Genomic DNA, 52,012 nt, shown 5'->3' with positions numbered 1-52,012 from the left:
CCCGCTGGTCAGTGCAATTCGCACCGCGTCTTTGCGAAATTCATCCGTTCTTCCCGTGCCCATAGTTCGTCTCCTTTGCTGCACATTATGCTATCAAAGGAGCGGCACCAAACCGCGACAGGTCCAGCCTTTCTCTCGAGGATGTCGTCGAGCAGCTGGCCTATGACTTCCTCTCCGACACCCATGGCGGCTGGGAAAACAACGACGGCGCCTGGGGCGAGTTCTGCTTCGACGCCGCGGCCCGCTGCATCCATCTTGAGTTCAACGAGCGATTCACCTCGTCCGAACTCTACACGCATGATTTCTGAGGAGGCGGCGATGGCACATCCCTATCATCACGCCCTGTCCTCGGTGAAGAAATGGGGCGGCACGGTCGACGATTTCATGGCGGTGCATGCCTGGTTCGACCAGAGCAAGGAGATTACTGCGGACTTTCGGCACCGGGCGCTGCGCCACCATGCCGAGGGCATCTTCATGGCCGAGACGATTTTCGGCCCGACCCTCACACTCTCGACCGGGCGCATCATCCCGACCCGGTGGGTGGGCGAGCAGCATGTGAAGGAAGACCTCGGCTTCATCCCGAGCTTTGCTGACTGGGTGAAGGCCATCCGGCCTGAGCCTTGGATGGGCCGGTCGGCGCGGATCGAGGCACAGGTCGATCCGCATCTCGCCTCGCCCGTGGTCGAGGTCACCTGACATGACCGACCTGGCCCATCAGCGCCTCGGCTTGCCGGCGGCGGCCTCGCCCTACACCGTCCTGCGCGCGGCGGTCCGGGCGCTCCACCCCGACACGCGCGCCGTTCGCGGCTTCCGGGCCGCGCGGAAGCGCTTCTACCGGCAGATACTCTGCGCCCATGCCACGCGACGGACGGCGGTTGACGATCCGGCCCGCTGATCATTCCCGACCACCCCCTCATCCCGACACAGCGCCCGGCCTCTTGGCCGGGTCTTCCCATTCAAGAGGTCCCCATGGCGGATTACTTCACCCACTTCTCATGCCTGCTCGACGTCGGCACCCCCGACAAGGCGGCCCGCGCGCTCGCGCTGTTCCAGGAACTTCACGCCGCAGATCAAGACGCCGATGACCCGGAGGTCGCAGGCTTCGACCTCTTGCGCCAGGACGCGCCCGAGGACAGCACCCTCTGGATCCATGACGACGAGCACGGCGATGTCGAAGCCGTCATCCGCTTCGTACTGCGCCTTGCGGACGAACTCGATCTCACCGGCCTCTGGGGCTTTCAGTATGCCCTGACCTGCTCCCGACCGCGCCTCGACGCCTTCGGAGGCGGCGGGCATGTCATCGATCTCGGTGCGCGCAAATCTATCGGCTGTACTAGCACGCAAGAATGGCTGGCCGCCGCGCTGAACGGGGAGGACGCACATGCCTGAGATTATCTGCACCACGGTCTACCAGTTCCCCGAACTCTCGGATGCCGCCAAGGAAAAGGCGCGCAGCTGGTATCGCGAGCTTGGCCCCCACGACGATTGGTGGGACGCGGTCTATGACGATTTCGAGAGGGTCTGCGACATCCTTGGTATCCGCCTGAAGACCACGCCCGTCCGCCTCATGGGCGGTGGCACGCGGGCCAAGCCGTGCATATGGTTCTCCGGCTTCTGCAGCCAGGGCGACGGGGCCTGCTTCGAAAGCTACTGGTCCCACGCCAAGGGCGCGGCCGCGCGCATCCGGGACTACGCCCCGACCGATGCAACGCTGCACGGTATCGCCGACCGGCTGCAGGCCATCCAGCGGCGGAACTTCTACCAGCTCGCCGCCGAGGTCAGCCACCGCGGGCGCTACCACCACGAATACACGATGTCGATCGACGTCACGCGCGACAGCCCGACCTGGCAGCCGCCGACCGAAGACGCCGAAGAGATCGTGACCGAGGCGCTGCGTGATCTGGCCCGCTGGCTCTACTGCCAGCTTGAGGCTGAATACGACCACCTGACCTCGGACGAGGCCATCGAGGAAGGGATCGTCGTGAACGAGTACACCTTCACCGAAGCTGGGCGGCGGTTCGGGTGAGAGCGCGTTCGGCTCATTTGATCTTTACATAGAGGTCATATGATCTATATTCAGGCCAATGGAGGGTGCCATGTACGTTGCTGAGAAAATCCGGGAACCTGCACAGATCAACGCCGTCGCGTTGAAGGCCTACGCGCGCGTGGCCGATGCTTGGGGTCTCAGTTTGAAGGAAGCGGCTGGCCTTGCCGATATGTCGGAGAGCACATGGAAGCGCGCCAAGAAGCCGGACTTTGCGGGAGAACTGACCAAGGACCAATTGTTGCGGCTCAGTGCGGTGATCGGCATCTACAAGTCGCTCGAACTCTACTTCTCCGAGCCGCTCGCGCGAAGCTGGTTCACCCGACCGAACACCGGCCCGCTGTTCGGGGGCAGCCGTCCGGTTGACACCGCCATCGACGGGGGCTTGCCGCAGATCCTCGCGGTGCGGACCTATCTTGATGCGTTGCGTGGTGGGGCATGAAGCAGACCGAGATTTCTGATCGCGGTCTCGTTCGTCTCCTGCCCGCCACCTACCACAAGCCACCGTCCTTGCGGGGTCTCGTCGATACCGATGACGAGATGGAGATTCTGGCCGAAATCGAGGGTCTGACCAGCGGCCGTCTTTTGGCCGAGCGCGGGCGTAACCCGCATCTAGACCCGCGCGAGTTGGCATGGCAGCGCCGGAGCCGCGATCTTCGCATCTACGGCGACAGTCATGTCAACGCCGCCTTCACCTATACCCGCGCCGGCGGAAACCGCTTCAACACCGAGGAGCGCGGCGCGTGGTATTGCGCATGGAATGTTATGGTGTCCGTCAGCGAAGTGGCCTGGCACCGCACACGCGAACTCGGCTTTACCGGCAGCTTCCATGACAGCGCCCGGTATGTGGAACTTCTGGCGGATTTCATCGGGATCTTCGATGATCTGACCGATGAGCCGGAACACCTAGCGCTGCATCCCGATCCGGCTGTCGGATATCCCGAGGGCCAAAGCCTGGCCGAGCATCTCCGCCGGGCTGGATCGCGGGGTCTCATCTATCCCTCGGTCCGGGCTCCTGCGCCCGGTGGGAATTGCCTCGTCTGCTTCGAGCCCCACGCCATCCAGAACGTCCGGCCGGGCGCATCCTGGGATCTTGTTTGGGATGGAACGCCGCACTACTCGGTTACGGCTGTTGCTTGACCGGTCAGATTCCGGGCGCCCTTGGAGGGCCTGAGAAATGAAAGCACCTGGCAGCAACGACCCCGACATCACAAACTTGAAGCCATGCGACTATCAGGCGTTCTTCGAGGATTTGGCTTCGCCGGCCTCACCGTCCGAGGCGTTGCGTGCTGCTTTTCGTCGACGGAAAGACTTCCCTGTTGGTCTTTTCGGTATCAAGCAAGCCGACGACTCGTAGTAGTCACCTGTTCCCGTCGATCCACTTCGACATCAGCGCCTTGTCGCGGAAGCATTCGTCCGGAACGGCGCGCCGTTTGATCCGGGCGAGTTTCTCCGCGAAGGCTACCTGCTTCGACGTGGGCAGCCGATCCATTTCGGATACCGGCTTCAGTTGGGCCTGTGCCTCGATCCAGGCGCTCAGGGACCGGCGATCCTGCTGAACCTCCCAGGGCAGAAGGGTCTGGTTGCGCAGGGCGAGCGAGCGCGCATAGGCGATCTGCTTGGGTGTTGCGGGTAGGGCATGCGTGGTGCCGTCCATCGGGAAACTCCCTTGCTGGCTTGACCCTCAATATAGAACATAACAGGAACAAAATCAAGTCAAACCTCTGGGACGCGTCGATTCGAGAGGAAGAGGAGGGCCGGGGAAGATCAGGCCTGAGGGTGCCCGAGAGAGGGCGTCCGGGGCTGATCCTGTCCCTCATTCCGGAGTTTCCCGATGACCTATCTCGCACCCGTTGCGTCTCCCGTTCCTGTCCTGTCTCGTGATCCCGCGCCCGCGATCCTCGCTGCCGCCGAAGCTCTGCAGCCCGATCTGGCGCAGGGGTTTCAGATCGACGCGCTGCGTCTGCGGATCGAGATGGAGCGCGCCTTTGGCGGCTCCGATGCCGATGGCGCTTGGGATTGGAAGCTCGCCTATGAGGCGGGCGAGGTGGCGCTGGTCCTCTTCCTGCGGAAGTTCGGCCGCGCGCTGCTGTCCCGGGCGGGCTCGCCCGCAACACTCTTGCCCATCCTCACCAAGGTGGCAGGCCTTTTGCCGACGCACACCCGGCGCTCGGAGGAAATGGAGCGCTTCCAGCAATTCTCGACACCGTTGCCGATGGGGCTGGCGGCGCTGGCGGCGGCGCAGATCACTCCGCGTGACCTGGTCCTCGAACCTTCGGCCGGGACCGGACTCCTCGCGATACTCGCTGAAATCGCAGGCGGCAGCCTTGCGCTGAACGAGTTGGCCGACACGCGCGCCGACCTTCTGCGCCGCCTCTTTCCTGGCCGGCCTGTCACGGGCTTTGACGCAGCCCAGATCGACGATCATCTGGACGCAGGGTTGCGCCCGAGCGTGATCCTGATGAACCCGCCGTTCTCTGCGATGGCCAATGTCGATGGCCGGACGACCGAGGCGACGGCGCGGCATCTGCGCTCGGCGCTTGCGCGCCTTGCTCCCGGCGGGCGATTGGTCGCGATCACCGGCGCAAGCTTCGCACCTGATGCGCCCGCCTGGTCCGAGACCTTCGGCCGCCTGACCGAGAGTGCCCATCTGGTCTTCACCGGCGCCGTGTCGGGGGCAGCCTTCGCAAAGCATGGCACCAGCTTCGAGACCCGGATCTCGGTCTTCGACAAGTGCCGTGGCGGGGAGCGGGGTGGCATTACCGCTGATCTGGCACGCTCCATCACGCCGGATGTGGCGCAACTCCTCGCCCGGATTGTGGCCGAGGTCCCTCCGCGCCTCGCGTTGGATGCGGGTGATGTCGCTCGAACCCGAGCCCCCTTCCCGGGAGCTCCTGCCCGTGCTTCTGGCTCCGCGGCTGGGAAACCGCGTGCAGCGCCATCAGCCAGCATCGCGGCGAATGTCTCCGCGCCAGATGCCGAAGACCTCGCCTACACGCTGCGCGAGACGGCGGACGACCTCGGCGCCGCGCGCCTTTCAGACGCGATCTACGAGACCTTCCGCCTGCAGGCCATCGACATCCCCGGCGCGGCACCGCACCCGACGAAGCTGGTGCAGTCGGCGGCAATGGCCTCGGTCTCGCCCCCGAAGCCCACCTACCGCCCGAAACTCCCCGCCGCCGTCCAGCGCGACGGCCTGCTGTCTGACGCGCAACTTGAGACCGTGATCTATGCCGGTGAGGCGCATGGCGCCTATCTCGCCGGCTCGTGGACCGTTGATGAGACCGGCGACATGGTCTCGGCCGCGCCCGATGATGCCGCGGACGCTGTCCGCTTCCGTCGTGGGTTTTTCCTCGGCGATGGCACTGGGGCAGGCAAGGGCCGTCAGTCGGCCGGAATCCTGCTCGACAACTGGTGCCAAGGCCGCCGCAAGGCGCTCTGGATCTCGAAGAGCGACAAGCTTCTGGAGGATGCACAGCGCGACTGGTCTGCCCTCGGCCAGGAGCGCCTGCTGGTCACGCCGCTCTCACGCTTCGCGCAGGGCCGCGACATCCCGCTGACCGAAGGCATCCTCTTCACCACCTATGCGACGCTGCGCTCGGAAGAACGCGGCACCAGGAAGTCCCGCGTCGATCAGATCGTCGATTGGCTGGGGGCGGATTTCGAAGGGGTGATCCTGTTTGACGAAAGCCATGCCATGGCCAATGCCGCCGGATCGAAGGGCGAGCGCGGAGACACGGAGGCCTCGCAGCAGGGCAGGGCCGGCCTGCGCCTGCAACACAAGCTGCCCAATGCTCGCGTGGTCTATGTCTCGGCCACGGGGGCGACGACGGTCCATAATCTCGCCTATGCGCAGCGCCTCGGACTTTGGGGCGGGGAGGACTTTCCATTCGCCACCCGCGCTGAGTTCGTGCAGGCTATCGAAGCCGGCGGCGTCGCCGCGATGGAAGTCCTCGCCCGCGACCTGCGGTCACTCGGGCTCTACACTGCCCGGTCGCTCTCCTACGACGGCGTCGAATACGAGATGCTGGAGCACGCGCTGACCCCCGAGCAGCGCGGCATCTACGATGCCTATGCCGGGGCCTTCGCCATCATCCACAACAATCTCGCCGCCGCGATGGAGTCGGCCAATATCACCGCTGAGAACGGTACTCTGAACCGGCAGGCCAAATCTGCAGCGCGCTCGGCTTTCGAGTCCGCCAAGCAGCGTTTCTTCGGTCACCTTCTCACCTCCATGAAGACCCCGACACTGATCGCGTCCATCGAGGCCGATCTGGCGGCAGGCCATGCGGCCGTCATCCAGATCGTCTCGACAGGCGAGGCGCTGATGGAACGCCGCCTGTCGGAGATCCCGACCGAGGAGTGGAACGACATCCGCGTCGACATCACCCCGCGGGAATATGTCCTCGACTACCTCGCCCATTCCTTCCCGGTGCAGCTCTATGAGCCCTTCACCGACAGCGAGGGCAATCTGTCGTCGCGGCCTGTCACGCGCGACGGCCAGCCGGTCGAATGTCGCGAGGCCGCCCGCAGGCGCGACGCGCTGATCGAAAGGCTGGCCTCGCTGCCGCCCGTGCCGGGGGCGCTCGACCAGATCGTCCAGCGTTTCGGCACTGACCTCGTGGCCGAGGTCACGGGCCGCTCGCGCCGCATCGTGCGCAAGGGTGAGGGCCCTGCCGCAAGGCTCGTCGTCGAAGGCCGGGCGGGGTCTGCCAACCTCGCGGAAACCGCCGCCTTCATGGATGACCAGAAGCGCATCCTGATCTTCTCGGACGCCGGAGGCACGGGCCGCAGCTACCACGCCGATCTTGGCGCGAAAAACCAGCGCCTGCGGGTCCACTACCTGCTGGAACCCGGCTGGAAGGCAGATGCAGCCATCCAAGGCCTCGGGCGCACCAACCGCACCAATCAGGCGCAACCGCCGCTCTTCCGCCCCGTCGCCACCGATGTGAAAGCAGAAAAGCGGTTCCTCTCGACCATCGCCCGCCGCCTCGACACGCTCGGGGCCATCACGCGTGGCCAGCGCCAGACTGGCGGGCAGGGGCTGTTCCGGCCCGAAGACAACCTCGAGTCGCCTTACGCCCGCGACGCTTTGCGCCAACTCTATCGCTGGATCCATCGTGGCGATGTGCCGGGTTGCTCGCTCGGGGCTTTCGAGGATGCCACCGGTCTCAGCCTGACCGATGACAACGGTCTGAAGGACGACCTGCCCCCGATCACGACCTTCCTAAATCGCCTACTGGCGCTCACGATCGACATGCAGGCCGTGCTCTTCTCGGCCTTCGAGGAATTGCTCGACCAACGGATCGAGGGCGCCATCGCCGCCGGGGTCTACGACCTCGGGCTCGAGACGCTGCGCGCCGAGAGCTTCCGCGTCACCGATGCGCGGGTGATCTACACCCATCCTGGCTCCGGCGCGGAAACCCAACTGCTGACCATCGCGGAGAAGCGGCGCAACACGCCGACCTCGCTCGCGGATGCTCTAGACTGGCTCGACGACCCGAAGGCACGCCTTCTGGTCAACAGCCGCTCGGGCCGAGCAGCCGTGCAGGTGCCTGCCACCACCCTGATGCTGGATGATGGCACGATCGAGCCCCGCTTGCGGCTGATCCGTCCGACCGAGGCGACCACGGTTCCGGCCAAGATCATGGACGACACCCACTGGCTCGAGGCCGACCGCGCGTCCTTCGTCGCTGCCTGGACCGCGGAACTGGCCGAGGTGCCGGAGTTCTCGGAAGCCACGCTGCATATCGTGGCAGGCCTCCTGCTGCCGATCTGGAAGCAACTGCCCCAGGATGAAACCCGCGTCTACCGCCTGCAGACCGACGATGGCCAGCGCATCATCGGCCGCTGCGTCTCGCCCGCCTGGGTCGCGACCACGCTGGCGGCTGACGCGCCGGAACTGACGGCAGCGCAGGTCCATGCCCTCGTACTTGAGGGCAAGACGGTCGTGCGGTTGGCTGAAGGGATGGAGTTGCTCCGTTCACGCGTCATGGGCGTGAACCGGATCGAGCTCTCCGGCTTCACTGAGGCCGCCAAAGACCGGCTGAAGGCCGATGGCTTCTTCTCGGAGATCATTAGCTGGAAGCTGCGTCTCTTCTGCCCAGCGGACTCGGGCGGCATTGCTGTGCTGGATCGTCTGCTTGCACGTTGTCCTGTAACGGGACTACATGCACGCGGAGGGTGTTGAGCCATGTATTCCGAGACCGAAGATCTGATCCGCGCTCTGGCGGAAAACGCCGAAGGCGTCTGTCGCGCCTACCTTCCCGCCGGACGGCGGGAAGGGTCCTACTGGATTGTGGGCGATCTGCAGAACAACCCGGGCAGGTCGCTCTTCGTGCGGCTGACCGGGCCAGCCTCCGGGCCCGGTGCTGCCGGCAAATTCACCGACGGCGCCACGGGCGAGCATGGCGATCTTCTCGACATCATCCGCGAGAGGACCGGGATTTCGCGCTTTCCCGATCTTCTGGCTGAAGCCCGGGCGCATCTGGGTCGTCCGCAGCCGGTCCTCCCGGATGCGCCAATGCCGAAGAAGGCCAAGGCCCCCGGCGGCAAACCAGAGGCGGCGGCGCGATTGTTTGCAGCCTCGGTGCCGGTCGCAGGCACGCTCGCCGACACCTACCTCCGCTCCCGGGGCCTGACCCAAGGCAGCAGGATGATCGCCCTGCGCTTCCACCCGAAGTGCTGGCATCGGGATGAGGGCCAGACCCGCAGCCTCCCCAGACCAGCGCTGATCGCTGCGGTCACCGATGGGGCAGGGGCCTTGCAGGGCGTGCATCGCACCTGGCTGGCTCTTGACGGTCAGGGGAAAGCGGATGTCGAGACGCAGCGGCGTGCCATGGGTCACCTCCTTGGCAATGCCGTCAGGCTGACCCCGCATGACGACAGCCTCGTGGTCGGCGAAGGCATCGAGACCATGCTGTCCCTTGTCGAGGCAGTGCCCGGCCTTCCCGTCTGGGCGGCGCTCTCGTCGGGTCACCTTGGGGCCGTCCTGCTGCCGAAGGGGGTGCAGCGCCTCTACATCGCCATCGACCGCGATCCGGCCGGGCAACGCGCGGCAGAGAGGTTGAGCGTCAGAGCCACAGAGGTCGGGATTGTCGTGCGGGTGCTGGAACCGCTGCTCGGGGATTTCAACGATGATCTCCGGGCGTACGGCAAAGAGGCGCTGCGCCAGCATCTGGCAGGGCAGATCGGGCCAGAGGATCAGCATCGCCTGTCAGGCTGATCCGCATCGCGCAAGAGGCAGTCAGGGAGTGCGGGGCAGGGGTCACGGAGTCCTGACGTGGCTGTGGATCGTTGCTTTGCCTCTACCCGGGCAATCTCATCCACCCGTCCCCCGAGCGGCCTTCAAGAGATGGGCAGGCGGCCGTCAAAGGGGCCGCCCCTTCAAGGACGGGGGGCAACTGATTTCCGCCGGCGGGGACGAGCCCCGCCTTTGCATCGCGAAGCAAATCAGCCGCCCCCCGTCCTCCTCCACATGCGTTCCGGCCCCGAAAGGGGGTGAAGGGGCGTCCCCTGTGACGGCTTTCGCAGCCCATGAAGGCCGCGCGGGATGACGCGCGGACGAGACAGGCCCGGAGGCAAGAACCGATGACGATCCACACTCACGACGACGCGTATGAACCCGCCCACACCGCATCCCAGACCGCCCATGCGCTCGACGAGTTGCAGCTCTATGGCTACCGCCCCTTTGACGAACCCGATCCGCGCCCGATGCCCGATGGGCAGCGCCTTGCGGTCGCCGTCGCCGACATCTTCGACGCCCTCGTCGCGACCCTGGAAGATACCCGCATGGAACCCGACCTCGAAGAGGTGCTCTGGGGCCAGGTCAACCTCTTCCACCGCGCCACGGCCCGGATCGAGCGGTCGCTCGACGAGAACGAGCAGGTGCAGCGCCGCCTCCAGCGCGAGCAGGACGGCTCCGAGGTGAAATCCACCGAACTCGAGCTCCTGACGGCCGAAGGCCTGACGCTGATCGAACGGCGCAACTGCATGGGCATGTTGCGCGATCACGCCGCGACCGAGTTCGTCCATTACACGGGCTCCACCTGGCGTCCCCGCACCGGCTCGATGGTGAACCGCCAGCACATGACCGCGGCGCTGATCGACAGCCGCGACTTCCTGGCCGCCAAGCGGCGCGCGGAGGCCGAGGTAATGCTTCCCGCAGGCCCCAAGGTTGCCCTCACCGGTGGGACCGACTTCAACGATCACCGGCTGATCTGGGGCAAACTCGATCAGGTCCGGACCAAATATCCCGACATGGTCCTTCTGCACGGCGGCAGCCCGAAGGGCGCGGAACTCATCGCCGCCAAATGGGCCGAGGCCCGGGGCGTGACGCAGGTGGCCTTCAAGCCTGACTGGAGCAAGCACGCCAAGGCCGCCCCCTTCAAGCGCAACGACGCAATGCTGGACGTGCTGCCCGTGGGTGTCCTCGTCTTCCCGGGCAACGGCATCCAGGAAAACCTCGCCGACAAGGCCAAGAAACTGGGCATCCCGGTCATGAAGTTCGAGAAGGGGGCGTGAGCCCCCTTTTTTCCCTCACGGGAAAATCGAGGTGGAAGCGCAGACTTCCACCTGATATTGTGGAGAAAATCTCAGTCGATCACTATATGTACCACGGCCCGATCCAGCTCGATACCTTCCCGACCGACGTGCAGATGCGCCGGATCGATCCGGCGCGCAACATGCGTCGCTTCTATCGGCTGAGTGTGCAACGCGACCTCTTCGGTCGCGCCAGCCTCGTGCGCGAGTGGGGTCGGATCGGCTTTCGGGGCCAGATGATGGTCGAGACGCACCCTGATGAAGGCAAGGCCGTCACGGCTTTGATGAAGCTCGCAGCGGCGAAGAAGCGGCGCGGGTACGTCGACTGACGCTCAAAACAGAGGAACACGCCACAAAGAGTGGCGACCCTTTTTTGTATGTATTCGCTCGACTTCCTTTGCAACCGTGAGGCCTCGCTAGCCAATTCGTACTGTGTCAGTCGCACCGGAAAGGAGCGGAAAGTCCTGCATCACCTGCGGATCATGTCCAGGCAGGATCACACCGTCATGCCCCGCAAGGTCTTTCAGAAGCCGATAGCCCTCAAGGACCGCAGCGCGGTCGGCAAAAATCGGAAAGACGGCATCTTGCTGCATAAGGCGGGACAGATGGAGTGCATCAGAAGCCAGAACGATCCGTCGGGCGCCGTCGACAGTCAGGACCTGTAAACCCAGCGAGTGACCACCGACCAGATGCACCCCGATCCCCGGGGCAAGCTGATAGGCGCCATCGTGAAAGACGATGCGTTCCTGATAGACCAGCCGCACGGCGTCGACGACATTATCGACATCAAAGGCGCGGCGATGTCCGGCATCGCACATGCAACGTCCGGTCGCATAGGACATTTCCCGTTCCTGAAGGTGGAAACGGGCATTGGGAAAGGCATCCAGATTTCCGGCATGGTCGTAATGAAGATGAGTGATGACAATGTCGCGGACCTCTTCGGGCCGAACGCCAATCTCGTTCAGCGCGACTACCGGGTGACGCAAAAGTCTGCGGCCCCTCCTTTGCGCGGCCTCGACTCCGAAACCGGTATCGACAAGGATCAGCCCTTCGCGCCCTCGGATCAACCAAATGAAATAGTCCAACCGACCCAGCGCATCATGGGCGTCGCCTACGAGCCCCAATTCGCGCATCGGGGCCTCATGCGTGGCATAGCGTAGGGCCAGAACTTCCCATTCCTGCGACATGGTAAATCCTTTCACCGGATTGTTCGGTCAGCCGCGATGGCTGGCAGGCTGCGCATATAGGCCAGCGCCACGGCGGCTGCGTTGCGGATATGGCGGCGGCAGGCCTCCCCAGCGGCACGCGGATCGCCCGAGCGTATTGCGGCAGCAATCTCACGAATCTCGGCAATGGAATGTTGCAGCCGGTCGGGCTGCATCATCGAGGTGAAGCGCAGAAAGCTGATGCGGTTATGCAGTCCCGTCAGATTCTGACCGACGAACTTGTTGCCACAGCCTTCGAACAGAAGATCGTAAAAGGCGGTCTTGTTAAGCACCAGCGCCTCGCGGTCGCCGGCGTCGCAGGCGCGCACGAATGCCGCGACCGTAGCATCGAGCCTGTCCAGAAAGGCAGCGTCGGCCAGTTCCGCACATTTCTCGCCGGCATAGCCTTCCAGCAATGCGCGCAGTTCATAAAGCTGTTCAGCCTCATGTGGTGTGACCTGCGCGACTGACGGGCCACGATGCGGAAAGCTTTCGATGAGCCCCTCGGCCTCAAGCTGGCGCAAAGCTTCGCGAACTGAGGTCCGCCCCACGCCCAAGACCTCGCACAATTCGCGCTCGACCAGACGTTGACCGGGTTTGAACAGGCCCTGCGCGATTGCCTCGCGCATCTTTTCTTCGACCTGTCCACGCAGGGTGGCGCTCTTCTTTTCAACGTGAAGGTCCAGTCGGGGCATCATCGCTTCCTGTTTCGGATCGGCCCGCGCTTGGATGTGCCGCGGGGCCGACGGTGGCGGTCACTCATTATTCGACAACAAGATAATCCGGCAATCAGACAAACTCCAAGCGATACTGCCATTTACCGGACAATACCCGGCACAAAGATCGCACAGGCAAGGATGAAGAGCTGCATCGCGATGAAGGGAATGATCCCGCGATAGATTTCCGCCACGGTGAAATCACTTGTAACGGCCGAACGGAAGTAGAAGAGCGCAAAGCCGACAGGGGGGGTCAGGAACGAGGTCTGAAGACAGATTGCGAAAAGGATGGTGAACCAGATCAGATCATAGTCCAGCGCCACCACGATCGGCGCGACCAGCGGCAGGACAATCAGCGTGATCTCGATATACTCCATGAAAAACCCCAGCAGGAATACGATCACAAGGATTGCTATGATGATGCCCAGCCCTTCGAAGGGCAGCGCCATCAGGGCCCCCTCGATCAGTTCGTCACCCCCCAGCCCCCGCAGGATCAGCGAAAAGGCGGTCGCCCCGATCAGGACGCCGAATATGAACGCCGTCATGCGCGTGGTCGCGGTGCAGACCTCCAGCAGCACGCGGCCTGTCAGGCGACGGTTCAGAAGGGCAAGCACCACGGCACCGAAAGCCCCCACACCCGAAGCTTCGGTCGGGGTGGCGATGCCTGCGAAGATCGAGCCGAGAACCGCAACAATCAGAAGCCCCGGCGGCAGAACTGCCTTCAATGCCCCCAGCAGGCTGCGCATCGACAGGGTTTCATCGGCTCCATGTTCGGGCATCCGATGCGGCTGGAAGAAACCGACAGCCAGGATATAGATCAGATAGCAGCCACCCAGCATCAGCCCCGGCAAAAGCGCGCCCCGGAACAGATCGCCCACCGGCAGCGCCAGCTGATCAGCAATCAGCACCAGCATGATCGAGGGCGGAATCAGGATGCCCAGTGTTCCCACCGCGCAAACGACGCCCGCGATCAGCCGGCGGTCATAGCCGCGCGCAACCATGGTCGGCACCGATAGCGTGGCCAGAAGCACCACCGAGGCCCCGACGATGCCGGTCGAGGCCGCAAGGATAATGCCCACCAGAGTCACGCTGATGGCAAGCCCCCCCTTGGTGCGGCCGAACAGTTTCGACAGATTTTCAAGCAGCCTTTCTGCGGCGCCCGAGCGGTCTAGCATGAAACCCATAAAAACGAACATCGGAAGGGCGACCATCACCCAGTTGTTCATCAACCCCCAAAGCCGATCGACGATCAGCGACAGAAAAGACATGTCAACGCCGATCCATGTGTCGAAGCCGGTGTCGAGGGCAATGGCTAGCGCCGTGAACAGCACAGCGATCCCACCCAGAAGCCAGGCCACCGGGAAGCCGGTGAACAACAGTGCGATGAACGACACCATCATCAGGATGGCAAGGATCTCGGATTCGGTCATTTCGGATTCTCACTTCTCCGGCGCGGGCGTGCCGGGGGTCCGGTCTGGTGATGGGGGGGGTCCTGCGCCGGGAAAGGCCGCAAAGCAGCGCAGCAGACGCGCGAAACCCGCAAGAAACAACAGGCCCGCGCCCCATGCCATGAAGCTTTTGACGATCCAGCGATAGGGCAGGCCTCCCGGGGCGTTGGAATCCTCGCCAAGCCGGAAGGACGAGGCGACGAAAGGCAGCGCATACCAGAACAGGATCGCGGCCAGCGGCAGAAGGAAAAACACAAGGCCGATGATCTCGATTATCAGCCTGACACGGCGCGACATGACGCCATGTAGCAGATCGACTCGCACATGATCATCCTTCACCAGCGCATAGGACAGGCCGAACAGAAACCCTGCGGAATAGAGATGCCATTGCATCTCCTCAAGCGAGACCAGCCCGCGATGAAAAACATAGCGCCCGATCACATTCGCCAGAATGACCCCGATCAGCAGCAGCCAAAGTGGCGCGATCCATTCGTTGATGCGGATCACCAGGACCTCAATTCCGGCGGCCAGACGGGGGGTGCCGGGTTCAGACAGAAGGGCGCCCGTGTCGGGTTTGCCGTCGGGTATGTCGCCAGATGTCATCGTCTTTCCCTTTGGCCAAGGGGCGACGCAGATTGATCCGCGCCGCCCGTTCTTGCGTTACTGCTCCTGCGCGGGCAGGACATCGAAAATCGAGTCGAAGTCCCGGGGCAGATAGCCGATGCGCTTCCACAGTTTATAGTCCTGCATGAAGGCAGCCATGGAATTGTAGACCGAGGCAAAGCCTTCATCGGCCTCGACCAGCCCGGCGATGACCTCTTTCGAGGCATCGCGGAATTCCAGCAGCAGTTCTTCGGGAAATTGCTCGATATTCACACCCTCGTCGGCATTGCGTTGCAGCGTGGCACCCTGCTGACCCTCGCCGAAGGTAATGCCCTTGGCATTGGTCGCCATGCAGGATGTGCGGATCTGCGCGCGCTGGATGTCCGACAAACCGTTCCAGGTATTCAGGTTGACGACCAGATAATGCGCCGCGATCAGCTGATGCCAGCCGGGGAAGTAGTTGTATTTTGCGATCTGGCGGAAGCCAAGCCGCTCATCGATTGAGGGCATCGAAAATTCTGTTGCGTCCAGCGCGCCACGGTCCAGCGCCTGATACAACTCACCCCCTGGCAGGACGGTAACCGAGGCGCCCATTGATTGCATCACATTCCCGCCGACACCCGCAAAGCGGATCTTCAGGCCGTTGATGTCCTCAACGCTGCCGATTGCGTTGCGATACCAGCCACCCGATTCAGCGCCAACCGTGCCGCAAGGCACCGGCATGATGTTATGCGGCGCATAGATGCCTTCGACGATTTCAAGCCCGCCCGCCTCGAACAGCCAGGCGTTGTATTCCCAGGGCTCCATCCCGAACGGCAGACCGCCGATAATCGAGGCCGCGGGCACGATACCTGTGTCATAGCCAATCCAGATGTAACCGGCTTCCAGTTTGCCTTCCTTCACCGCCTCCAGCACACCAAGCGCGGGAACGATCTTGCCCGGCTCTTCCAGTCGAAAGCGGATCGTGCCGCCCGAAACCTCTTCGACGGTCTGGGCCAGATATTTGGCCATGTCGCCCAGAACGCGCAGTTCCGACGGAAAGGACAGCGGGACACGCCAGCGCAGGTCGTCGGCGGTGGCCGGTGCCGCAGCCAGCAATGCGGCGGTGATGGTTCCGATAATCGTGGTTTTCATGGTTCCTCCCGGGTTGTGTGTGGATAGCCGCCCGTCCGGTTCCGCCCGAGCCCCGCAGGGCACCGTTCAGATCGCCGAACAGACGTATTTGAGTTCAAGATAGTCCTCGATCCCGTGGCGCGATCCCTCACGCCCGAGGCCCGATTGCTTGATGCCGCCGAAAGGCGCGACCTCATTCGAGATGAGCCCGGTATTGTGCCCGACCATCCCGAATTCCAGTGCCTCGGAAACCCGCACATAGCGGGCATGGTCGCGGGTGTAGAAATAGGCTGCCAGACCATGAATGGTGTCATTGGCCATTGCGACAGCCTCGGCCTCGCTGTCGAAGGGAAAGATCGCGGCCAGCGGACCAAAGGTTTCTTCTTGCGCCAGGCGCATTGCCGGGGTCATACTGGCCAGCACCGTCGGCTCGAAGAACAGGCCGCCTAGACGCCGACCACCCTGCAGCAGCCGCGCGCCGCCCGCCAGCGCATCGGCGATATGCTCTTCGACCTTTTCCAGCGCAGCCTCATTGATCAGCGGGCCGATCTGCACGCCCGCCTGCGTGCCGGGTCCGATCTTCAGATCACGAACCCGTTCGGTCAGCCGTGCTGCAAAATCCTTCTGCACGCTGTGCTGCACCAGAATACGATTGGCACAGACGCAGGTCTGTCCGGCATTGCGAAACTTCGCCTGCATTGCGCCCTCAACCGCCGCATCAAGATCGGCATCGTCAAAAACTATGAAGGGTGCGTTGCCGCCCAGTTCAAGCGAGATCTTTTTCACGGTGGGCGCGCATTGCGCCATCAGCAGACGTCCCACCCCGGTAGAACCGGTGAAGGACAGTTTCCGCACCACAGGGCTTTCGGTCAGGACCTGCCCGATTTCACGCGCAGGACCCGTCACGATCTGAAGGACGCCTGCCGGAATACCCGCGCGTTGCGCCAGTTCGCCAAGCGCCAACGCCGTAAGGGGCGTCAGGTCGGCCGGGCGCAAGATCATCGCGCAACCGGCCGCCAACGCGGGCGCCACCTTGCGCGTCACCATGGCCGCCGGAAAGTTCCAGGGCGTGATCGCAGCCGTCACACCGATCGGCTGCTTCAGCACGGAAATCCGCAACTCGGCTCGCGGGGCGGGAATCGTCTCGCCATAGAGGCGCTTTGCCTCTTCCGCGAACCATTCGATGAACGAGGCTGCATAGCGGATCTCTGCCAATGCTTCGACCAGAGGCTTGCCCTGCTCGGCGGTCATGATGCGCGCCAAATCGTCGTCATTGCCCAGGATCAGATCGAACCAGCGCCGCAGCAATGCTGCCCTGTCACCCGCCGTGCGGGCGGCCCAGCCGGGTTGCGCGACAGAGGCATGGGCAATGGCGGCCTCGACCTCAGCCCCCGAAAGCGCGGGAACCTCCGCCAGATGCGCGCCGTCTGCCGGGTCAGTCACGCCAATCACCAGCCCCGAGGCGGCCGTGACCCATCCACCGTTCACAAGGCAGGCGGATTTCAGAAGCGTGGCATCCGTAAGCGTCTGCATCGGTTTCTCCATCCCGCAACGATCTGGAACAGGGGCGTGCCGGGTAGGATGCTTTTACAGATTGTCTGAAGATCCGTCAATACTATTAGGCGACAACTTGCGCCAGCGACAAGCGGGACATATACTGCCTATATCTGTCTGATTGTATGACAATATTGGCGTATATTGATGGAATCCACAATGACCACACCTCTAGCTCCGCGGCCGTCACAGCCGATCCAAACCCGTCTGCGCGAAAAGATTCGCACCGGGCTGAACGACGCAGAACTTCTGCGCACCGCGCGCAATCTTTCGCTGTCCCTGCATCTGCGCTGTGGGCCGCAGGGCTGCCGGATCAGCGTGACCGAGGGCCGGCTTGCACTGGACACGATGACCGTGACAGACCAGCCCGAAATCACGATCACCGCAGCACAGGCCGAGTGGGAGCGCCTGATACAATCACCCCCGCCGCCGCTTTACAACAGCTTCACCGCGCTGCAGATCGCCAATCCGGCCTTTCAGGTCGACGGTGATCCGCTGTTGATCGCGCAGGCCCGCGCCCTGCTTGAATGCATGTTTGAGCGGATCATTGAGGTACCACTGCGTCCCGCCAAGCCGGTCATCCGCGATCCGGCCCTGATTACAGGTCACTATTCGGATCTGCGTCTGGGCAGCACATACTGCCGGGTCTATCATGAGGTGGCAGGCAGCGGCGCAGTGCCGGTCTTGTTTCTGCATACAGCCGGTGCCGACGGGCGCCAGTATTTCGATCAGCTCAGCGATACCGAACTCGGCGCAGCTTGGCGCCTTCATGCGCCGGACATGCCTTTTCATGGGCGCTCCATGCCCGTCGAGGGTTGGGACTGGGGAGAATACTGCCTGACCGCCGGCATCTATCGCGACTGGGTCTGCGCCTTTCTGGAACAGGTTGTCGGTGGCCCGGCAATCCTTGTGGGCGGGTCGATGGGCGCGGCCATCGCGCTGGTCATGGCGGCAGAGCGGCCGGACCTGACGCTTGGCGTCGTCGCGCTGGAACCGCCCTTCCGGTCACGCGGGCGGCAGAACCCGTTCCAGATGCACCCGGCGGTCCATGGCGGTCTGCACAATGCGGCCTTCGTCCGGGGCCTTATGGCGCCCACAAGTCCACTCGATCACCGACGGCGGGCAGGCTGGATCTATTCGCAAGGTGCGCCAGGGATCTATCCGGGCGATCTGGCCTTCTACAGCGAGGAATTCGACGGGGCGGAAACCGGGCCAGCCATCGACAGCAACCGCTGCCCTGTCGCGCTGCTGTCGGGGGAATACGACTACTCTGCCACGCCCGCCGATGGAGCCCGACTGGCCTCCCACATCCCCGGGGCGCTGCATCTTGTGATGGCGGGACTCGGCCATTTTCCCGCAACGGAGGACCCTGACACCTTCCGGCCCCATCTGCTGCGGGGCTTGCAGCATGTTTGCGAGCATATGATTCTGCGGTAGAAGGGCCCCTCAGACCCGTCTACCGCTTCAGCCATGTGGCAGGATGACATGACGGATCACCTCGCCATGGTGCAGCTGGTCGAAAGCGGCGTTAATGTCGTCCAACGGCCCGGTACTGGACAAAAGCCGGTCGACGGGCAGCCGACCCGCCTGATAAAGCGCGATGAACCGGGGAATGTCGCGCGACGGCACACAGCTGCCCATATAGCTGCCCTTGATCGTGCGCTCTTCACCGACCAGCGGATGCGGCGAGATCTCGAAAGTCGAATTGATATTGGCAAGCCCCGCCGTCACAGTCTGGCCGCCACGCCGGGTGATGCTATAGGCAAGACTGAAGGCCCGGGGATTCCCGGCCATTTCGACCGAGTGACGCACACCGCCCCGGGTGATATCGCGGATTTTCTCGACGATATCGGGATCGGTCGCCAGAAAGGCGTGGGTTGCGCCCAGTGAGAGCGCGATATCAAGCTTGGCCTGCGACAGGTCGATCGCGATAATGGGCCATGCCCCTGAGGCCACCGCACCCAGAACAGCGGACAGGCCCACCCCGCCAAGTCCGATGACCGCGACCGACTCCCCGGGGGAAACCGCGCAGGTATTGACCACTGCACCTACGCCAGTCATCACCGCGCAGCCGAACAGCGCGGCATGGACAAGGTCGATTTCTTTCGTGATCCGCACAACGGAATGACGCGATACCACTGCATATTCGGCAAAGGCCGATACGCCGCTGTGATGGTTGATCGTCTCCTCGCCCAGATGGACATGCCGCGCGCCCGACAGCAGTGTGCCCGCCGCATTTGCCGCATAACCCGGCTCGCAAAGCGCGGCACGGCCCTCGGCGCACATGGGGCAATGACCGCAGACCGGAAGGAAGGACATGACCACATGATCTCCCGGGGCCATATCCGTGACATGGCTGCCGACCGCTTCGATGACGGCTGAGGCTTCATGCCCCAGGGCCACCGGCAAGGGGCGCGGACGGTCGCCATTGATCGCGGACAGGTCGGAATGGCAGACTCCTGCCGCCGCGATGCGCACCAGCACCTCATCGGGGCCGGGGCCTGACAGTTCCACTGTCTCAATGCTGATCGGACGGGACTGTGCATAGGGTTGCGGGAGGTTCGACTGGCGCAGGATGGCTGAGCGGATCTTCATCTGGATTTCCCCGGATATGGTTGCGATCGTCCTGCGGACGGTTGGATTTCGGATTGATCAGGCGACGAGATGGTTTCCGATGGACGAGCCACCATCGACGGTCAGGATGCTGCCTGTCGCAAAGCGTGACCGGTCGGAAGCAAGAAACAGAAAGGCCTCTGCGATCTCATCGGGACGACCCATCCGCCCCATGGCCGCACGGGCATCATAGGCCGCGCGCAGTCCTGCGGGGTCCTCGGCTTCGTTGAAGATGCGGTCGAAATAGGGGCTGTTCACCGTGCCCGGGGCAACGGCGTTCACACGGATTCCCTGCGCGACGTGATCCAGGGCCATGGCCCGGGTCAAGGCTGATACCCCGCCCTTTGAGGCGACATAGGCGGCGCGGTTGGCAATGGCGCTTTGCGCCGTATAAGAGGTCGTGTTGATGATCGAACCGCCCCCCTGCGCCGCCATCACCGGCACGACATGTTTCGAGCAGAGAAACACGCCCTTAAGATTGACTGACATCAGCCTGTCCCAATCGGCACCGTCAATCGTTTCAACCGTCCCGATAAAGCCGTACCCGGCATTGTTCACCAGAACGTCGATCCGGCCATGGCGCTGGCGCGTCTGGTCTACCACGCGCATGACGTCCTCTTCCTGCGCGACATTGCAGCGGATCGCCTCGGCTCCGAGATCCGCGGCTGTCACTTCGGCCGCTTCGGCATTGGCATCGGCGATCACCACCCTGGCCCCATGCCGCGCGAACAGCGCAGCCACCGCACGACCGATCCCGCTTGCACCGCCGGTGACGATGCAGACCTTGCCTTCAAGTTCCATGACTGTCCTCCATGTCACCGACCGGACCGGTCCGGCAGGGTGAAATTTGCAGGATCATCAGACAATCAGGCAGAATGGTCAAGAAGCATGTTGACAGATTAACAGACAATCTGCACTTACTAGTTTGATACTGACAGTGTCGGACGGATGCGATCCGTCTAGCCTGCCATCTTGCCGCCACTGCATATGACCTCGCCCTAACGGAGACAGACATGAGCGATAAAAAGACAACCGATCCTAAAGGGCGTGAGCTGTCCCAAAGGTTCCATGACGGGCTGGCCACCCGGCGCGCGGTTTTGGGGACCGAATATGTTGATGCCTCGATTTCCCGCGCGACCGATTTCAACTGGCCGATGCAGGAGCATGTGACCGAGCATTGCTGGAACGATGTCTGGAACCGGCCGGGTCTGGACCGCAGGACGCGCTCGATGCTGAACCTTGCGATGCTTTCGGCCCTGAACCGTCCGCATGAACTGAAGCTTCATGTGCGCGGCGCGCTGAATAACGGTGTCACGCGGGAGGAGATGACTGAGATTTTCCTGCAGGTGGCGATCTATTGCGGCGTTCCAGCAGCCATCGACAGTTTCCGCACCGCGCAAGAGGTCTTCGCGAAGGTGGATGAATGACGACCGGGCGACCAGTGCCGATAAAATGGGACAATTCGAATGACTGAACTTCAGAACCGGACCATCGCCCTGATCGGACTGGGCCAGATGGGCGTGCCCATGGGGCAGAACCTGATCGCGGCCGGTTACCAGTTGCGCGGCTGTGATCTTTCAACCATCGCGCGCGACGCTTTTGAACAGGCGGGCGGCACCGCCTTTGTTACGCCCGCCGCGGCGGCCGAAGGTGCGGGCGTGGTCATCACCATGCTGCCCAACAGCCGCATCGTGCGCGATGCTCTTTTCGGCGAGGGAGGTGCAGCCGCTCGGCTGACCCCCGGGGCCATCGTCATCGAGATGAGTTCGGGTGAACCGGCCGAGACACAGCGGATCGGCGAAGAACTGGCCGCCGCCGGGATCGGGCTGGTCGACGCGCCGGTTTCGGGGGGGCGCAAGAGGGCGGTCGACGGCACTTTAACCATAATGGCCGGCGGGGCACCGGACAGTATCGCGGCAGTGCATCCGGTGCTTGAGGCTATGGCCGGAACTATCTTCCTGACTGGAGGATTGGGCTCGGGCCATGCGATGAAGTCGATCAACAACTATGTCTCTGGCGCGGGGGCCGCCGCCGCGATGGAGGCGCTGATTCTGGGCCGCCGCTTCGGGCTGGATCCCGGGGTGATCGTGGACATTCTGAATGCCTCAACCGGTCGCAACAACACGACCGAGAACAAACTGCGTCAGTTCATCCTGTCGGAAAGCTGGGCCTCGGGCTTTGCTCTGGGGTTGATGGCCAAGGATATCGGCATCGCCGCAACCCTTGCGCAAAATCTGGAACTGGAACTGCCGGTCTTGCGCGGCATCTCGCAGCTTTGGTCAGAGGCGGGACAATCACTGGACCAATCGGCGGATCATACTGAATTGTTTTGCTACCTGGAAAAGATCGCCGCGAAGTCATGAGGGTTGTGATTCCCGATCAATTCGGGAAACATGTCTTTCATTGTGTCAGAATATCATGATACGCGATGACGCCGCGACCAAGGTCGTCCTTTATACGGGATTGTTCTGGCGCCCACGCACCGGCTCCATGGAGACCTGATAGCCCCGGACTGCAGCACTGATCGACAGCCGCGATTTGCCCGCGGCCAGGCGCCGCGCGGAGACCTAGTTGATGCTGCCCGCAGGCCTCAGGGCAGCCCTCACCGGCGGAACCGGCTCCAACGATCACCGCCTGTTCGTGGCAAGCTTGATCAGGTGCGGACTAGGTGTCGCGATATGGCGCTCTTGCCCAGGCGAAGCCCGAATGGTTGTAGCAGCAGCGCCTCAGCTTCTCTGGCAAATCCCGGCTCGGCGAAAAGCTGTCCTACATAGTCACTGGGACGGGCTGCACACCTACCCGCAGAACAGTCCCGTCGAGATCGGCTCCAACAGGATCGAAAACCGGATTGCCCCACCGCCCTCAGTCGCAAAAACGCGTTCTTCGCCGGTCACGATGAGGGCGGCATCGGTTCTCCCATGGAGACCCGTAAAATCGTAACCGTCCGGCCTGACCGCTATCCGTTCCAGCGCCACGGGAGCAGATCGTCGACCTTGGTGATCTTGTAGTCCGGGATGCGGGTGAGGGTGTCGGCGAGCCAGGCGTTGGGATCGACGGTGTTGAGCTTGGCCGTTTCGATCAGGGTGTAGGCGATTGCCGCGGCTTTGCCGCCTGCCTCGGAGCCGACGAAGAGGTAGTTCTTGCGGCCGAGTGCGATGGCGCGCATGCCGCGTTCGGCGGCGTTGTTGTCGAGCTCAAGGATGCCGTGGTTGAGGTAGGGTCTCAGGCGTTCTATGCGGGTTAGGGCGTAGCGGATTGCTCCGGCCAGCGGGGATTTTCCAGAGATCGTGGTGAGTTGCAGGGCCAGCCAGGCCTCGAGGTCGTCGAAGACCGGAGCTGCATGCGCCTTGCGGAGTTCGACCCGGACATCCGGCGGCGAACCCTTGGCTTGTTTCTCTACGGCATAGAGCTGCGCGATCCTGCCGATGGCTTCTTCAGCGATGGGGGAGCCTTGCGATCGGTGGATGTCTACGAACTTGCGCCGCACATGGGCCATGCAGGCGACCTCGCGGATGGCGCCGGAGCGATAGAGGTCCTCGAACCCGGCATAGCCATCGGCATGCATCCAGCCGCGGAAGCGGGCGAGATGGTCCTTGGGGTGCTGGCCTTTGCGGTCGCCGGAGAACCGATACCATGCCGCGGGCGGGGCGATGCCGCCCCACGGGCGTTCGTCACGGGCATAGGTCCAGAGCCGGGCCGTCTGGGTTTTGCCGGTGCCTGGTGCGAGCATGCTGATCGGGGTGTCGTCGGCAAAGATTGCTTCGGCCGACAGGACATGGCGGCCGATGGCATCGGCCAAGGGCTCCAGCAGGGCGGTGGTCTTGCCGACCCAGTCGGCCAGGGTGGAGCGGTCGAGATCGAGGCCTTCGCGGTCGAAGATCTGGCTCTGGCGATAGAGCGGAAGGTGGTCGGCATACTTGCTGACCAGAACATGGGCCAACAAACCCGGCCCCGGACGGCCTCGCTCGATGGGCCGCGATGGCAGCGGAGACTGAACAAACTTCTCGCAGCAGGCGCAGGTCAGGCGCGGACGGACGATCCGGTTCACGATGAAGCGTCCCGGCACGTATTCCAACTCCTCGGTCACATCCTCACCGATCCGGCGCAGGCGGCCACCGCAGTCGGCGCAGGCATCGGCGGTTGGGGTCAGTTCCACTTCCATCCGCGGGATGTGGTCCGGGATCGGACCGCGCTTCGGTTTGTCCTTCTCCTCGATGTCCGGCAGCTTCATCCGGGCAGTCATCGCCGCCGCCGCGATCTCGCTGGTCTCCAAGGCCAGTTGCAGCTGTTCTGCTGTCTCCGACGACGCCCCGAACCGATGAGCCCGGTGCCCGGCCAACTGGTGCCGCAGCTTCTCGATCAGGATCGCCTGCGCCTTGACCTCGGCCAATAGGCGCGCGGTGAAGCTGCGCAGCTCCTCGGGGTCTTCCGGCAACGCAAGGGTCTGATCCAGCATAAGATCAGTTTATCCCACTGTATTCCTTGTGGGAATCCTTCTCTTGCAGGGCGGAAGATTATCCCGCTGCCAAGGGCCGCCAGGTTCGCTGCGGGGCTCGCCAGTCGATCCCCTCCAGCAGCATCGACAGTTGCGCAGGCGTCAGCGCCACCTTCCCCTCCGTCGCAGAGGGCCAGACAAACCGGCCCTTCTCCAGCCGCTTCAGGAACATGCACGCCCCCTGACCATCCCACCAGATGACCTTGACCAGGTCGCCCCGGCGGCCACGGAAGACAAAGAGATGCCCGGCAAACGGGTCCTGCTTCAGCACCGCTTCAGCCTGCGCCGCCAGCGCCGCAAAGCCCTTGCGCATGTCAGTGACGCCCGCCGCCAGCCAGACCCGTGTATTGGCCGGAACCGGGATCAAACCGTCAACCCCCGGATCAGACGCGCCAGCGCCTCGGGATCATAGCCGCCGCTGATCCGCATCCGGTGCCCGCCCGCCAGGTCGATCTCGATCTGGTTGTCGGCGACAGGTGCGGCCTGGGGCTTTGTCGGCCCCGCAACGATCTCCACCGGCAGAAAGCCGTGCTCAACCGCAGGCGATGACATCTCTGCTGGGTTCGGCGCGAAACGGGGATCGCGCAACCACTTGAAGATAAGGTTCGCGTTCACCGAATAGCGCCGCGCTACCTGCGCCACCGATACCCCCGGCGCCGCCGTCTGGAAGCAGATCGACCGCTTCTCCTCATCCGTCCAGAGCCGCTTCGTCCGACGCGCCACGCCATCACCATAGTGTCCACTATCGATGGTGGACACTATCTCGCACTCTCACCCCGCGGCAGTGCGGTCAGGCCGGACGGTTACGTAAAATCTAGGGCATTGAAACCTTCGCCTGTCTGAAAGCGACCTTGGCAGCGACCGCCAATGGCCGCCCTCAAAGGTGCCTCGGCGAATTCCTGCCGTGGAACTTCGGGCCATCAAGCTACGGCAGTCCGTGCCCCCCGCCAACGCTTGCGGCCTTAGCCAGCAACTCCCGGTCCATTTCCGCGCGCAATTCCCACAGGGGTGAGCTTGCCGGTGCATCGACATCATCCAGCGTCAGGATTTGCCCGGCGGCCACATCTCGACGCAATCGATGATTGCACATCATGTGGAAGGGAATGGGAGCCCCCGTTACAACTGCAGCGGCAGGGGCGAGAAAACCGTCGATACCTTCCACTTCGTGATGGCGGCCTTGCGGTGTCAACAGCGTTCCGGCTTTCAGATCCTGCTTGGCGCGGCCCTGCAGGTCATATTTCGCATCAACCCGCCCGGTGCCCGAGGAGCGTTTCTGCAAACCAGCCAGCAGGATTGTCGTTGCCGACTGCACCCCCAGAAGGTGGACCGGATTTGCGATTGTCGCTGCCTTGCCATCTCGGCTGACGAGATGGCCCTTTTCGCGCAGGAACTCCCAAGTGTAGCTGTCTTCACAGGCGACCGTTACGAACACCCCACCGGCGAGGCTGAACTCGTCAGGTCTTCGAAGCAGGTTGACCACATCCACACGGTTCTTGCCTGAAAGTAGGCCGCCGGGCACCAGAAGGTCAGGGATCTCCTGTGTACGGGCGACAGGAGCATGGAAGTCAGGCCGGTCCACCTCCAGCCCCAACGCATTGGCCACAATCCCCATCTCGGTCAGGTCGGCGACTGTGCGCTGCGGGATATCGGCAAGCGCGGCCTCCCTCGCAGCAATGACCTCGGCAGGAGAGCGATCACCGAAGCCCCAAAGCGAGGCGAAGCCCGGAACACTGACCGTCTGACTGACGCAGGTAACCGTTTCGGCAGCCGGATCGAAGACGAAATCATATTCGCTCGATTTGGCCGCGCTCAGAATATCAAGCCCGCAGACCCTTGCCCAAAGCGCCAGCTGGATAAGCAGGCTCGGCTGATCCCCGTCAACCGGTGTATAGACAACACCCGCAGCCGCCGCGCGTTTTGCAAGAAGCGGACCGACGACGGAATCAGCCTCTTTCGAGACCATGACGACATGTTTTCCGTTGGCGATGGAAAGGGCCGCGTGATGTGCTGCGGCGTCCGGGTGCCCAGTCGCCTCGACCACAACATCAACGGGCAAATCTGTCATCTGCGCTCCGTCGCTCAGCAGCGCGATCTTTCCAGATTTGATCGCGCTTGCCGCAGCATTGCCATTGGCGCAATCGACATAGTGATCCTTGCCAAGCCCGGCGGCACGCAGCGCCGTCTCGGCACGGGAACGATCTGCATCGCAAACGGCTACGATCTCAAGGCCCGGCACGCGAAGCGACTGAAACAGCAGCGATCGCCCGTAATCGCCCAGTCCGATAAGGGCTACGCGAACTTTTGCTCCGCTGGCCATTTCGAGAAGGGAGCCGTAATGCATGAATGTCATCCTTGTTCGGCCATCACGGCCACTGGTTTCAGGGCAGGTCGCCCTTGCGTCCTGCCCTGGTCGTCAGGCTTTTGATCTCAGTTGCCGAGTTCCAGAACTTCCTGAATCATTGCCTTCCCGCCGTCGATCTCCTGATCGAAGATCTCATACACGGGCGCGCTTGCCGCAACGAAGGCATCGCGATCAACGGTATTGACCTCCATGCCCCGGCCTTCGAGTTCGCCGACCAGCCGCTCATCCGCCTCATCCATTGTGTCGTAGATCCAGGGCAGGATTTCCTGCGCGGTTTTCGACAGGATGGTGCGGACCTCTTCAGGCCAGGCTTCCCATTGCCGTGTCGTGGTGAGCAAGAAGACCGGGCTGTAGACATGGCCGGACAGGGACAGGTAATCCTGAACCTCGTCCATCCGGTTCGCCGACATGTGAACCAGCGGGTTTTCCTGACCGTCAATCGCCCCGGTCTGCAGGCCGATGAAGACCTCGGAGAACGGCATCGGGGTCGGATTCGCGCCGAAGGTCCTGAACATCTCGGCGCGCCAGCGGCTGTTCGGGGTTCTGATCTTCACGCTGGCAAGATCGTCGGGGGTGACAATCGGGTGCCTGTCATTGCTGATATGCCGAAAGCCGTTTTCCCAGAAGGCGATGAGCTTGTAGCCCTGCGCCTCAAAGGCTGGGACCATGCGGTCCTGTAACCACTGACCGCCGATTGCTTTTACATGGGCGCGATCCTTCACAAGGAAGGGCATTTCGAAAATCGCGGTTTCAGGAACGTAGTTGGGCATGACCGAAGCCATATGTGTCAATTGCACCGAACCGAGTTTCAGTTTCTGCATGAGGTCCTTGTCGGGACCAAGTTGCGCCGAGTGATAATACTCGACACTGCCCAGATCGCCGAGCTTCTCATTTACGAGGTCCGTGTAACGCTGGCCCGACATCTGTCCCATCGCCCCCAGCGGTGTGCTGATCGCGAAGGTAATCTTGGTTTCGGCTTGCGCCGTCCCGCAGATCAACAGGCCCGTCGTGGCCAGTGCCGCAAAGATCTTGTTCATGTCCAGTTTCCTCCCTTGGACTGGCGGACATCCCGCCGTTCATGTGCCTCGCCTGAACTCATCCGCCGTAGACCAGATGCACCAGCCAGAGCGGAACTGCCGGCACATAGGTCACAAGGATCAGAACGAAGAGAAGCACGCCGATGAAGGGCAGATTCGCCCTTGTGACCTGCATCATGTCGATCCGCGCGATGGAGCTGGCCGTGGCCAGCACGGAAGCAACTGGCGGAGTCTGTTGTCCGATGGCCAGATTGAGCGTCAGCATGATGCCGAACTGGATCGGATCGACGCCGATCTCGCGCACCAGCGGCATCACGATCGGCACGACCAGAATGATCGCCGCGGCGCCATGCAGAAACATCCCGATGACAAGCAGCAATACGTTCAGAAGCGCGAGAACCAGAAACTTGTTGTCGGTGAGCGACAGGATCTGGCTCGTCATCTGCTGCGGGATCTGCGCCTCGGTCAGGTAAAGGCCCAGCACCGCAGAGGCGGCGACCAGAAGCATGACAACGGAGGTCTGGGTGATGCCGTCGCGCAGCGATTCCACCAGCAGTTTCAGATCCAGCTCACGGTAAATCCCGAAGCCGATGACCAGAGCCGCCAGAACCGCAAGGCCCGCGCCTTCCGTCGCGGTGACGAAACCGCTGAAGATACCACCGAGGATGATCACGGGCAGCGTCAGCGCCCAGAAGGCTTCACGGAAAGCGGTCCAGAGACGGCGCAGGCTGAAGGCACCATCGCGGGGCAGATCATAGCGGACCGCCGCCCAGTAACATACGCCAAGCATGAGAACGCCCCCGAGAATTCCGGGCACGACCCCTGCAACGAACAGCTGGACGATCGATGTTTCCGCCACCGCCCCGTAAAGGATCATCGTCAGCGATGGCGGGATGATGATCGCGAGCGAGGCCGATGAAGACGTCACCGCCGCTGCAAATGCTGCCTTGTAGCCACGTTTCTTCATCTCGGGGATCAGGATTGAGCCGAGCGCCGCAACATCTGCAACGGCAGAGCCTGAAATCTCGGCAAAGAACATCGAGGCGACGACATTCACCATCGCCAGTCCGCCACGGACGAACCCAACCAGCGCCGAGGTAAAGGCAATGATGCGTCGCGAGATGCCGGATGTGTTCATCAGCGCGCCGGCAAGGATGAAAAGGGGGATCGCGATCAGCGGAAAGCTGACGGCACCTGAATAGATCGCCAGCGCGGAATTGTAGAGCGCGAAGACACCCCCATCGAGCGCCATGCCGATGATCGCGACAACGGCGATGGAGACAGCGATCGGAACACCGATGGCGCAGAGAACGAAAATCGCGAGAATGACAAGAAGAATGGCCATCAGAGCGGCCCTCCCTGTTCGGAGGTTGCAATGCCGATGCGGCTCAACCCGTCAGGAAGGATCAGTAATTCCGCGAGGATGAACAGGACCGCGCCAATCGGAAGCGCCGACTGTGTGAAGGCAAGAGGCACCCAGCTGAGGGTCGTCAATGTCTCGGACCCGAAGATTGAAAGGATCACCGTTCCAGCCCAGGCCAGCGCCGCGAAGAAGCTGATGGTGATGGCCTTGCTGACCAGAAACGCGAGCTTGCGGATCGAGACGGGCGCGCGTGCAAGGAGCGTGTCGAAATTCAGATGCGCGGCCTTCAGCGCGGCATAGGCGCTGCCATAGAAGGTCAGCCAGGCTAGCCCGATGGATGCAACCTCGTCATACCAGCCCAATGAGGCCCCGAAGGCGCGCGAAAAGACAGCGGCGATAATGACAAGAAACAGCGAGACGAGCAGGATCACGCAGAAACCAAACAGAGCAAGCTCCAGCAGTTGTGCTGCGCGCAAACGCATCCCCACCGCCGGCTCGTCGACAGAGCCAGTTGACATTTTGACCTCCCTTGCGCCGGAGGCAACGCCTCTCCTGGGGCGCTGCCTGTAGCAACCTGCCCCAAGACTGCATGCAAAACACCTTAAGTCAACAATTCACACCCGGTATTTCGCCCATTTTGTTAATTTATGCATGCAATCATACCGCCTTGCCTCATGGAAACTCTCAGCAGAGAAGGATAGATTGGGCCTCCAGAGGGAGGATCAGACGGAATGCAAAACATGATGGCGCCACCGAATGGTGCAGATGAGTTTGAACCTGCATCTTCAAGCCAGCATCTGCGCGTGGCAGGCTGGCTGCGGGATCGGATAATTGAAGGCGAGTTCCTGCCTGGCGCCAAAATACCGGAAGTTGCGACCTGCGATCGGCTTGGCATATCGCGTACACCGCTGCGCGAAGCGTTCAAGGTGCTCGCCGCCGAGCGTATCCTGACCTTGCAGCCCAACCGTGGCGCGATCGTTACACCAGTCGGGCTGGACGACATCGAGCAGGCGATGACCGTCACGGCAACGCTGGAGGGGCTGGCCGGGGAATTGCTCTGCGATCATGTTACGTCGGCAGAGGTCGACCGATTGTCGATCCTGACAAAGGAGCTGACTCTTCATCGCCGCGCGGGTGACTTGATGGCTTACTTCAAGGTAAATCAGGAAATTCATCGACTTATTATTGAGGGATCGCGCAACAGGACGCTTATCGAAACGCATGAAATGCTCAGCAATCGCTTTGCTCGATACAGGTTCGTCGGAAACAAGTCTCCCGACCGCTGGGATCGTGCCATGCTGGAACACGAGCTGATTCTCGGTGCGATCAGAGACAGAGATTCAGCAGTCATTGGGCCTCTGCTGAAATCCCACATCCTCAACGGCTGGCGTGTGGCGCGCGGCAAATCCTTCGACACGACGGACTGATCGCGGCTTTGATCGTGTCGGGTCTCTTGCTGGAGGCGCGGCAGATCCTGTTCGTCTCGGGCTTCTGTCATCAACTGACCAGCGCCGGACGGCCCAAGGGCAATGACATTCTAACGCCGCTCCACCTCTCGCACTGGGGCTGTTCCAACTGAGCAGCCCCGTGTTTCCTGGACGCCTTTGCGCCCCGGTTGCCACTGCCGTTGCCGCTCGAAGTCGACGGACGAGAGGGCAATCGGTAGCGGACGGGTTCATTCACCGCTAGCCCTGAGATAATCGGCAAAATATTGATCTACCGATACGCTGCGGTCGATGATCCCCGCGTCTAGTGCCTGCGCGATGAAGGTCTCCAGCGCGTGGATGTTGCGATCCGTCAGGCCGTGGCTATAGGGGTCCTCACCCAGTATGGCGCGCGTATCGGGGATTTCTGCCGCCATCCAGGGAAAGGCATCCGGAAAGCCGGTCTGCGCCGCTTCGAAAGCCGCGTTCGAAGCCTGGAAAGCCTGCACCAGCGATTTTCCGATCCAGGGCGCGGCGTCCCAGACGTCACGCCGCAGGATGATCAGATGCTGCATCGGGAAGATCCCGGTCGTGTTGAAATAGGTTTCTTCCACCGGGCGGAAATCCGGAAAAAGCCGGGTAATCGGACCGTTGTCCGGGTCGAAGCCATTGGGGCGAGGCGGGCTCCACATCGCGTCGATTTGGCCATCGGCCAGCAATTTCGAGAGGAAATCGGGGGCTTTCTTGACCTTTTCCGGCAGATCTGCCGCGTGACTGGTCTCCCCTGCGGCATTCACATCCCCCACCCACCATTCGACAGCCTCCAGCGGTACGCCCAGATTGACCATCGCATGCCGATACCAGACCGCCCCCGAAGCGACCCAGCTGTAAAGCCCCATCCGTTTGCCGATAAGGTCTGCCGCCGTGCGGATCGGGCCGTCCTTCGCGACGTAGAGATCCCGCTCTCCGAAGGTGCGAAGGATGAAGACCGGCAGCGCGACGAAGGACCGGTCTCCGCGCAGCACCCGCAACAGATGCCCTCCCATCGAACTTTCGCCGCCATGGAAGACGTTCTCGCGCAGGATCCGTGCCAGAATGTTCGCGCGATCCGGCCATGAACCGTTGCGGCCAAGGGTCAGCGTGAGGTCGATTCTCTCGGGCCGCACGATTCCAGCGGCGAGGGGCATGACACGCGAATAATCCGCGCAGGCGAGGTGCAGGGCAAATCGGGACATTTCAGCTTTCATTCTTGTGTGGGAGCAGGGACGCCGGCTGGACGCGAAATGGCAAAAGCCGCTCGGCATCCGCCGGATAGCCGGTCCCCGGTATGCGCTGCCAGAGCCTTTCCAGCAGTTCGACAACATAGGGGCCGAAGTCGTCGTGATCGGCCACAACCGATTCAAGCCAGGGCGCGAGATAGGCGTTCAGCGGATTGCCGTCAAATCCGGAGATCCGCACATTGAGCCCGGGTTCAAGCCCTGCTTCCGCACAGGCGCGGGCTACTCCATAGGCAATTTCATCCGTCGTGCAGAACACTGCGCGCGGCGCGTCCGGCGCAGCAAAAAGCCCGGTTGCGACCTGATATGCAGACTCCATGCGTGACCGTGTAACCGCATAGCAGGAAATGGCGTCGACCTCCGTTACCCGGGCATTGAAACTGTCGCAGAATGCCCGCGCGCGGGCGCTGATCCAATCCGACCTCGAAGGCCCGTGAAACACCGCGACACGGCGATGGCCGGCGTCGAAAAACCGCCCAGCCATCACTGCGGCGGCTGCCGCGTGATCGATGCCGACAAAGGGCGCGGCCTCCATGAAGGGGCTGCGGCGGTTGACAAAGATCACCGGCGCCTGCTGGTCGAGCGCGGCGCGCAGGCCTGCGCTTTTTATCGCACCCAGCAGGATGATGCCTGACGCGCTAAGGGCCAGCATCTCGGCGATCATTGCGTCCTGGGTGGCCGGGTCCTCGCCTGTATTGGCAAGGATCATCACCTTGCCCGCCTGCCGCAGTGCCCGTTCAATGGAGATGCTGACCTGCGCATGATGGGCATTGCCGGGGTCCGAAACCAGCAGCCCGATGACATGGCTGCGCCCCTTGCGCAGAGCCGATCCCGCGCTGGCCGGACGATAGCCCAGCATCTCTGCCGCCATCAGCACCCGGTCACGCGTGCGGGCAGACACTTTGCCTGCGACGCCGTTGGTCACCCGCGACACCGTTGCAATGGAAACGCCCGCACGACGGGCGACATCGTCGATCGTGACGCTGGCACCGAGAGTCGTTCTCCTGTGTCGGTCGAAACCTCTGGCCGGAATTCTGTCGGATGCCATCGCCGCTGCACCGTCGCTGTGGATTACGGAAGCGCCGGAGGCAGTTTCGATCCTGTTTTGATCTCTGCCCTGAGCTTGACACAAGCTAAGGAAAACGTTTTCCTAAGTCAAGCCAACATCAAGGCTGCCCCTTGCCGCGTCGCGCCCAGGCGATGCCGGGAAACACCTCAATGAACGGACCGAAGCCCCCATGATGAGCCCTTTTGCCGACAACCTTGAGGCTGTGCTGAACCATCTCGCCAGTGACGAACGCGCTGCGCTGGAGCGGCTGTTCGAGGTGCTGCGCATCCCCAGCATCAGCACTCTGCCCGAACATATCCCCGATTGCCGTCGCGCTGCGGAGTGGTTTGCCGACCAGTATCGCGAGTTGGGCTTTACGGCCGAACTGCGCGAAACCCCGGGGCATCCGGTCGTTGTCGCCCATCTGGACGAGGCTGGGCCAGAGGCGCCGCATATCCTCTATTACGGGCATTACGATGTGCAGCCTGCCGAAATAACAGATGGCTGGAGTTCCGCTCCTTTCACGCCGGAGATGCGTGATCATCCTAGCGGCAAGCGGATTGTGGCCCGGGGCGCGACCGATGACAAAGGCCAGGTGATGATCTGGATTGAGGCGTTCCGCGCCTGGAAAGCCGTCAATGGGGCTTTGCCAGTGCGGGTGACGGTGTTGCTGGAAGGTGAGGAGGAAAGCGGCAGCCCGAGCCTTGAGCCTTTCCTGCGGGCCCATGCCCAGGAATTGTCTGCCTCCGATGTTGTCGTGGCCAGCGACGGCAACATGTGGAATGTTGATACAGCCTCGGTCACCACGCGGCTGCGGGGCAACATCTATGCCGAACTGACATTGCGCGCAGGCAACAACGATCTGCATTCCGGCCTGTTTGGCGGTGTTGCCCGAAACGCGATCAACCTGATGGTCGCATTCCTTGCCAAGATTCGTGACGAAGACGGGCGGATCCTGCTGCCGGGTTTCTACGACTCGGTGCCGGAAGTGCCAGAGTGTTGATTTCCACCCAGAAGTGACCCGGGTATGGGCATAATTTTCATTGAGATTTGACCCATGTGACACGTTCCCCGTGGCTGCTGTCAGCAGGGGATATTGGAGTGATCGGCATGGCATTTTTGAGTATTATTCGGCGTTGGGCATTGCGGGAGCATCTGTCCATACGGGAGATCGCACGGCGGACGAAGTTGTCGCGCAATACGATCAGGAAGTATTTGCGGTCTGGGACGGTTGAGACCGAGTTCAAGGTTGCCGAGCGACCGAGCAAGCTTGATCCCTTTGCGGCCAAGCTGTCGGGCTGGCTGAAGACGGAGGCTGGGAAGTCGCGCAAGCAGCGACGGACCTCGAAGCAGTTGCATGATGATCTGGTGAAGCTGGGCTATACCGGGTCCTACGGTCGGGTTGCCGCCTTTGCCCGGGTTTGGCGGGCAGATCGACAAAAGGAACAGCAGACCACGGGGCGCGGAACTTTCGTGCCGCTGGTCTTTCAGCCTGGTGAGGCGTTCCAGTTTGACTGGAGCGAGGACTTTGCCACTCTGGGTGGTGAGCGCGCCAAACTTCAGGTGGCGCATGTCAAGCTGTCGCACAGTCGGGCGTTCTTACTGCGCGCCTATCCTTTGCAGACCCATGAGATGCTGTTTGACGCCCATGTGCATGGGTTCCGGGTGTTCGGCGGTGTTCCTGCGCGCGGCATCTACGACAATATGCGCACAGCGGTTGATCGCGTTGGCAGGGGCAAAGAGCGGCAGGTCAATGCCCGGTTCTTGGCGATGGCCAGCCACTATGTGTTCGAGCCTGAGTTCTGCAATCCGGCCGCAGGGTGGGAGAAGGGCCAGGTCGAGAAGAATGTTCAGGATTCCCGTCACCGGCTTTGGCAGCCTATGCCGGAGTTCCCGGATCTTGCGGCGCTGAATGTCTGGCTGGAAGACGCTGCCAAGAGTTATGGTGCGAGATCCCGCACGGAGCGTTACCCGGCAGCGTGGCAGATGTCTGGATCGAAGAATGGGCAGCCTTGATGCCTCTACCGCCTGCCTTCGACGGCTTCGTTGAACACAGCAAGCGTGTCTCGCCCACTTGTCTGATCAGCTTCGAACGCAATCGCTACAGTGTTCCGGCGTCCTTTGCCAATCGCCCTGTCAGCCTTCGGGTCTATCCGGATCGGCTGGTTGTGGCGGCTGAGGGCAACATCCTGTGCGAACATGTGCGCGTGATCCAGCGCAGTCATAAGCTGCCACCAAAGACGATCTATGATTGGCGGCACTATCTGGCTGTCGTTCAGCGCAAGCCCGGGGCCTTGCGCAACGGGGCCCCTTTCCTCGAACTCCCGTCCGCCTTCAGGCAGTTGCAGGATCACATGCTGCGCAAGCCTGGGGGCGATCGCGAGATGGTCGATATCCTGGCGCTGGTCCTGCATCACGATGAACAAGTCGTGCTGACCGCAGTGGAAATGGCCCTGGCAGCGGGCGTTCCGACCAAAACCCATGTGCTGAACCTGCTGCACCGGCTGGTGGATGGCAAGGTGGTTGGCGGGCCACCACTGGATACCCCACAGGCGCTGATCCTGCGCCGTGAACCCAAGGCCAATGTCGAGCGCTACGATGGCCTGCGCGCCCAGATCGCAGGGGGCCGTCATGCGTCATGATCCCGCGAGTGCCGCCATCGTCATCATGCTCCTCAGCCTGAAGATGTATGGCATGTCCCAAGCTGTTACCGACCTGATCGAACAGGGCGCTCCAGCATTCGAGGCTGCCGTGCCAATGCTGTCGCAACTGCTGAAGGCCGAACTGGCCGAACGCGAGGTCCGCTCCATCGCCTATCACATGAAGTCAGCACGCTTCCCGGCCTACAAGGACCTCTCCGGGTTCGACTTCGCCACCAGCGAGATCAACGAGGCTACCGTCCGGACGCTGCATCGCTGCGAGTTCATGGATGGTGCCCAGAATGTGGTCCTGATCGGTGGCCCGGGCACCGGCAAGACCCACGTTGCAACGGCCATCGGTGTTCAAGCCATCGAGCATCATCGCCGCAAGGTGCGCTTCTTCTCCACCATCGAACTGGTCAACGCCCTCGAACAGGAAAAGGCCAAGGGAAAAGCCGGACAGATTGCCGAGGCAATGACCAAGCTCGACCTCGTGATCTTGGACGAACTGGGTTACCTGCCGTTCAGCGCCTCGGGCGGCGCGCTGTTGTTCCATCTGCTGAGCAAGCTCTACGAACGGACCAGCGTCGTCATCACCACCAACCTAAGCTTCAGCGAATGGGCCACGGTCTTTGGCGACGCAAAGATGACCACCGCCTTGCTCGACCGTCTCACCCACCGCTGCCACATCCTGGAAACCGGAAACGACAGCTTCCGCTTCAAAGCCAGCTCAGCGGTAGCCAAAACGAAACGGGAGGCAACGCATGTCTTGACCCCATCGTAACCCGCAGAACATAACCTTCAGGCGGGTCAATTCTCGATGAAAAACCCGGGTCACTTCTGGGTGGAAATCAACAAGGAGAGGACCGCCATGCGTTCTCGCTCGCTCTCGGAATCGAGGATGCCGGTCAGGTCGAAGCCCGCGACATCAGCATCAGTGCTGCCCCCGATCTGGAACGTGTCATCTGCGTTCGCCCCGAAGATCCAGCCGTAGCGGCCATCGGCCGTCCATTCCTGCATTCGCTCGAAGAGATCGCCCTCATCATCGGTCGAGACGAGGAGCGAGGCGAAGTCGGACCAGTTCCTGAGGCCGGCGTGCCCGGCACTGGCGTTCTGGCGCACGACCTCCTGCAGGCGGTTGGTCTGCACCGGGGTCAAAGGCCGGTCGCGGCGCTCGAGGAGGCTTGCGAGCCAGTCAGCAAGCCAGGCCTGACCTCGGGCATCAATCTCGGTCTGCAGGGGGTTGAGCCCCGTGGGCCGTCCGGCGCGCACGGTCGAATAGCTGCCGCCAAGCGCGCGGACGGCCATTTCCATGCCAGCGCGGTAGTCGAAGACGAAGAGCCGGGCACCTGCGCGCCGGGCCATGGTCATGAGGAAAGCCGCGAGCACGGATTTGCCCGACCCGGGGCGGCCGAGGATCAGCGTGTGCCCGCCGGTGGGCTCGCGGTCCGGCGCGCCTTGTTCGTGGAAGTTGAAGCGAAAGCCGCTGCGCTCTGGCGTCGGGAAAAGCGTGATCGGCACGCCCCAGGGCACTTCCCGCCCTGTCTTGCCGAGCGGGGTGCGGTGGAAGGTGGCGAGATCGGCGAAGTTGTGGTTCGTGATCGCGGCCTTGCGGCTGCGCGACCCGGTATTGCCCGGATGCTGCGCCATGAAATGCGCCCGTGCCCCGAAGGCTTCCGAGATCAGGTTGATGCCGGAGGTGGCAGAAATGTTGCGGATTTCGGCCGCGATGTCGTCGAGGGCGGCCTGGGTGCGGGCATAGACCGCCACTGTCATGTGGTGCTCGCCGAAGATCAGGCGTTTGGACTCCAGATCGTCCTGGGCGAGTTCCAACTCCTGAGCGAGGCTGACGGCCCCGTCATTGGCCGCCTGCATCAATCGCAGCTGCCGCTTGATGCGGCCCGCCATGATGTTGGCGTTGATCGGCACGAACGAGTGGGTGACCACCATGTCGACGGGCAGGTTCAGCTCGTCGAGCATCAGGCTATCGGTCTTAGCGGGGTAGTTCTTCACCGCGAAGATCGCGCCGAGCTTGTCGCCGACGGCGCCATCGGAGAGCGCGATGGTCGTGCCGCGGAAGGTGACGCGGGTATTGGCCACATCCTCGGCGATCACGCCGAGACGCGACCGCGGGAAGAGCGGGTGTTCCTCGCCGGTGTTGAGCGAGCCGAGAAACCCCAGAAGCTCGCCGGTGCTGGCGGCTAGCAGCCGGGGCTTCTGCTCGTCAAAGGACGACAGCAAAAAACCCACGACCTCGTCGAGCTTGCGCAAGCGGCGGGTCGTGTCGGCCGCATGTCGGGCGCGGGACGCGCCCAGACCGAAGGGAAGGCGGCTCCCCGGCTCCGGCCGCTTCAGCACGGTCAGGGTCAGTGTCTTGTCGCGCAGGCCTGCCCGACCCAGATGCGCATGCCAGCGCTGATCGACGGCGGCCGCGAACCCCTCACCCGGGATGGGCGGCAGGGTCACATCGACCGCTTTCGAGACCTTGTGCAGGTAGAAGGAGAACTCCGTCCCCACCTGCGCGACGATGCCAGCCAGCAACCCTCCGATCCGGTCGAGATGCCCGTCCTCGCTCGTGGTGCTGTTCACCCCTTCGAGGCGGATGCACTGCATCAGTTCGTTGCCGCGTGTCCGGATCGTTCGGTCGTTCACGAGGCTCACATAAGGCAGCATCATCGAGAGCCGCTTCTCGCCCTTGACCCATGCGGGTAGCGCAGTCAGCGGATCGAGCGCCTCCACTACGTCACGGCCGAGTCCATCACGGGGCATAGCTGTCGCCTCCATGCAGCTTGCGGTTCGTGGTCGGCGGGGTTTCCTGCAGGGTGATCACCAGGACATCGAGGAAGTTCGGATCCCAGTCTGCGGCCTTCCAGAGCGCTGGCCAGGCCAGCCCCGCGAAGACGGCCACCACCCAGCTCTGCACCCAGAGGAACAGAAGCGTCGAGCCGAAGAGCCAGACCATGGCGTACATGATCGGCAAGCCTATCAGCTTGGGCGGCCTGAGAAGGCCAATGAACACGCGGGACTGGTCGGACATGGGTGCTTCTCAAGTTGTCCAGATGGCGGCGACGATGGTAGGCGCTGCGGCGATGCCCGCGATCGCGACCACGACCCAGAGCGCCTGACGGAAGTCGAGGATCCCGAAGAGCCACGAGAGAAACACGCCGATCAGCGCGAGCGTGCCGATCACGATCCCCAGAGGGCCGGTGATCGCATCGACGATGCCCTGCAGCAGCGTCTGCACCGGCGACAGGTCGATACTTTGGGCCAGCGCAGGGCCTGCCAGCACGATGAGGGCGGTTGCGCCGAGCGCGACAATGGCCCGCGTGCGGAGCACGCTTTGAAGATTCTTGGACGTCACGAAAGGTCTCCTCTCAGCCGCTGGAACACGGCTGTCACACGGGCCACATGGCCTTGGGTTTCTCGAAAGGGGGGAATGCCACCATGGCGGGTGACCGCATGGGGGCCGGCATTGTAGGCCGCGAGCGCCAGCGCGGGATCGCCGAACTGCTCAAGCATCATCAGAAGGTAACGGGCCGAGCCGTCGAGGTTCTGGGCGATGTCATGGGCATCGACGCCGAGATCACGCGCGGTGTCGGGCATCAGTTGGCCGAGTCCGATGGCGCCGACAGGGCTACGCGCGCCGGGATTGTAGGCGCTCTCGACCTCGATATTGGCGCGGTAGAACAGCGCCCAATCGCTAACCGACAGACCTGCCTGACGCAGGGCTTCATGGCTGCCGTAGCGCAGCGCCGTGGTCTCGATGGCGTGGAGAATTTCGGGGGAGGCGCGGACCGCGCGCGGGGCGATCGCTGCGGCGTCCGTCACATCGCTCAGGGGATCATCATCCCCGCGGGACTGCGGTGCTGCAAAGAGAAAGAGACGATCTGGAAGGGGCCCATTCTGGGCATCGTCGTCGCCGGTGAACGAGCGCAGGCTGCTCGTGGTCTCGGCGGTGTCGATCAGTCGGCCATCGGGGCTGACCTGGAAGATGAAACCGTCGGCCCCAGTCTGTGCATACGCGGCCGGGGGTGCTGAACAAACACCTGTACCGAGTAGCACGACGAGCGCAAAGGTGCGGTCAGTCGTCCTTGACCAGAACCGGGCCGGTTCGTGGCTCGGGCGTGCGCCCGGGTGCTGCATGGCGCTCGCGGGCGCCTTCGATGAGCGGGATGCTGGCAGTCGTGCAGCCCATGTCCGCAAGGAAGCTGACAAGACCAACAATCGTCTTGAACTCGCGAACCTTGAGATAGCTACGGCTCGTGACGAGCATCTTGTCGTCACGCCCGTCCTCAGCAACGGCACGGATGACCCATGTGCCGTACCAACTGTTATGGCGCTTCTCGGCGCCATCCTTGCAGACCACCTCGATGAGGTAGTGTTCGGCCAGCAGGCCGCGCAATCCGTCTTCTGTAACCACATTCGGGGCTTCTTCTATCATGGCCTTCCCTTGGGTCCCTTCTGCCTGGGTGCAGTCTCAAGCCCACGGGGTCGCAACACCGCGAGCGATACAAGACAACATGAATGATAGCAAGACAATTCAAACGACTTGACGAAGATCGCCTTGCTCCGATAACGGTGATAGCTGACAAACTTGTGATTTTAAAGGCGGCAAAGGAGTTTTGCCCTGCACATTCCTCGTGCGTGCAACTTCACCCTAACGCTGCTGAGCACCGTGCTCATCGCGGCAAGTGCAGCACATGCCTGCATACCGCCCGAGCGGCCGTTCCTACCCATGTCCCGAGAAGACATGCGCATCTACGCGGATCTGATCCGGGGGGATTTCGAGAGCTACATCGCCGACGTGCAGGACTACTTTCGCTGCCTCGACGAGGAACGCGCACGGGCCTTTGTCGAAGCGAGGGAAGTGAGCGAGGAATATGGGCGGTTTATCGAGGCCTTGGAGTAGCCGCACTCCCATCTACCGGATCACGGCGAATATGGGCCGCGCAGCGTCTTTTGCGCTCCTTCGAACCTCAGTCTTCCCGGTCCGGAAACAGTCCGGGCATCCACCGCCCAGCATACTTGGCAGGAAAGGCCAGCTTCAGCGGCGCACGGGTCGATGCCGAGGACAATGCGCCCGCTTCGAGGAGCGCAGATGTTACCCGCCGCGCTGTGCGATCGCTCGTCCCAAGGACACGCTCGACCTCGCCGCGCTCGATCTGGCCCTGATAAAGCACAGCTTTCAGCACTGCATCGGATTTTGGTGGCAGGGATCCGGCACGCATCTCCTCCTCAGCCCAGCTCAGGATGCGGTCACGCAGCCGGTCCGGCCGCATGAGGCCTTCCATGAACTCCACCTGGTCGATGCAGATGCGAAGGAAGAATTGCGCGAAGGATGCAAGTGCTGCCTCACTGAGCGTGCCGCGTCCGTCACGGGCGCCACGGCGGAGTCCGTCACAGGCGGCGAGGTGTTCTTTATAGGATGCCTCCTGCCGCGCAAGCCCGCGCGCCACTGACCACAGGCCGCGCGTGTCGAGAGTCTTCCGTAGGATTGAGTAGGACATGAGACGGGCAACACGACCATTTCCATCAAGGAAGGGGTGCACCCAGAGGAGCCTGTGATGGGCGCAAGCCGCGGCAAGGATAGGTTCGATCCTGCCGGGAAGGCGGTAGGCTTTGTGCATCCGCTCCAGAAAGCGGGGAACAGCACCCGGGCTGATGGCGACATGGCGCCCAACTTCAACGTATCGGGTGCGCAGTTCGCCGGGTACTACCGGGATCTTTTCACCTGTCCTTGGGCTTTCGACGAAGAGAAGCTCGGACGGCAAAAGCTCACAAAACCGGCGATGCAGTTCGATGACCGACGCGGGCGCTGTTGGTGGTTCGACCATGCCATCTTCGTCGATCCATTTCTGAACGGCGATATGCGCCCTCGCTTCTAGCTGAAGGTTTCGCCTCGATGGATCGGCACTATAGTCGTTCCGCATTGCACGTTCGATGTCGACGGGATGGGTGTCATGCCCTTCGATGAGGTTGCTGTAGTAACAGTTCATCGACCGCACGAGCTCGGCAAGCGCCTCGGCCATTGAAGCGGGCAAGCTGCTGCGGAAGCCGACGGATTTCTCCGCTAACTCGAGCACAAGATCATTCAGGCCTGCGCGGGCGGGTGAGCCCTCCGAGACCGTGAGAGGCTCGAACAAGCCTACCGTCTCTCCGTCATCACGGACCATCGCGTGACCTTCATTTTGGCCGCTTTCTTGGCCGTGAGCATTCACCATAAAAATGTCGTTTATCATAATACTGCCTGGCGATCTACGGGGAATGCGTCCGGTAATTTGGCCGGTTCTTTGTCCGCTACCACTTCATGAGATGCCGCGACCTTCGGATCGGGGCCGTGAGGCCACGTTAAGCTTCAGGCCATCACCTGCGACCAGCGCTTAGGGGAAGGCCTCGCATTTTTGCGATGAAATCACCTTGCTATCATTAGTGTTGTTTTGTATCGATAAGCTATTATAGTGGGAGTCGGCGTCATGAAGCACAGGGTCCGAACCGCGGCGGCGGCGGCGGCCGCGGCCATCACCGTATCGAGCCTGGTCGGTTCGGTCGAGCCGGCGCAAGCCCACCAGGTCGACTGCGCCATCCTGCTCTGCCTGGCCGGAGGCTGGCCGGCTTCGGCGCCTTGTGCCCATGCGCGTGCAGTCTTCATCCGCAGGATCACCCCCTGGCCGATTGAACCGCCCTTGCAGATCTGGCGCTGCCCGATGGGCACGTCGTTCAGCGCCCCTACCCCGCTGTCGCCGATGGAACGGCTTTATGACATCGCGTTCCGCAACGAGCCTCGGGTCAGCGTTCCGGCAAATCCGCTGCCTCTGGTTAGGGTTCATTCTGACGAGCGCGCTGACGTCGACATTTCTGTCGATGCCTTCGACTTCGTTCGCAGCATCCGCGTGTTTCACATCCAGTTCAGCCAGCGCCAGAGCCGCGACGGGGACTGCATCACCTCGGACTCCACGCGCCTCGGCTCCTACGGGATCCAGGGTGACTATCGCTGGACCCGGTCCAGCGTCGCCCAGGTCCCGCCCGCCTCTGAGTTGCCCAATACCGGGCACTGCAACTGGGTGAGCTACCGCTCGGTCTTTGTCGACTGGCGCGATCATGAAGGCAACTACGGCTTCGAAGAGGTCCGCTACTGAACCCGCGCGGGCCTGCCCGGGGCAGGTCCGCACCCGATCATCTTGCACCTGTGACGGTGCACCCAACCCAAAAAGGGAAACGACGCCAGACCGAAAAGCCTGACGCCGCGCTAGAAGAACCCGTGAACAAGGATCTTCTAGCGCACTGTCCGAACCGCCGCAACCAGCAAAGTTGTTTTGCTGGCAAGAATGTTGTTTGCTCTCGGCATGGGGTCGTCTCTCACAGGAGACACCAACCATGGAACCCACGACCGGCCTGATCCTGAGACGGATTACCCAGACAGAACTGTCCGTTTCCGCCCACAAGCTGGCGACCGTCATCCTTGACGCCATCGCGTGGAAGGAGGGTTACAACGGGCTGCCGCGCGGTACGGCCGCCTTCACCCTCGCCGACCTGGCGTCCAAGATGAGCATCTCGCGCCAGTACCTGACCGAGCTGCTGGCTGAACTCGAGGCGTCCGAGCTGGAACTGAAGCGAGAGAAGCCAAACGGCAAGTTCGCCCCCTGGCTCTTCCGTTTCGCTGCCTTTGACGCAGAGGGGGAAGAGCAGGATGTTGAGTCAGGCACAGGCGACACATCACTATCTAGAGATAAAGATAACAAAACTGTATTCTCAGGACAAATCACTATCTGTGCTGGCTCGAACGTCTTCCAGACCTGCTGGGCCGAGTTGATCAAGGCGGCAAAGAAGGCCCTGCCCTGCTGGAACGTCGACACGCAGGTGATCTGGGACCGCTTCCTGGCCTTCAACCGGTCTCGCGGAAACGACAACGTTCCGGCGGGTTTCTTGCTTGGCTTCATGCGCCGATGGCGAACCTCACCTGGTACGGTGAGTGGACCGGAGACAGCCCCGATGCCGGAGCGAGCGCCTGATCCAAGGAAGCGGGAGCTTCACGATCAGATGAAAGCTGCGCCGAGTGGCAACCGGCACTTTCACGCATCGGATCTTCACAGGCTGATTGGTCAAACTGCCTACGAGGCTCGCGTTCTCGCCGCCATCCTGCAGTTCGGCTGCCCAAGGTTTACGGCGACGCTCGCTGTTCATGGAAGGGCCGTGTTGGCAGGTGAGATCGCACGATGACGCAGCAGTAGGTGGCCATCAATCCATCGGCCCAAGAAGGTAGAGTCACACCACGCAGTCAGTTAGGCGAACAGCCAGGTGATCAAAGCCCTGGTTGATGAAGGTAAGTACCCTCCTGAGGAAATTCGATTGGCATGTCGGTTATGGCGATCGCAAAAGCTTCTTCAGTCCTTGCGCCAGCGTCCTCGCGGTCCTTTCTCCCGTGATCATAAGCACTGGATCACAATACGGCATAATGAACCAATGACCTTAGGGCACCGACCTGATCGGCAGCGATGATCGCGCCTAACCCCGGTGCAGCGAGCTGCCGTTTACCTCTTTGTCAGTGGTAGTGGTTCTTTACCGCCTCTGCCACTTCTTCAACCTGTCCGGCGCTGAGATGAGGCCCGATAGGGAGGCTGAGAATCCGGGCACAGGACAGTTCGGTGACAGGCAGGGCACCGCGCCTGTAGCCCAAGGATGCATGGACCTTTTGAAGATGCATCGGGGGGGAGTAAAGGGCGTTACTGGCAATTCCCCGGTCAAGAAGGTGACTGCTCAGGTCCAGCCGGTCATCCGTTTCGATTGTGTAGTTTCGCCAGGCATGACGGAAACCAGGCTTTTCTTCGGGCAGGGTGATCGGCAGGTCCGACAGCAATTCGCGGTAGAGCCGGGCCTGATGGCGGCGGATGTCAAGAAACTCCGAAAGACGGCCAAGCTTCACCCGCAAAACAGTCGCCTGAATTTCTTGCAGGCGTGCGTTTTCGCCATCGGTCTCATGCTGCAGATCAAGCGGTCTGGGAACCCTATAGTGATGTGACCTGTCCTGACCGTCAGAAGAATACATCCGAACGCGGTCGGCAAGTTCGGGACTGTCGGTACTGCATGCCCCTCCTGATCCGAACGAGCCCAGATGCTTGCCGGGCGAAAAGCTGAAACAGGTGATGTCTGCGAAGGAGCCGACCATTTTCCCGTCGATTTCTGCCCCCAGCGCAAGACAGGAATCCTGCAAAACGCTCAAACCATGCCTGCGCGCAATCTGCTTCAGGGCTGGCATGTCTGCGGGATGGCCATAGATGTCGACTGGCAGGATCGCTCTGGTTGCTGGTGTGATTGCAGCCTCGACAAGGCCGGGGTCGATGCAGCGCGAAACGGGTTCAATGTCGACCCAGCACACCGTCGCTCCGACCATGCGGATTGCAGAGGACCCGGCCAGATCTGTATTTGCGACGGTGATCACCTCGTCACCCGGTCCGATATCGAGGGCGCGCAAGGCCGCACGCAATGCAGCAGATCCCGAGCTGGTTCCGGTCGCATAGCGGACGCCAAGCCAGTCCGCGAACTCCTGTTCGAATGCGGGAAGTTCATTTCCCCAGTCGAAATTTCCGCTTTCCAGAAGATTTGCGATAGCAGCGTCGAATTCCGCCTTCTGCTTGCGATACAAGGCTGCGTGATCATACATCGGCACGATCATCAAACCGCCCCTTTGCGTGGCAGGTAGACGATGATCTCAACCTCCATACGAATCTCGGGAAATCCAAGGGCTGCAACAACGGTGCCGGTATGCGGGGGGCGCAAGGATCCGAAGTATTCGAGCCGCACGGCTGTAACAGGGTCCTTGTCCTGCAGATCGACAAGGATCGTGTTGACCTTGACGATATCTTCCTTTGTTGCACCGACGTGATCAAGAATTCTGTCGATATTGCGGTAGATGGCCCTTGCCTGATCTGACGCATCGCCCTGAACCCAATTACCATGCGCGTCTTTCGCAATCTGCCCGGCGACAAACACAAAGTCCCCGGCGCGTGCGACATGGCTGTAGGTCAATCCCGGGGCGACATCAGGCGGGTTCGTGATCTCGACTTTCGGCATCCCTTTCCTCGCTGCTTGAGGGCGTCAGGAAGGTTCCTGACCGATGAGATGCAGGGTAACGGAGCTTTTCGCAGCCCGCTAATTCAGGTTCCTTGGTCGGCCATAAGCGATGCGACTGGGGGGCAAGGCGCGCCGCAGGCGGAACAGGTCGCCGACCGGTTTCATATCGTGCAGAACCTTCGCATGGCAATTGAGGAGCAAATGAACCTGCACGGTCGCTCAACCGGCAGGGCGCTGCTCTCCGACGCAGTCAACATCAGCACGCCCAGTAACCTTCTGAAGTCACGTCTTGCACACCGCAAGTCGCGCGAGGAGATATACAGGACAATCTCGGCACTTCGGCAGCAAAGGCTGACGTGCAGCGAGATCGGGCGGCGAACTGGGTTCCCCCGACGTAGCGTCGCGAAATGGCTGCAGTTCGAGACGCCACCGGACCGAAGGCGCGCCGTGCTCAAGCGCTCGTCGGCATGGTATTTTGAAGATTGCCTAAAGCAAAGCTGGGCAAATGGCATTCGCAGGGGAAGTGCGCTGTTCTCCATGATCCAAGAGCACGGATACGAGGGCAACCTGTCAAACTTGCAGCGGCTCTTGGCCGGATGGCGCAGGGCCGAAAAACAGGAACAAGGGGCCCCATCGGGGAGTCCCAAATCCTTGAACCAGTGCAGGACCCGGAAACGGGGCACGCAATATCCCCGGTCATCGCGGCCGCGCTCTGCATCAAACCAAGAGGAAAACTCACTGCAGATCAGGCGAGAAAAGTCGAAGCTCTCAAGGCTGGCTCGCCTGCCTTCACAACGATGCGGCGCCTAGCCATGCGCTTCAAAGGCATCTTGCGTGGCCGTAAGGCAGACCCTCTTTCTGCCTGGATCGACGACGCGATTGAAACTGACCTTGCACCCATCGTGCGGTTCGCCCGCACCGTAAACCGGGACATCGACGCCGTCAGCAACGCGATCGAAATGCAGTGGAGCAATGGTCAAGCCGAAGGCCAGATCAACCGGCTGAAGACCTTGAAGCGCGCGATGTACGGTCGAGCTGGCCCGAAATTGCTCAGGGCTCGAATGCTGCCCCTCCACCACACAAATTGAGGATGACCCAGATTATGGGCTGCGCGACAGTGGGATCAAACACCTAAATGCCGAAGGTATCAGGCTCCGTTCTCTGCAACCTGCCGCGCGAAGTCGATCAAGCGTTGGGAGCATGGCAGCATCCGATCGGGATGCCAGGCGATGCTGATCGAGAAGTCCAGCCCTTTTCCCGCAAGCGGTCGCCCTATGACCGTCGGTTCCAGCGCCTGTGAGATAGCCTGCCCGTACAGCGTGACGCCCAGTCCTGCGGCCACCATCCCGAGCAGGAGCGGTACGTCATCGGCCTGCTGTGCGACAACGGGACGAAAGCCCTCGCGCAGGCAAACCCCTTCGATCAGCGCGCGGAAGGTCTTCCAGCGTTCGGACGAGCCGAGCACGAAAGGCTCATCCCGCAGATCGGCCAGCCGGACTGACGCCGCTGCAGCCAGGCGGTGGCCTATCGGCAGCAGCGCGATGAAGCGCTCTCTTGCCACCGGAATATGAAACAGCTCCGGGGTAATGGCATCACTGAGGAGGAACCCGAGGTCGATCTTCGCTTCCTGCAATGCGGAAAGCTGTTCTTCCGAAGACATGAGCCACAGGCGGATCCGTATATCGGGATAACGTTGTTCAAACCGGACGAGCAGGCGCGACATCGGCCCATGCGCCGCCTGGGCCGAATATCCGATGGTTATCTCGCCCGCATCCCCTGCGGCGATCTGGTCCATATGGCGCAAGGCGCGCGAGATCGCCTTTTGCGCATGGCGCGCGCCCTCGGCCAAGGCCGCACCCTGTGCGGTCAGTGACACATGCCGGGTCGTCCGGTCGAAAAGACGATGGCCAAGCCTTTCCTCGAGCGTGCGCACCGCCCGACTGATTGCCGGTTGTGCGATATTCAGCCGCGCCGCCGCTGCGCGGAAATTCAGCGTATCGGCCACCGCCAGAAAATAGCGCAGCTGATGGAGGTCGGGCGGATGGGTCATTGATTACCTGTCGGCATCATTCAAGGCATAAATGATATTGGACTGGTCGACCAGAGGCATCAATAGTCATGCCAACGGTCGGATATCCTCAGCAAAGCCCGTAGCTGGATGCGGATCGCACCCGCGAGGATCACCCCGCCATTGGATACCGAATGGACGGAGACAGGAATGAATATCCGCAGCACCCCCGAAACAAACAGGCAAGATCTGGACTGGGAGGATGGCCTTATGGTCGCCGTGGGTCAGTTCGCCTCGGTGGCCGATACCCGTGAAAATGTTGCGCGGATCGAGGGGCTCACCGCGCGGGCCGCCGCCGCAGGTGCCCGGCTGATCGCCTTTCCCGAGGCCGCAAGCTATGCCTTCAGCACAGGCGGACCGGAACTGGGTGACATCGCCCGGCAAGAGAGCGGATTATTTCGCGAGGAAATGGCGCGCATCGCCCTCAAACATGAAATTGCGCTGATCGTCGGCATGTATGACGATGGCGGGGGGGCGCTGTCCGACAATGTCCTGCTTGCTCTCGGCCCCGACGGGGCGCTGTGCGGGCGTTATCACAAGCTGCACCTCTATGACGCATTCACATTCAGGGAATCCGAGAAGAATACGATTGCCCAACTGCAGCCGGATTTCGCCGAACTCGTGACCATCGATATCGGGCCGTTCCGCTTCGGCCTTGTCAACTGTTACGATCTGCGCTTTCCCGAGATGGCGCGTGCGCTGGTTCAGCGGGGGGCGAATGTACTGGTGGTCTGCGCGGGATGGATCGCCGGGCCACTCAAGGAACTGCATTGGGAACTTCTGCTGCGCGCCAGGGCCATTGAGAACACATCCTATGTCATAGCGGCCTCGCAGCCCGCACCGCTTTCGGCCGGGCTGAGCATGGCGGTTGATCCGTCGGGGCTCGTTCTGGGGACGGTCGCCGAAACCGAGGGAATCGCGCTCGCCCGGCTCTCGCTGTCCCACCTGACAGATTTCCGCAGGATCCTGCCCTGTCTCGAACAGCGCCGATACCACGTCGTGCAGGGCTGAGCGGATCGGCAAGGTGGCGAAATGACAAAACAGAATATCGCAAGAATGATGATCAAGCATGGCAAAACGGGAGTAATGACAACATGAAGAAAGCTGCATCTGCCTTGGTATTCGGGGCGGTCATGACCGTCGCCACGGCTTCGGCCTCGGCCCAGACGATCATCAAGCTCGGGCATTTCGGGCCGGGCACGGATGCTTTCTCGAACACGGTTGCGGCCTTCGCGGAGGAGGTCGCCACGCGCAGCGAGGGCCGGCTAGAAGTGCAAATCTTCCCGGCAGGACAGCTTGGCAATGAGCGCCAGCAGATCAGCGGGCTGCAGGGCGGCCTACAGGAAATGATGGTCACTGCGGCAACCAATGTGACGAATATGCACGCGCCTTTGCGGTTGCTGGATCTGCCTTTCGCCTTTGCCAGCCATGCGCAGACCGATGCCATAGCCACCGGTCCCTTCTCCCGCAAGCTACTCGACGGGCTGGAACGCCATGGCCTGGCCGGTTTGGCCCTGTGGGAAAACGGTTTTCGCGTAATGACCAACAGCCGGAACGCGATCCGTGTTCCGGCCGATGTTGAGGGCCTGCGGATGCGGGTGATCGGCGCGCCGGTCTTCATCGACACATTCACGGCACTGGGAACGCAGCCGGTGCCGATGCCATTCACCGAACTTTATACCGGCCTTGAAACCGGCACGGTCGAGGGCCAGGACAACACCGCCATGACCATCGGCATGATGCGCCTTCATGAGGTCCAGAAACACGTCACCATCACCAATCACATGTACAGCGCGATGATCGTATTGGCCGGACAGCCCTTCCTTGCCCGCCTTACACCCGAGGACCGGGCTCTGCTGGAACAGGTGACCGAGGAATTCGGCCCGACACAACGCCGAATGATGCGTGATGCGGGCGACGCCGTAATGACCTTCTTGAAGGAAGAGTCCGGGCTGGAGGTAGTCGAAGCCCTAACCCCCGAGGCACATGCCGCTTTTCGGGAAAAGGTCGCCCCGGTGGCCGAGGCCAGCGTCACCGAGGACCTGCAGGATCTTCATGCCGAGATGCGGGCGCTTGTCGCCGCAACAGCGGAGTGAGTGACCGTCCACTGGGCAGGCGCGTGCCCTGCCAGTCCGGTGAGCGACATAACCAGCAAGCCCTGTGGAAGAGGTGATGATGAAACGGTTCCTGCGACCCGATGCGGTCCTTGACGCAATGCTGGCCCTGTTGCTTGCGGTGCTTTGTGGCGCGGTTTTCCTGAATGTCGTGCTGCGCTTCGGATTCAGTTCGGGCCTGACCTTCACCGAAGAGATCTCGCGTGTGCTGCTGGTCTGGCTGGTGATGCTGGGGGCTGTCGCGGCGCTGCATCTGCGGGGGCATATCGCGCTTGTGATGTTCATCCGCCGCGTACCCGCAGCCTTGCAGACCGCGGCCGCGATCTTGGGACTGGCGCTGATGTTGCTCTGCGACGCGCTGCTGTTTCTGGGCGCAATGCGTCAGATGCGTTTCAGCCAGTATGAATTCCTGCCGGTCACCGGACTGCCGATGGGCCTGATCTATGCCAGCGGCATGGTCGCTGCCGCGGCCTTATTCGCGATCAGCGCCTGGCGCCTGCTGGGGCTTGTCGCAGGCTGGCAAAGCGGGGCCGATCATTTTGCCGATACGGCAACCAGCCCGGAAGATGTCGCCGGATTCACCCCGGGGAACCGGCAATGATCGTCGCCATCTTCCTTGCGACTCTCGCGACCGGCCTGCTGCTAGGCATCCCCATTGCCTATACGCTGATCCTCTGTGGCGTGACGCTGATGCTCTATATGGACATCTTTGCCGCACAGATCGTATCGCAGAACCTCGTTCTGGGGGTCGACAACTTCCTGCTCCTCGCGATCCCTTTCTTCATCCTGGCGGGTGAAGTGATGAATCAGGGCGGCCTGTCCCGGCGCATCATCGGTGTGGCCCTGGCGTTTCTTGGGCATTTCAAGGGGGGGCTTGGATATGTCGCGATTTTCTCGGCGCTGATCCTGGCCTCCTTGTCCGGCTCAGCCATCGCCGACAGCGCAGCGCTTGCCGCGATCCTTGTGCCGATGATGCGGCAAGCGGGGTATAATCAGGGGCGCAGCGTGGGATTGATGGCCGCCGGAGGGATCACCGCGCCGGTCATTCCGCCTTCCATCGCGCTGATCGTCTACGGCTCTATGGCAAATGTCTCGATTCATGAATTGTTTATGGCCGGCATCGTGCCGGGACTGCTGATGACGGCCTCCCTTGTGGTGGCCTGGCGCGTGGTGATCGGACGCGAGGCTTTCGCCACATTGGATCGGGTCGGGCGAGCCGGACGGCTGCAGGCCATCTGGAGCGGACTGCCCGCGCTGGGGTTGCCCGTGCTGGTCATCGGAGGGCTTCGTGCCGGTGTCTTCACGCCGACCGAGGCGGCCGTGATCGCCGTGGCCTACGCCACGGTCGTCGGGGCGCTGGTGACACGAGAACTGACGCTGGCAGGCTTTTACGGCTGCCTTGTGCGGGCCGCGCGCACCAGTGCGGTGGTGATGTTCCTGATCGGCGCATCGGGGGTCAGTGCATGGCTGATCACCATCGCAAACCTGCCTGCCGCGCTGATTGCCCTGATCGAGCCCATCGTGGCCTCCCCCATGCTTCTGGTCGCGATGATCGCGCTGCTGGTGCTGGTGCTCGGCATGGTGCTGGACTTCGCGCCTCTGATGCTGATCCTCCTGCCTATGCTGGTTCCCGTCTGCGAGGTCGCCGGAATCGATCTTGTCTATTTCGGCGTGATATTTGTGATCGCCGGGGCCATTGGCCTTCTGACACCACCGGTCGGCAATGTTCTCAATGTCGTAGCCGGAGTGGCGCGCGTGCCGATGGAAGAGGTGATTGTCGGGGTCTGGCCCTTCCTGCTGGCACAGATCTCGGTGCTGATCCTTCTGGTGCTTTTCCCGATGATCGTCATAATCCCCACGGATTTCCTGATGGGACGGTAGGGAGATCGCCCCCTAGGCTCCAGACTCAATCAAGTGCACCAGATGACGATAGCGGCGATGGCGACGGCTGAAGCGAAGTTGATGGCAGCTTTGTAGGACATCACGTCTTCCGTGCAGACGCGGCGATGCTTGCCGACCCTCCGATGCGGTATGGCACTATCCTCGAGCAGCTTGATCAGAAACGGACGCGAGACGTTCAGAACCTCTGCTGCCTGTACGGTCGAGAGTTCGGCGTTCTCGGGAATGATTGTGACTCCCCGCCTCGCTGCCCTGGTAATCCTCCCCATGGTTAAGGGGCTGCATAAGTAGAATTTTCTCGTAGCGTGAGCTGAGGAGATTCGAATGAGAAAGAGCCGTTTCACCGAGCCGCAGATCATGGCTGTGCTTCGTCAGGCCGAG

The 52,012-nt window shown here is 62.1% G+C and carries 51 protein-coding genes and 4 pseudogenes; 27 read left to right on the top strand and 28 right to left on the bottom strand.

What is annotated here, in order from left to right:
• Nucleotides 1-122: 122 nt before the first annotated feature.
• The 7 genes and pseudogenes from JL811_RS20055 to JL811_RS18500 form a co-directional block, all read left to right on the top strand.
• Nucleotides 123-308, top strand: a pseudogene (locus JL811_RS20055) (DUF6878 family protein); the annotation flags it as partial.
• 10 nt (nt 309-318) lie between these two features.
• Nucleotides 319-696, top strand: a complete 378-nt coding sequence (locus tag JL811_RS18525) for a DUF6915 family protein (protein ID WP_202690199.1) — start codon at nt 319-321, stop codon at nt 694-696.
• A gap of 1 nt (nt 697) precedes the next feature.
• Nucleotides 698-895, top strand: coding sequence for a hypothetical protein (locus tag JL811_RS18520; protein WP_202690198.1), 198 nt, complete (start codon nt 698-700; stop codon nt 893-895).
• 74 nt (nt 896-969) lie between these two features.
• Nucleotides 970-1,389, top strand: a complete 420-nt coding sequence (locus JL811_RS18515) for a hypothetical protein (RefSeq protein ID WP_202690197.1) — start codon at nt 970-972, stop codon at nt 1,387-1,389.
• On the top strand, nt 1,382-2,026 hold the full coding sequence (locus tag JL811_RS18510; protein ID WP_202690196.1) for an antitoxin of toxin-antitoxin stability system: 645 nt from the start codon (nt 1,382-1,384) through the stop codon (nt 2,024-2,026). Before JL811_RS18515 ends, JL811_RS18510 begins: the two co-directional genes overlap by 8 nt.
• Nucleotides 2,027-2,084: 58 nt before the next feature.
• Nucleotides 2,085-2,486 (top strand): MbcA/ParS/Xre antitoxin family protein, encoded by a 402-nt coding sequence (locus JL811_RS18505; protein WP_202690195.1) that lies wholly within the window; start codon nt 2,085-2,087, stop codon nt 2,484-2,486.
• Entirely contained in the window at nt 2,483-3,184 is a 702-nt protein-coding gene (locus JL811_RS18500) for an RES family NAD+ phosphorylase (protein ID WP_202690194.1), read from the top strand. The genes JL811_RS18505 and JL811_RS18500 overlap by 4 nt, the downstream gene beginning before the upstream one ends.
• A 220-nt stretch (nt 3,185-3,404) precedes the next feature.
• Here the strand turns inward: JL811_RS18500 and JL811_RS18490 are convergent, their stop codons facing one another.
• A complete protein-coding gene (locus JL811_RS18490; protein WP_202690192.1) occupies nt 3,405-3,701 on the bottom strand; it encodes a hypothetical protein in 297 nt (98 codons plus the stop codon).
• Nucleotides 3,702-3,878: 177 nt separating this feature from the next.
• Here JL811_RS18490 and JL811_RS18485 point away from each other — a divergent pair, with 177 nt between their 5' ends.
• The 4 genes from JL811_RS18485 to JL811_RS18470 all read left to right on the top strand — a co-directional run bounded on the left by JL811_RS18485 (nt 3,879) and on the right by JL811_RS18470 (nt 10,914).
• Nucleotides 3,879-8,234 (top strand): strawberry notch-like NTP hydrolase domain-containing protein, encoded by a 4,356-nt coding sequence (locus tag JL811_RS18485; RefSeq protein ID WP_202690191.1) that lies wholly within the window; start codon nt 3,879-3,881, stop codon nt 8,232-8,234.
• 3 nt (nt 8,235-8,237) lie between these two features.
• A complete protein-coding gene (locus tag JL811_RS18480; protein WP_202690190.1) occupies nt 8,238-9,269 on the top strand; it encodes a DUF7146 domain-containing protein in 1,032 nt (343 codons plus the stop codon).
• Nucleotides 9,270-9,634: 365 nt separating this feature from the next.
• The gene (locus tag JL811_RS18475; protein WP_202690189.1) at nt 9,635-10,567 is read left to right on the top strand and encodes a DUF2493 domain-containing protein; all 933 of its coding nucleotides are present in this window, start codon (nt 9,635-9,637) and stop codon (nt 10,565-10,567) included.
• A gap of 86 nt (nt 10,568-10,653) precedes the next feature.
• Nucleotides 10,654-10,914: a WGR domain-containing protein gene (locus JL811_RS18470; RefSeq protein ID WP_202690203.1), complete on the top strand. Its 261-nt coding sequence runs from the start codon at nt 10,654-10,656 to the stop codon at nt 10,912-10,914.
• A gap of 87 nt (nt 10,915-11,001) precedes the next feature.
• Here JL811_RS18470 and JL811_RS18465 read toward each other — a convergent pair whose 3' ends face one another.
• The 6 genes from JL811_RS18465 to JL811_RS18440 all read right to left on the bottom strand — a co-directional run bounded on the left by JL811_RS18465 (nt 11,002) and on the right by JL811_RS18440 (nt 17,203).
• Nucleotides 11,002-11,772: an N-acyl homoserine lactonase family protein gene (locus JL811_RS18465; RefSeq protein WP_202690188.1), complete on the bottom strand. Its 771-nt coding sequence runs from the start codon at nt 11,770-11,772 to the stop codon at nt 11,002-11,004.
• Nucleotides 11,773-11,783: 11 nt separating this feature from the next.
• Nucleotides 11,784-12,488 (bottom strand): GntR family transcriptional regulator, encoded by a 705-nt coding sequence (locus JL811_RS18460; RefSeq protein ID WP_202690187.1) that lies wholly within the window; start codon nt 12,486-12,488, stop codon nt 11,784-11,786.
• A 119-nt stretch (nt 12,489-12,607) separates the two neighbouring features.
• On the bottom strand, nt 12,608-13,936 hold the full coding sequence (locus tag JL811_RS18455) for a TRAP transporter large permease (RefSeq protein ID WP_202690186.1): 1,329 nt from the start codon (nt 13,934-13,936) through the stop codon (nt 12,608-12,610).
• A 9-nt stretch (nt 13,937-13,945) separates the two neighbouring features.
• Nucleotides 13,946-14,557 carry a TRAP transporter small permease subunit gene (locus JL811_RS18450; RefSeq protein WP_202690185.1) on the bottom strand — a complete coding sequence of 204 codons (612 nt, stop codon included), beginning with the start codon at nt 14,555-14,557 and terminating at the stop codon, nt 13,946-13,948.
• Nucleotides 14,558-14,614: 57 nt separating this feature from the next.
• Entirely contained in the window at nt 14,615-15,691 is a 1,077-nt protein-coding gene (locus tag JL811_RS18445; protein WP_202690184.1) for a TRAP transporter substrate-binding protein, read from the bottom strand.
• Between the two features lie 66 nt (nt 15,692-15,757).
• On the bottom strand, nt 15,758-17,203 hold the full coding sequence (locus JL811_RS18440; protein WP_202690183.1) for an NAD-dependent succinate-semialdehyde dehydrogenase: 1,446 nt from the start codon (nt 17,201-17,203) through the stop codon (nt 15,758-15,760).
• 180 nt (nt 17,204-17,383) lie between these two features.
• Between JL811_RS18440 and JL811_RS18435 the strand changes: the two genes are divergently transcribed.
• Nucleotides 17,384-18,661, top strand: coding sequence for an alpha/beta fold hydrolase (locus JL811_RS18435; RefSeq protein WP_202690182.1), 1,278 nt, complete (start codon nt 17,384-17,386; stop codon nt 18,659-18,661).
• 27 nt (nt 18,662-18,688) lie between these two features.
• On the opposite strand, the gene JL811_RS18430 is transcribed toward JL811_RS18435, so the two are convergent.
• Nucleotides 18,689-19,819, bottom strand: coding sequence for a zinc-dependent alcohol dehydrogenase family protein (locus JL811_RS18430; RefSeq protein ID WP_202690181.1), 1,131 nt, complete (start codon nt 19,817-19,819; stop codon nt 18,689-18,691).
• Nucleotides 19,820-19,876: 57 nt separating this feature from the next.
• Nucleotides 19,877-20,638, bottom strand: coding sequence for an SDR family oxidoreductase (locus JL811_RS18425; protein WP_202690180.1), 762 nt, complete (start codon nt 20,636-20,638; stop codon nt 19,877-19,879).
• A 212-nt stretch (nt 20,639-20,850) separates the two neighbouring features.
• On the opposite strand from JL811_RS18425, the gene JL811_RS18420 reads away from it, so the two are divergent.
• The gene (locus JL811_RS18420; protein ID WP_202690179.1) at nt 20,851-21,264 is read left to right on the top strand and encodes a carboxymuconolactone decarboxylase family protein; all 414 of its coding nucleotides are present in this window, start codon (nt 20,851-20,853) and stop codon (nt 21,262-21,264) included.
• Nucleotides 21,265-21,303: 39 nt separating this feature from the next.
• Nucleotides 21,304-22,200, top strand: a complete 897-nt coding sequence (locus JL811_RS18415) for an NAD(P)-dependent oxidoreductase (protein WP_202690178.1) — start codon at nt 21,304-21,306, stop codon at nt 22,198-22,200.
• Between the two features lie 593 nt (nt 22,201-22,793).
• Here JL811_RS18415 and tnpC read toward each other — a convergent pair.
• The 7 genes from tnpC to JL811_RS18380 form a co-directional block, all read right to left on the bottom strand.
• The gene (gene tnpC, locus JL811_RS18410; protein WP_202690177.1) at nt 22,794-24,293 is read right to left on the bottom strand and encodes an IS66 family transposase; all 1,500 of its coding nucleotides are present in this window, start codon (nt 24,291-24,293) and stop codon (nt 22,794-22,796) included.
• 58 nt (nt 24,294-24,351) lie between these two features.
• Complete coding sequence (tnpB, locus tag JL811_RS18405) at nt 24,352-24,699, bottom strand: IS66 family insertion sequence element accessory protein TnpB (protein WP_202690176.1); 348 nt, start codon at nt 24,697-24,699, stop codon at nt 24,352-24,354.
• Nucleotides 24,696-25,055 (bottom strand): IS66-like element accessory protein TnpA, encoded by a 360-nt coding sequence (gene tnpA, locus JL811_RS18400; RefSeq protein ID WP_337924769.1) that lies wholly within the window; start codon nt 25,053-25,055, stop codon nt 24,696-24,698. The genes tnpB and tnpA overlap by 4 nt, the downstream gene beginning before the upstream one ends.
• A gap of 202 nt (nt 25,056-25,257) precedes the next feature.
• Complete coding sequence (locus JL811_RS18395) at nt 25,258-26,673, bottom strand: flagellar biosynthesis protein FlgA (protein ID WP_202690174.1); 1,416 nt, start codon at nt 26,671-26,673, stop codon at nt 25,258-25,260.
• 86 nt (nt 26,674-26,759) lie between these two features.
• A complete protein-coding gene (locus JL811_RS18390) occupies nt 26,760-27,731 on the bottom strand; it encodes a TRAP transporter substrate-binding protein (RefSeq protein ID WP_202690173.1) in 972 nt (323 codons plus the stop codon).
• 58 nt (nt 27,732-27,789) lie between these two features.
• Entirely contained in the window at nt 27,790-29,076 is a 1,287-nt protein-coding gene (locus tag JL811_RS18385; protein ID WP_202690172.1) for a TRAP transporter large permease, read from the bottom strand.
• On the bottom strand, nt 29,076-29,612 hold the full coding sequence (locus JL811_RS18380; protein WP_202690171.1) for a TRAP transporter small permease: 537 nt from the start codon (nt 29,610-29,612) through the stop codon (nt 29,076-29,078). The genes JL811_RS18385 and JL811_RS18380 overlap by 1 nt, the downstream gene beginning before the upstream one ends.
• 213 nt (nt 29,613-29,825) lie before the next feature.
• Between JL811_RS18380 and JL811_RS18375 the strand changes: the two genes are divergently transcribed.
• Nucleotides 29,826-30,521, top strand: coding sequence for a GntR family transcriptional regulator (locus JL811_RS18375; RefSeq protein WP_202690170.1), 696 nt, complete (start codon nt 29,826-29,828; stop codon nt 30,519-30,521).
• 8 nt (nt 30,522-30,529) lie between these two features.
• Nucleotides 30,530-30,673, top strand: coding sequence for a hypothetical protein (locus tag JL811_RS18370; protein WP_202690169.1), 144 nt, complete (start codon nt 30,530-30,532; stop codon nt 30,671-30,673).
• 96 nt (nt 30,674-30,769) lie between these two features.
• Here JL811_RS18370 and JL811_RS18365 read toward each other — a convergent pair whose 3' ends face one another.
• Both JL811_RS18365 and JL811_RS18360 read right to left on the bottom strand, forming a co-directional pair.
• The gene (locus tag JL811_RS18365) at nt 30,770-31,753 is read right to left on the bottom strand and encodes a substrate-binding domain-containing protein (RefSeq protein WP_202690168.1); all 984 of its coding nucleotides are present in this window, start codon (nt 31,751-31,753) and stop codon (nt 30,770-30,772) included.
• A 1-nt stretch (nt 31,754) separates the two neighbouring features.
• The gene (locus tag JL811_RS18360) at nt 31,755-32,843 is read right to left on the bottom strand and encodes a LacI family DNA-binding transcriptional regulator (RefSeq protein WP_202690167.1); all 1,089 of its coding nucleotides are present in this window, start codon (nt 32,841-32,843) and stop codon (nt 31,755-31,757) included.
• Between the two features lie 190 nt (nt 32,844-33,033).
• On the opposite strand from JL811_RS18360, the gene JL811_RS18355 reads away from it, so the two are divergent.
• From JL811_RS18355 to istB, 3 genes and pseudogenes are all read left to right on the top strand, one after another.
• Nucleotides 33,034-33,846, top strand: coding sequence for a M20/M25/M40 family metallo-hydrolase (locus tag JL811_RS18355; RefSeq protein WP_202690166.1), 813 nt, complete (start codon nt 33,034-33,036; stop codon nt 33,844-33,846).
• Between the two features lie 107 nt (nt 33,847-33,953).
• Nucleotides 33,954-35,485: pseudogene (istA, locus tag JL811_RS18350) on the top strand (IS21 family transposase).
• Nucleotides 35,475-36,266 carry an IS21-like element helper ATPase IstB gene (gene istB, locus JL811_RS18345; RefSeq protein WP_202690165.1) on the top strand — a complete coding sequence of 264 codons (792 nt, stop codon included), beginning with the start codon at nt 35,475-35,477 and terminating at the stop codon, nt 36,264-36,266. The pseudogene istA and the gene istB overlap by 11 nt, the downstream one beginning before the upstream one ends.
• Before the next feature lie 68 nt (nt 36,267-36,334).
• On the opposite strand, the pseudogene JL811_RS18340 reads toward istB, so the two are convergent.
• From JL811_RS18340 to JL811_RS18320, 5 genes and pseudogenes are all read right to left on the bottom strand, one after another.
• Nucleotides 36,335-38,251, bottom strand: a pseudogene (locus tag JL811_RS18340) (VirB4 family type IV secretion/conjugal transfer ATPase); the annotation flags it as partial.
• Complete coding sequence (locus JL811_RS18335; RefSeq protein WP_202690164.1) at nt 38,241-38,519, bottom strand: VirB3 family type IV secretion system protein; 279 nt, start codon at nt 38,517-38,519, stop codon at nt 38,241-38,243. The pseudogene JL811_RS18340 and the gene JL811_RS18335, both read right to left, overlap by 11 nt.
• Before the next feature lie 9 nt (nt 38,520-38,528).
• A complete protein-coding gene (locus tag JL811_RS18330) occupies nt 38,529-38,819 on the bottom strand; it encodes a TrbC/VirB2 family protein (protein WP_202690202.1) in 291 nt (96 codons plus the stop codon).
• Between the two features lie 20 nt (nt 38,820-38,839).
• Nucleotides 38,840-39,625 carry a lytic transglycosylase domain-containing protein gene (locus JL811_RS18325; protein WP_202690163.1) on the bottom strand — a complete coding sequence of 262 codons (786 nt, stop codon included), beginning with the start codon at nt 39,623-39,625 and terminating at the stop codon, nt 38,840-38,842.
• A complete protein-coding gene (locus JL811_RS18320; RefSeq protein ID WP_202690162.1) occupies nt 39,564-39,923 on the bottom strand; it encodes a hypothetical protein in 360 nt (119 codons plus the stop codon). Before JL811_RS18320 ends, JL811_RS18325 begins: the two co-directional genes overlap by 62 nt.
• 222 nt (nt 39,924-40,145) lie before the next feature.
• Here JL811_RS18320 and JL811_RS20325 point away from each other — a divergent pair, with 222 nt between their 5' ends.
• Nucleotides 40,146-40,391, top strand: coding sequence for a hypothetical protein (locus tag JL811_RS20325; protein WP_202690201.1), 246 nt, complete (start codon nt 40,146-40,148; stop codon nt 40,389-40,391).
• Between the two features lie 67 nt (nt 40,392-40,458).
• Here the strand turns inward: JL811_RS20325 and JL811_RS18310 are convergent, their stop codons facing one another.
• Complete coding sequence (locus tag JL811_RS18310; protein ID WP_237685065.1) at nt 40,459-41,721, bottom strand: Fic family protein; 1,263 nt, start codon at nt 41,719-41,721, stop codon at nt 40,459-40,461.
• Between the two features lie 234 nt (nt 41,722-41,955).
• Between JL811_RS18310 and JL811_RS18305 the strand changes: the two genes are divergently transcribed.
• Nucleotides 41,956-42,618 (top strand): hypothetical protein, encoded by a 663-nt coding sequence (locus tag JL811_RS18305; RefSeq protein WP_202690161.1) that lies wholly within the window; start codon nt 41,956-41,958, stop codon nt 42,616-42,618.
• Nucleotides 42,619-42,856: 238 nt separating this feature from the next.
• A complete protein-coding gene (locus JL811_RS18300; protein WP_202690160.1) occupies nt 42,857-43,699 on the top strand; it encodes a hypothetical protein in 843 nt (280 codons plus the stop codon).
• 322 nt (nt 43,700-44,021) lie between these two features.
• Here JL811_RS18300 and JL811_RS18295 read toward each other — a convergent pair whose 3' ends face one another.
• Entirely contained in the window at nt 44,022-45,152 is a 1,131-nt protein-coding gene (locus JL811_RS18295; protein WP_202690159.1) for a DegT/DnrJ/EryC1/StrS family aminotransferase, read from the bottom strand.
• Nucleotides 45,152-45,550, bottom strand: a complete 399-nt coding sequence (locus JL811_RS18290) for a RidA family protein (RefSeq protein ID WP_202690158.1) — start codon at nt 45,548-45,550, stop codon at nt 45,152-45,154. The genes JL811_RS18295 and JL811_RS18290 overlap by 1 nt, the downstream gene beginning before the upstream one ends.
• 123 nt (nt 45,551-45,673) lie before the next feature.
• Here JL811_RS18290 and JL811_RS20045 point away from each other — a divergent pair.
• Nucleotides 45,674-46,638 (top strand): annotated as a pseudogene (locus JL811_RS20045) (ISL3 family transposase); the annotation flags it as partial.
• Nucleotides 46,639-46,697: 59 nt separating this feature from the next.
• Here JL811_RS20045 and JL811_RS18280 read toward each other — a convergent pair.
• The gene (locus tag JL811_RS18280; protein ID WP_202690156.1) at nt 46,698-47,600 is read right to left on the bottom strand and encodes a LysR family transcriptional regulator; all 903 of its coding nucleotides are present in this window, start codon (nt 47,598-47,600) and stop codon (nt 46,698-46,700) included.
• Nucleotides 47,601-47,768: 168 nt separating this feature from the next.
• Between JL811_RS18280 and JL811_RS18275 the strand changes: the two genes are divergently transcribed.
• From JL811_RS18275 to JL811_RS18260, 4 genes are all read left to right on the top strand, one after another.
• Nucleotides 47,769-48,629 carry a nitrilase-related carbon-nitrogen hydrolase gene (locus JL811_RS18275; protein WP_202690155.1) on the top strand — a complete coding sequence of 287 codons (861 nt, stop codon included), beginning with the start codon at nt 47,769-47,771 and terminating at the stop codon, nt 48,627-48,629.
• Nucleotides 48,630-48,712: 83 nt separating this feature from the next.
• Entirely contained in the window at nt 48,713-49,714 is a 1,002-nt protein-coding gene (locus JL811_RS18270) for a TRAP transporter substrate-binding protein (protein ID WP_202690154.1), read from the top strand.
• Nucleotides 49,715-49,790: 76 nt separating this feature from the next.
• The gene (locus JL811_RS18265) at nt 49,791-50,333 is read left to right on the top strand and encodes a TRAP transporter small permease (RefSeq protein WP_202690153.1); all 543 of its coding nucleotides are present in this window, start codon (nt 49,791-49,793) and stop codon (nt 50,331-50,333) included.
• Nucleotides 50,330-51,613 carry a TRAP transporter large permease gene (locus tag JL811_RS18260; protein ID WP_202690152.1) on the top strand — a complete coding sequence of 428 codons (1,284 nt, stop codon included), beginning with the start codon at nt 50,330-50,332 and terminating at the stop codon, nt 51,611-51,613. Before JL811_RS18265 ends, JL811_RS18260 begins: the two co-directional genes overlap by 4 nt.
• Nucleotides 51,614-51,642: 29 nt before the next feature.
• On the opposite strand, the gene JL811_RS18255 is transcribed toward JL811_RS18260, so the two are convergent.
• A complete protein-coding gene (locus JL811_RS18255; protein ID WP_237685064.1) occupies nt 51,643-51,900 on the bottom strand; it encodes an excisionase family DNA-binding protein in 258 nt (85 codons plus the stop codon).
• Nucleotides 51,901-52,012 lie beyond the last annotated feature (112 nt).

Origin of the sequence: Szabonella alba (assembly GCF_016765775.1) — a bacterium.
Lineage (GTDB): Bacteria > Pseudomonadota > Alphaproteobacteria > Rhodobacterales > Rhodobacteraceae > Szabonella > Szabonella alba.
This window is presented reverse-complemented; position numbering and strand designations above follow the sequence as displayed.

Bases quoted from the DNA above. Each gene is read 5' to 3' on its own strand.
- JL811_RS18525 (WP_202690199.1), top strand. From the start codon at position 319: ATGGCACATCCCTATCATCACGCCCTGTCCTCGGTGAAGAAATGGGGC.
- JL811_RS18520 (WP_202690198.1), top strand. From the start codon at position 698: ATGACCGACCTGGCCCATCAGCGCCTCGGCTTGCCGGCGGCGGCCTCG.
- JL811_RS18515 (WP_202690197.1), top strand. From the start codon at position 970: ATGGCGGATTACTTCACCCACTTCTCATGCCTGCTCGACGTCGGCACC.
- JL811_RS18510 (WP_202690196.1), top strand. From the start codon at position 1,382: ATGCCTGAGATTATCTGCACCACGGTCTACCAGTTCCCCGAACTCTCG.
- JL811_RS18505 (WP_202690195.1), top strand. From the start codon at position 2,085: ATGGAGGGTGCCATGTACGTTGCTGAGAAAATCCGGGAACCTGCACAG.
- JL811_RS18500 (WP_202690194.1), top strand. From the start codon at position 2,483: ATGAAGCAGACCGAGATTTCTGATCGCGGTCTCGTTCGTCTCCTGCCC.
- JL811_RS18490 (WP_202690192.1), bottom strand. From the start codon at position 3,701: ATGGACGGCACCACGCATGCCCTACCCGCAACACCCAAGCAGATCGCC.
- JL811_RS18485 (WP_202690191.1), top strand. From the start codon at position 3,879: ATGACCTATCTCGCACCCGTTGCGTCTCCCGTTCCTGTCCTGTCTCGT.
- JL811_RS18480 (WP_202690190.1), top strand. From the start codon at position 8,238: ATGTATTCCGAGACCGAAGATCTGATCCGCGCTCTGGCGGAAAACGCC.
- JL811_RS18475 (WP_202690189.1), top strand. From the start codon at position 9,635: ATGACGATCCACACTCACGACGACGCGTATGAACCCGCCCACACCGCA.
- JL811_RS18470 (WP_202690203.1), top strand. From the start codon at position 10,654: ATGTACCACGGCCCGATCCAGCTCGATACCTTCCCGACCGACGTGCAG.
- JL811_RS18465 (WP_202690188.1), bottom strand. From the start codon at position 11,772: ATGTCGCAGGAATGGGAAGTTCTGGCCCTACGCTATGCCACGCATGAG.
- JL811_RS18460 (WP_202690187.1), bottom strand. From the start codon at position 12,488: ATGATGCCCCGACTGGACCTTCACGTTGAAAAGAAGAGCGCCACCCTG.
- JL811_RS18455 (WP_202690186.1), bottom strand. From the start codon at position 13,936: ATGACCGAATCCGAGATCCTTGCCATCCTGATGATGGTGTCGTTCATC.
- JL811_RS18450 (WP_202690185.1), bottom strand. From the start codon at position 14,557: ATGACATCTGGCGACATACCCGACGGCAAACCCGACACGGGCGCCCTT.
- JL811_RS18445 (WP_202690184.1), bottom strand. From the start codon at position 15,691: ATGAAAACCACGATTATCGGAACCATCACCGCCGCATTGCTGGCTGCG.
- JL811_RS18440 (WP_202690183.1), bottom strand. From the start codon at position 17,203: ATGCAGACGCTTACGGATGCCACGCTTCTGAAATCCGCCTGCCTTGTG.
- JL811_RS18435 (WP_202690182.1), top strand. From the start codon at position 17,384: ATGACCACACCTCTAGCTCCGCGGCCGTCACAGCCGATCCAAACCCGT.
- JL811_RS18430 (WP_202690181.1), bottom strand. From the start codon at position 19,819: ATGAAGATCCGCTCAGCCATCCTGCGCCAGTCGAACCTCCCGCAACCC.
- JL811_RS18425 (WP_202690180.1), bottom strand. From the start codon at position 20,638: ATGGAACTTGAAGGCAAGGTCTGCATCGTCACCGGCGGTGCAAGCGGG.
- JL811_RS18420 (WP_202690179.1), top strand. From the start codon at position 20,851: ATGAGCGATAAAAAGACAACCGATCCTAAAGGGCGTGAGCTGTCCCAA.
- JL811_RS18415 (WP_202690178.1), top strand. From the start codon at position 21,304: ATGACTGAACTTCAGAACCGGACCATCGCCCTGATCGGACTGGGCCAG.
- tnpC (WP_202690177.1), bottom strand. From the start codon at position 24,293: ATGCTGGATCAGACCCTTGCGTTGCCGGAAGACCCCGAGGAGCTGCGC.
- JL811_RS18395 (WP_202690174.1), bottom strand. From the start codon at position 26,673: ATGCATTACGGCTCCCTTCTCGAAATGGCCAGCGGAGCAAAAGTTCGC.
- JL811_RS18390 (WP_202690173.1), bottom strand. From the start codon at position 27,731: ATGAACAAGATCTTTGCGGCACTGGCCACGACGGGCCTGTTGATCTGC.
- JL811_RS18385 (WP_202690172.1), bottom strand. From the start codon at position 29,076: ATGGCCATTCTTCTTGTCATTCTCGCGATTTTCGTTCTCTGCGCCATC.
- JL811_RS18380 (WP_202690171.1), bottom strand. From the start codon at position 29,612: ATGTCAACTGGCTCTGTCGACGAGCCGGCGGTGGGGATGCGTTTGCGC.
- JL811_RS18375 (WP_202690170.1), top strand. From the start codon at position 29,826: ATGCAAAACATGATGGCGCCACCGAATGGTGCAGATGAGTTTGAACCT.
- JL811_RS18365 (WP_202690168.1), bottom strand. From the start codon at position 31,753: ATGTCCCGATTTGCCCTGCACCTCGCCTGCGCGGATTATTCGCGTGTC.
- JL811_RS18360 (WP_202690167.1), bottom strand. From the start codon at position 32,843: ATGGCATCCGACAGAATTCCGGCCAGAGGTTTCGACCGACACAGGAGA.
- JL811_RS18355 (WP_202690166.1), top strand. From the start codon at position 33,034: ATGATGAGCCCTTTTGCCGACAACCTTGAGGCTGTGCTGAACCATCTC.
- istB (WP_202690165.1), top strand. From the start codon at position 35,475: ATGCGTCATGATCCCGCGAGTGCCGCCATCGTCATCATGCTCCTCAGC.
- JL811_RS18335 (WP_202690164.1), bottom strand. From the start codon at position 38,519: ATGTCCGACCAGTCCCGCGTGTTCATTGGCCTTCTCAGGCCGCCCAAG.
- JL811_RS18325 (WP_202690163.1), bottom strand. From the start codon at position 39,625: ATGCAGCACCCGGGCGCACGCCCGAGCCACGAACCGGCCCGGTTCTGG.
- JL811_RS18320 (WP_202690162.1), bottom strand. From the start codon at position 39,923: ATGATAGAAGAAGCCCCGAATGTGGTTACAGAAGACGGATTGCGCGGC.
- JL811_RS18310 (WP_237685065.1), bottom strand. From the start codon at position 41,721: ATGATAAACGACATTTTTATGGTGAATGCTCACGGCCAAGAAAGCGGC.
- JL811_RS18305 (WP_202690161.1), top strand. From the start codon at position 41,956: ATGAAGCACAGGGTCCGAACCGCGGCGGCGGCGGCGGCCGCGGCCATC.
- JL811_RS18300 (WP_202690160.1), top strand. From the start codon at position 42,857: ATGGAACCCACGACCGGCCTGATCCTGAGACGGATTACCCAGACAGAA.
- JL811_RS18295 (WP_202690159.1), bottom strand. From the start codon at position 45,152: ATGATCGTGCCGATGTATGATCACGCAGCCTTGTATCGCAAGCAGAAG.
- JL811_RS18290 (WP_202690158.1), bottom strand. From the start codon at position 45,550: ATGCCGAAAGTCGAGATCACGAACCCGCCTGATGTCGCCCCGGGATTG.
- JL811_RS18280 (WP_202690156.1), bottom strand. From the start codon at position 47,600: ATGACCCATCCGCCCGACCTCCATCAGCTGCGCTATTTTCTGGCGGTG.
- JL811_RS18275 (WP_202690155.1), top strand. From the start codon at position 47,769: ATGAATATCCGCAGCACCCCCGAAACAAACAGGCAAGATCTGGACTGG.
- JL811_RS18270 (WP_202690154.1), top strand. From the start codon at position 48,713: ATGAAGAAAGCTGCATCTGCCTTGGTATTCGGGGCGGTCATGACCGTC.
- JL811_RS18265 (WP_202690153.1), top strand. From the start codon at position 49,791: ATGATGAAACGGTTCCTGCGACCCGATGCGGTCCTTGACGCAATGCTG.
- JL811_RS18260 (WP_202690152.1), top strand. From the start codon at position 50,330: ATGATCGTCGCCATCTTCCTTGCGACTCTCGCGACCGGCCTGCTGCTA.
- JL811_RS18255 (WP_237685064.1), bottom strand. From the start codon at position 51,900: ATGGGGAGGATTACCAGGGCAGCGAGGCGGGGAGTCACAATCATTCCC.